54 protein-coding genes, 2 tRNA genes, 1 other RNA gene and 3 pseudogenes (1 of these 60 only partly in view) are annotated in these 55,158 nt (G+C 57.3%); 26 read left to right on the forward strand and 34 right to left on the reverse strand.

Annotation, left to right across the window (positions count from 1 at the left end):
* Positions 1 to 120: 120 nt before the first annotated feature.
* Positions 121 to 1,415 (reverse strand): annotated as a pseudogene (gltA, locus tag ACR3EH_RS00005) (citrate synthase).
* A 122-nt stretch (positions 1,416 to 1,537) separates the two neighbouring features.
* A complete protein-coding gene (gene gltX, locus ACR3EH_RS00010; RefSeq protein WP_171647030.1) occupies positions 1,538 to 2,938 on the reverse strand; it encodes a glutamate--tRNA ligase in 1,401 nt (466 codons plus the stop codon).
* A gap of 78 nt (positions 2,939 to 3,016) precedes the next feature.
* On the opposite strand from gltX, the pseudogene ACR3EH_RS00015 reads away from it, so the two are divergent.
* Positions 3,017 to 5,064 (forward strand): annotated as a pseudogene (locus tag ACR3EH_RS00015) (ComEC/Rec2 family competence protein).
* Here the strand turns inward: ACR3EH_RS00015 and lexA are convergent.
* The 6 genes and pseudogenes from lexA to ACR3EH_RS00045 form a co-directional block, all read right to left on the reverse strand.
* Positions 5,058 to 5,756: a transcriptional repressor LexA gene (lexA, locus tag ACR3EH_RS00020; RefSeq protein ID WP_171173811.1), complete on the reverse strand. Its 699-nt coding sequence runs from the start codon at positions 5,754 to 5,756 to the stop codon at positions 5,058 to 5,060. The pseudogene ACR3EH_RS00015 and the gene lexA sit on opposite strands and share 7 nt — an antisense overlap.
* A gap of 78 nt (positions 5,757 to 5,834) precedes the next feature.
* Complete coding sequence (locus ACR3EH_RS00025) at positions 5,835 to 7,007, reverse strand: molybdopterin molybdotransferase MoeA (protein WP_171183360.1); 1,173 nt, start codon at positions 7,005 to 7,007, stop codon at positions 5,835 to 5,837.
* Positions 7,004 to 7,477: a cyclic pyranopterin monophosphate synthase MoaC gene (gene moaC / locus ACR3EH_RS00030; RefSeq protein ID WP_480634826.1), complete on the reverse strand. Its 474-nt coding sequence runs from the start codon at positions 7,475 to 7,477 to the stop codon at positions 7,004 to 7,006. The genes ACR3EH_RS00025 and moaC overlap by 4 nt, the downstream gene beginning before the upstream one ends.
* Complete coding sequence (trpC, locus tag ACR3EH_RS00035) at positions 7,477 to 8,289, reverse strand: indole-3-glycerol phosphate synthase TrpC (RefSeq protein ID WP_171675583.1); 813 nt, start codon at positions 8,287 to 8,289, stop codon at positions 7,477 to 7,479. Before trpC ends, moaC begins: the two co-directional genes overlap by 1 nt.
* Positions 8,286 to 9,305 (reverse strand): anthranilate phosphoribosyltransferase, encoded by a 1,020-nt coding sequence (gene trpD, locus ACR3EH_RS00040; protein ID WP_171090246.1) that lies wholly within the window; start codon positions 9,303 to 9,305, stop codon positions 8,286 to 8,288. Before trpD ends, trpC begins: the two co-directional genes overlap by 4 nt.
* Positions 9,302 to 9,882 (reverse strand): annotated as a pseudogene (locus tag ACR3EH_RS00045) (anthranilate synthase component II). Before ACR3EH_RS00045 ends, trpD begins: the two are co-directional and overlap by 4 nt.
* 199 nt (positions 9,883 to 10,081) lie before the next feature.
* Between ACR3EH_RS00045 and ACR3EH_RS00050 the strand changes: the two are divergent.
* The gene (locus tag ACR3EH_RS00050) at positions 10,082 to 11,494 is read left to right on the forward strand and encodes a divergent polysaccharide deacetylase family protein (RefSeq protein ID WP_171183359.1); all 1,413 of its coding nucleotides are present in this window, start codon (positions 10,082 to 10,084) and stop codon (positions 11,492 to 11,494) included.
* Between the two features lie 58 nt (positions 11,495 to 11,552).
* Here ACR3EH_RS00050 and trpE read toward each other — a convergent pair whose 3' ends face one another.
* The 5 genes from trpE to fabI all read right to left on the reverse strand — a co-directional run bounded on the left by trpE (position 11,553) and on the right by fabI (position 17,559).
* A complete protein-coding gene (trpE, locus tag ACR3EH_RS00055) occupies positions 11,553 to 13,064 on the reverse strand; it encodes an anthranilate synthase component I (RefSeq protein ID WP_171183357.1) in 1,512 nt (503 codons plus the stop codon).
* Positions 13,065 to 13,075: 11 nt separating this feature from the next.
* Positions 13,076 to 14,917: a peptidylprolyl isomerase gene (locus ACR3EH_RS00060; RefSeq protein WP_171183355.1), complete on the reverse strand. Its 1,842-nt coding sequence runs from the start codon at positions 14,915 to 14,917 to the stop codon at positions 13,076 to 13,078.
* An 80-nt stretch (positions 14,918 to 14,997) separates the two neighbouring features.
* Entirely contained in the window at positions 14,998 to 16,173 is a 1,176-nt protein-coding gene (locus ACR3EH_RS00065) for an aminotransferase (RefSeq protein ID WP_171675581.1), read from the reverse strand.
* Between the two features lie 65 nt (positions 16,174 to 16,238).
* The gene (gene gpt / locus ACR3EH_RS00070; RefSeq protein ID WP_171090233.1) at positions 16,239 to 16,748 is read right to left on the reverse strand and encodes a xanthine phosphoribosyltransferase; all 510 of its coding nucleotides are present in this window, start codon (positions 16,746 to 16,748) and stop codon (positions 16,239 to 16,241) included.
* A gap of 4 nt (positions 16,749 to 16,752) precedes the next feature.
* Complete coding sequence (gene fabI / locus ACR3EH_RS00075; protein WP_171183351.1) at positions 16,753 to 17,559, reverse strand: enoyl-ACP reductase FabI; 807 nt, start codon at positions 17,557 to 17,559, stop codon at positions 16,753 to 16,755.
* Positions 17,560 to 17,694: 135 nt separating this feature from the next.
* On the opposite strand from fabI, the gene pdxH reads away from it, so the two are divergent.
* The 4 genes from pdxH to ACR3EH_RS00095 all read left to right on the forward strand — a co-directional run bounded on the left by pdxH (position 17,695) and on the right by ACR3EH_RS00095 (position 19,544).
* Complete coding sequence (pdxH, locus tag ACR3EH_RS00080) at positions 17,695 to 18,300, forward strand: pyridoxamine 5'-phosphate oxidase (protein WP_171090229.1); 606 nt, start codon at positions 17,695 to 17,697, stop codon at positions 18,298 to 18,300.
* A gap of 142 nt (positions 18,301 to 18,442) precedes the next feature.
* Entirely contained in the window at positions 18,443 to 18,949 is a 507-nt protein-coding gene (locus ACR3EH_RS00085) for a cold-shock protein (RefSeq protein WP_174825370.1), read from the forward strand.
* Positions 18,950 to 18,956: 7 nt separating this feature from the next.
* A complete protein-coding gene (locus ACR3EH_RS00090; protein WP_171183349.1) occupies positions 18,957 to 19,424 on the forward strand; it encodes a DUF192 domain-containing protein in 468 nt (155 codons plus the stop codon).
* Between the two features lie 43 nt (positions 19,425 to 19,467).
* Positions 19,468 to 19,544, forward strand: a tRNA-Pro gene (locus ACR3EH_RS00095).
* 11 nt (positions 19,545 to 19,555) lie between these two features.
* On the opposite strand, the gene ACR3EH_RS00100 is transcribed toward ACR3EH_RS00095, so the two are convergent.
* Positions 19,556 to 19,990, reverse strand: a complete 435-nt coding sequence (locus ACR3EH_RS00100) for a hypothetical protein (RefSeq protein WP_171105261.1) — start codon at positions 19,988 to 19,990, stop codon at positions 19,556 to 19,558.
* A 542-nt stretch (positions 19,991 to 20,532) separates the two neighbouring features.
* Here ACR3EH_RS00100 and ACR3EH_RS00105 point away from each other — a divergent pair.
* Positions 20,533 to 24,153 carry a vitamin B12-dependent ribonucleotide reductase gene (locus ACR3EH_RS00105; RefSeq protein ID WP_171183347.1) on the forward strand — a complete coding sequence of 1,207 codons (3,621 nt, stop codon included), beginning with the start codon at positions 20,533 to 20,535 and terminating at the stop codon, positions 24,151 to 24,153.
* A 536-nt stretch (positions 24,154 to 24,689) separates the two neighbouring features.
* Complete coding sequence (locus tag ACR3EH_RS00110) at positions 24,690 to 24,935, forward strand: EF-hand domain-containing protein (protein ID WP_171090220.1); 246 nt, start codon at positions 24,690 to 24,692, stop codon at positions 24,933 to 24,935.
* A 42-nt stretch (positions 24,936 to 24,977) separates the two neighbouring features.
* On the opposite strand, the gene ACR3EH_RS00115 is transcribed toward ACR3EH_RS00110, so the two are convergent.
* Entirely contained in the window at positions 24,978 to 26,522 is a 1,545-nt protein-coding gene (locus ACR3EH_RS00115; RefSeq protein ID WP_171183345.1) for a trimethylamine methyltransferase family protein, read from the reverse strand.
* A gap of 400 nt (positions 26,523 to 26,922) precedes the next feature.
* Between ACR3EH_RS00115 and ACR3EH_RS00120 the strand changes: the two genes are divergently transcribed.
* Positions 26,923 to 27,453 (forward strand): outer membrane protein, encoded by a 531-nt coding sequence (locus ACR3EH_RS00120; protein WP_253746401.1) that lies wholly within the window; start codon positions 26,923 to 26,925, stop codon positions 27,451 to 27,453.
* Between the two features lie 3 nt (positions 27,454 to 27,456).
* Here the strand turns inward: ACR3EH_RS00120 and ACR3EH_RS00125 are convergent, their stop codons facing one another.
* Complete coding sequence (locus ACR3EH_RS00125; RefSeq protein WP_171675579.1) at positions 27,457 to 28,644, reverse strand: pyridoxal phosphate-dependent aminotransferase; 1,188 nt, start codon at positions 28,642 to 28,644, stop codon at positions 27,457 to 27,459.
* Between the two features lie 57 nt (positions 28,645 to 28,701).
* Positions 28,702 to 29,046: an MmcQ/YjbR family DNA-binding protein gene (locus ACR3EH_RS00130; protein WP_171183643.1), complete on the reverse strand. Its 345-nt coding sequence runs from the start codon at positions 29,044 to 29,046 to the stop codon at positions 28,702 to 28,704.
* Between the two features lie 218 nt (positions 29,047 to 29,264).
* On the opposite strand from ACR3EH_RS00130, the gene cysS reads away from it, so the two are divergent.
* From cysS to ACR3EH_RS00145, 3 genes are read left to right on the forward strand one after another with little or no spacing between them, the layout of a single operon-like run.
* On the forward strand, positions 29,265 to 30,662 hold the full coding sequence (gene cysS / locus ACR3EH_RS00135) for a cysteine--tRNA ligase (RefSeq protein WP_171675577.1): 1,398 nt from the start codon (positions 29,265 to 29,267) through the stop codon (positions 30,660 to 30,662).
* Positions 30,662 to 32,296, forward strand: coding sequence for a citramalate synthase (gene cimA, locus ACR3EH_RS00140; protein ID WP_171183339.1), 1,635 nt, complete (start codon positions 30,662 to 30,664; stop codon positions 32,294 to 32,296). The genes cysS and cimA overlap by 1 nt, the downstream gene beginning before the upstream one ends.
* A 2-nt stretch (positions 32,297 to 32,298) precedes the next feature.
* A complete protein-coding gene (locus tag ACR3EH_RS00145) occupies positions 32,299 to 33,075 on the forward strand; it encodes a squalene/phytoene synthase family protein (RefSeq protein WP_171183641.1) in 777 nt (258 codons plus the stop codon).
* Here the strand turns inward: ACR3EH_RS00145 and ACR3EH_RS00150 are convergent, their stop codons facing one another.
* A complete protein-coding gene (locus ACR3EH_RS00150; RefSeq protein ID WP_171183337.1) occupies positions 33,076 to 34,302 on the reverse strand; it encodes an MFS transporter in 1,227 nt (408 codons plus the stop codon).
* 97 nt (positions 34,303 to 34,399) lie between these two features.
* Between ACR3EH_RS00150 and ACR3EH_RS00155 the strand changes: the two genes are divergently transcribed.
* Both ACR3EH_RS00155 and ACR3EH_RS00160 read left to right on the forward strand, forming a co-directional pair.
* Positions 34,400 to 35,032 (forward strand): DNA-3-methyladenine glycosylase family protein, encoded by a 633-nt coding sequence (locus ACR3EH_RS00155; protein ID WP_171091163.1) that lies wholly within the window; start codon positions 34,400 to 34,402, stop codon positions 35,030 to 35,032.
* Positions 35,029 to 35,694: an alpha/beta hydrolase gene (locus ACR3EH_RS00160; protein WP_171183335.1), complete on the forward strand. Its 666-nt coding sequence runs from the start codon at positions 35,029 to 35,031 to the stop codon at positions 35,692 to 35,694. The genes ACR3EH_RS00155 and ACR3EH_RS00160 overlap by 4 nt, the downstream gene beginning before the upstream one ends.
* 45 nt (positions 35,695 to 35,739) lie before the next feature.
* Here the strand turns inward: ACR3EH_RS00160 and ACR3EH_RS00165 are convergent, their stop codons facing one another.
* Positions 35,740 to 36,165 (reverse strand): VOC family protein, encoded by a 426-nt coding sequence (locus tag ACR3EH_RS00165; protein WP_171183333.1) that lies wholly within the window; start codon positions 36,163 to 36,165, stop codon positions 35,740 to 35,742.
* A 32-nt stretch (positions 36,166 to 36,197) separates the two neighbouring features.
* Positions 36,198 to 36,803: an rRNA large subunit pseudouridine synthase E gene (locus ACR3EH_RS00170; RefSeq protein WP_171675607.1), complete on the reverse strand. Its 606-nt coding sequence runs from the start codon at positions 36,801 to 36,803 to the stop codon at positions 36,198 to 36,200.
* A 213-nt stretch (positions 36,804 to 37,016) separates the two neighbouring features.
* Here ACR3EH_RS00170 and ACR3EH_RS00175 point away from each other — a divergent pair, with 213 nt between their 5' ends.
* On the forward strand, positions 37,017 to 37,604 hold the full coding sequence (locus ACR3EH_RS00175; protein ID WP_171090203.1) for an HNH endonuclease: 588 nt from the start codon (positions 37,017 to 37,019) through the stop codon (positions 37,602 to 37,604).
* On the opposite strand, the gene ACR3EH_RS00180 is transcribed toward ACR3EH_RS00175, so the two are convergent.
* On the reverse strand, positions 37,601 to 38,068 hold the full coding sequence (locus tag ACR3EH_RS00180) for a disulfide bond formation protein B (RefSeq protein WP_171183331.1): 468 nt from the start codon (positions 38,066 to 38,068) through the stop codon (positions 37,601 to 37,603). The genes ACR3EH_RS00175 and ACR3EH_RS00180 overlap by 4 nt on opposite strands.
* Positions 38,065 to 38,643 (reverse strand): YqaA family protein, encoded by a 579-nt coding sequence (locus tag ACR3EH_RS00185; protein ID WP_171090199.1) that lies wholly within the window; start codon positions 38,641 to 38,643, stop codon positions 38,065 to 38,067. Before ACR3EH_RS00185 ends, ACR3EH_RS00180 begins: the two co-directional genes overlap by 4 nt.
* 147 nt (positions 38,644 to 38,790) lie before the next feature.
* On the opposite strand from ACR3EH_RS00185, the gene ACR3EH_RS00190 reads away from it, so the two are divergent.
* Together ACR3EH_RS00190 and ACR3EH_RS00195 are read left to right on the forward strand one after the other, a co-directional pair.
* Positions 38,791 to 38,876: transfer RNA gene (locus ACR3EH_RS00190), tRNA-Leu, on the forward strand.
* Positions 38,867 to 39,178, forward strand: a complete 312-nt coding sequence (locus ACR3EH_RS00195; RefSeq protein ID WP_171647018.1) for a hypothetical protein — start codon at positions 38,867 to 38,869, stop codon at positions 39,176 to 39,178. The genes ACR3EH_RS00190 and ACR3EH_RS00195 overlap by 10 nt, the downstream gene beginning before the upstream one ends.
* Here the strand turns inward: ACR3EH_RS00195 and ACR3EH_RS00200 are convergent.
* From ACR3EH_RS00200 to fumC, 3 genes are read right to left on the reverse strand one after another with little or no spacing between them, the layout of a single operon-like run.
* Positions 39,163 to 39,384 (reverse strand): ribbon-helix-helix domain-containing protein, encoded by a 222-nt coding sequence (locus tag ACR3EH_RS00200; RefSeq protein ID WP_171090196.1) that lies wholly within the window; start codon positions 39,382 to 39,384, stop codon positions 39,163 to 39,165. The two genes, ACR3EH_RS00195 and ACR3EH_RS00200, sit on opposite strands and share 16 nt — an antisense overlap.
* The gene (locus tag ACR3EH_RS00205; protein WP_171090194.1) at positions 39,381 to 39,557 is read right to left on the reverse strand and encodes a DUF4169 family protein; all 177 of its coding nucleotides are present in this window, start codon (positions 39,555 to 39,557) and stop codon (positions 39,381 to 39,383) included. The genes ACR3EH_RS00200 and ACR3EH_RS00205 overlap by 4 nt, the downstream gene beginning before the upstream one ends.
* Positions 39,557 to 40,951: a class II fumarate hydratase gene (fumC, locus tag ACR3EH_RS00210; RefSeq protein WP_171183327.1), complete on the reverse strand. Its 1,395-nt coding sequence runs from the start codon at positions 40,949 to 40,951 to the stop codon at positions 39,557 to 39,559. The genes ACR3EH_RS00205 and fumC overlap by 1 nt, the downstream gene beginning before the upstream one ends.
* Positions 40,952 to 41,158: 207 nt before the next feature.
* On the opposite strand from fumC, the gene ACR3EH_RS00215 reads away from it, so the two are divergent.
* A complete protein-coding gene (locus tag ACR3EH_RS00215) occupies positions 41,159 to 41,722 on the forward strand; it encodes a hypothetical protein (RefSeq protein ID WP_171183325.1) in 564 nt (187 codons plus the stop codon).
* A 26-nt stretch (positions 41,723 to 41,748) separates the two neighbouring features.
* Here ACR3EH_RS00215 and ACR3EH_RS00220 read toward each other — a convergent pair whose 3' ends face one another.
* From ACR3EH_RS00220 to ACR3EH_RS00260, 9 genes are all read right to left on the reverse strand, one after another.
* Entirely contained in the window at positions 41,749 to 42,207 is a 459-nt protein-coding gene (locus ACR3EH_RS00220; protein ID WP_171183323.1) for an SspB family protein, read from the reverse strand.
* Between the two features lie 76 nt (positions 42,208 to 42,283).
* Entirely contained in the window at positions 42,284 to 43,549 is a 1,266-nt protein-coding gene (gene chrA, locus ACR3EH_RS00225; protein ID WP_171675575.1) for a chromate efflux transporter, read from the reverse strand.
* A 224-nt stretch (positions 43,550 to 43,773) separates the two neighbouring features.
* Positions 43,774 to 44,205 carry an ester cyclase gene (locus tag ACR3EH_RS00230; protein ID WP_171183320.1) on the reverse strand — a complete coding sequence of 144 codons (432 nt, stop codon included), beginning with the start codon at positions 44,203 to 44,205 and terminating at the stop codon, positions 43,774 to 43,776.
* A gap of 99 nt (positions 44,206 to 44,304) precedes the next feature.
* Positions 44,305 to 44,652, reverse strand: a transfer-messenger RNA (tmRNA) gene (gene ssrA, locus ACR3EH_RS00235).
* A 36-nt stretch (positions 44,653 to 44,688) separates the two neighbouring features.
* The gene (locus ACR3EH_RS00240) at positions 44,689 to 45,051 is read right to left on the reverse strand and encodes a DUF4345 family protein (RefSeq protein ID WP_171090183.1); all 363 of its coding nucleotides are present in this window, start codon (positions 45,049 to 45,051) and stop codon (positions 44,689 to 44,691) included.
* 17 nt (positions 45,052 to 45,068) lie between these two features.
* Positions 45,069 to 45,719, reverse strand: coding sequence for a TenA family protein (locus ACR3EH_RS00245; RefSeq protein ID WP_171183318.1), 651 nt, complete (start codon positions 45,717 to 45,719; stop codon positions 45,069 to 45,071).
* A gap of 59 nt (positions 45,720 to 45,778) precedes the next feature.
* The gene (locus ACR3EH_RS00250) at positions 45,779 to 46,432 is read right to left on the reverse strand and encodes a hypothetical protein (protein ID WP_171183317.1); all 654 of its coding nucleotides are present in this window, start codon (positions 46,430 to 46,432) and stop codon (positions 45,779 to 45,781) included.
* 13 nt (positions 46,433 to 46,445) lie between these two features.
* Complete coding sequence (locus ACR3EH_RS00255) at positions 46,446 to 47,846, reverse strand: selenium-binding protein SBP56-related protein (RefSeq protein WP_171183315.1); 1,401 nt, start codon at positions 47,844 to 47,846, stop codon at positions 46,446 to 46,448.
* A 114-nt stretch (positions 47,847 to 47,960) separates the two neighbouring features.
* Positions 47,961 to 48,692, reverse strand: a complete 732-nt coding sequence (locus ACR3EH_RS00260; protein ID WP_171183313.1) for a FadR/GntR family transcriptional regulator — start codon at positions 48,690 to 48,692, stop codon at positions 47,961 to 47,963.
* 115 nt (positions 48,693 to 48,807) lie between these two features.
* On the opposite strand from ACR3EH_RS00260, the gene ACR3EH_RS00265 reads away from it, so the two are divergent.
* The 8 genes from ACR3EH_RS00265 to ACR3EH_RS00300 all read left to right on the forward strand — a co-directional run.
* Complete coding sequence (locus tag ACR3EH_RS00265) at positions 48,808 to 49,572, forward strand: DUF2182 domain-containing protein (RefSeq protein WP_171183638.1); 765 nt, start codon at positions 48,808 to 48,810, stop codon at positions 49,570 to 49,572.
* A gap of 4 nt (positions 49,573 to 49,576) precedes the next feature.
* On the forward strand, positions 49,577 to 50,281 hold the full coding sequence (locus ACR3EH_RS00270) for a DUF1326 domain-containing protein (RefSeq protein WP_171090173.1): 705 nt from the start codon (positions 49,577 to 49,579) through the stop codon (positions 50,279 to 50,281).
* Entirely contained in the window at positions 50,281 to 50,808 is a 528-nt protein-coding gene (locus ACR3EH_RS00275; RefSeq protein WP_171183311.1) for a DinB family protein, read from the forward strand. Before ACR3EH_RS00270 ends, ACR3EH_RS00275 begins: the two co-directional genes overlap by 1 nt.
* Positions 50,809 to 51,912, forward strand: coding sequence for a dimethylsulfoniopropionate demethylase (locus ACR3EH_RS00280; RefSeq protein WP_171183309.1), 1,104 nt, complete (start codon positions 50,809 to 50,811; stop codon positions 51,910 to 51,912).
* Positions 51,913 to 52,016: 104 nt separating this feature from the next.
* Positions 52,017 to 53,012, forward strand: a complete 996-nt coding sequence (acuI, locus tag ACR3EH_RS00285; RefSeq protein WP_171675573.1) for an acryloyl-CoA reductase — start codon at positions 52,017 to 52,019, stop codon at positions 53,010 to 53,012.
* 180 nt (positions 53,013 to 53,192) lie between these two features.
* Positions 53,193 to 53,756: a ribosome recycling factor gene (frr, locus tag ACR3EH_RS00290; RefSeq protein ID WP_171183306.1), complete on the forward strand. Its 564-nt coding sequence runs from the start codon at positions 53,193 to 53,195 to the stop codon at positions 53,754 to 53,756.
* 9 nt (positions 53,757 to 53,765) lie between these two features.
* Positions 53,766 to 54,497, forward strand: coding sequence for an isoprenyl transferase (locus tag ACR3EH_RS00295; protein WP_171090161.1), 732 nt, complete (start codon positions 53,766 to 53,768; stop codon positions 54,495 to 54,497).
* Positions 54,494 to 55,158 carry the 5' portion of a phosphatidate cytidylyltransferase gene (locus tag ACR3EH_RS00300; protein WP_171183304.1) on the forward strand. The gene runs 118 nt beyond the window's last position, so 665 of the gene's 783 nt are visible here — the first part of the coding sequence; it begins with the start codon at positions 54,494 to 54,496; its stop codon lies off the right edge, out of view. Before ACR3EH_RS00295 ends, ACR3EH_RS00300 begins: the two co-directional genes overlap by 4 nt.

Consider the following 55,158-nt stretch of genomic DNA (forward strand, 5'->3'; position numbering starts at 1 on the left):
CACATCTGGTTTGGCCGAAGGTTTTTGTTGCGAAAGCAACGGGTTGTGCAGGTGCGTAGTGCTCGATGAAAAAGGCCCCGTTAAAACGGGGCCTTAAAAACGTCTGGGAAGTTTGATGTATCAGCGGTTTTCGATATCCACGTAATCCCGAAGCGTTTCGCCCAGATACAACTGGCGCGGACGCCCGATCTTGTTCTGAGGATCGGCAATCATCTCTTTCCACTGGCTGACCCAGCCCACGGTGCGCGACAGGGCAAAGATCGGCGTGAACATGGACGTCGGGAAGCCCATCGCTTCGAGGATGATGCCCGAATAGAAGTCCACGTTCGGGAACAGTTTCTTCTCGGCGAAATACGGATCTTCCAGCGCTTCGCGCTCCAGTTCCTTTGCAACCTGCAGTTTCGGGTTGTTTTCAACGCCCAACAGATCCAGCACTTCGTCGGCCGATTGCTTCATCACTTTGGCGCGCGGGTCAAAGTTCTTGTAGACACGGTGACCAAAGCCCATCAGGCGGAACGGATCGTTCTTGTCTTTGGCGCGCGCGATGTATTCGGGGATACGATCCACAGTGCCGATCTCTTCCAGCATCTCTAGGCATGCCTGGTTCGCACCGCCGTGCGCCGGACCCCAAAGGCAAGCGATACCTGCGGCAATACAGGCGAACGGGTTCGCGCCAGAAGACGAAGCCAGACGCACGGTCGAGGTCGAAGCGTTCTGCTCGTGATCGGCGTGCAGGGTAAAGATACGGTCCATCGCGCGGCTGAGGATCGGGTTCACCTCATATTCTTCGGCGGGAACGCTGAAACACATGCGCAGGAAGTTGGACGCATAGTCCAGATCGTTGCGCGGATACACGAAGGGCTGACCGGTGTGATACTTATAGGCCCAGGCCGCAATCGTCGGCATCTTGGCGATCAGGCGATGCGATGCGATTTCACGTTGCTGCGGGTCCGAAATGTCGGTCGAGTCGTGATAGAAGGCCGACATTGCACCGACAACACCGACCATGATGGCCATCGGGTGCGCGTCGCGGCGGAAACCGCGATAGAAATACTGCATCTGCTCGTGCAGCATGGTGTGACGGGTGATCGTTGTTTCGAACTTCTCCAGATCTTTTGCCGCTGGCAATTCTCCGTAGAGCAGCAAATAGCAAACCTCGAGGAAGTGCGATTTCTCGGCCAGTTGGTCGATCGGATAGCCCGGTGCAGCAGCTCGCCTTTTTCGCCGTCGATATAGGTGATGGTGCTGTCGCAGCTGGCGGTCGATGTAAAGCCCGGGTCATAGGTGAAGACCCCAGCCTGTCCGTAAAGCTTACGAATATCGACAACATCAGGCCCGGCGGTAGGGGAATGAACTGGCAACTCGTATTCTTTGCCGTGAACAGTCAGAGTGGCTGTTTTGTTGCTGTCAGTCATAGTTGTCCCTTCTTCATTCATGCGCACGCCGGACAGACCGCCAGCGATACGGGCAACGACTGCGCGCGGACGCGCAATCCGGGTGTTAGCGGAGCAGCGTTACCCGTTTATGAAGATTGGGTTTATTTCGCTGCCTCAGAAAGCCGCGCCAGGGTTTCATCCCGCCCCAGCACCAGCATCATGTCAAAAACCGAAGGTGTGACGGCCCGACCTGCCAGCGCAGCCCGTAGCGGACCTGCCAGCTTGCCGAACTTGAGCTCCTTTGACTCGGCAAAGGAATTCAGGGCCTCCTCCAGTTCGTTCCGGGACCAGCTAACATTTTGCAGCTGCGGCGTCAATTCCGACAGTATACCATCGGATACAGATGCCAGCGCCTTTGCGGCCTTTTCATCCGGAACAATTGGGCGCTGGGTCAGTGCAAAATGCGCTTTTTCAAGGAGTTCCGGGAAAGTACGCGCCCGATCCTTGAGGCAATACATCGCACGTTCCAGATCACCAGATTGTGTCGGAGTGAGAGCAGGAAGGTCTGCTGCCGCGAGGTAATCCTCAATTTCTTGCCGCAATGCAGCATTGTCTGAGATTGCAATATGCTGCCCGCAGAGATTTTCCAGCTTTTTCAGATCGAAACGGGCCGGGCTTTTGCCGATTCCGTCCAGATCGAACCAGTCTTTTGCCTGCGCATCCGTGAAGAATTCGTCATCACCGTGACTCCAGCCCAAACGCGCCAGGTAATTGCGCATTCCAGCCGCGGGATAGCCCATGGCCTGATATTCCTGCGCGCCCAGTGCGCCATGACGTTTCGACAATTTCTTGCCGTCGGGTCCGTGAATCAGCGGGATATGTGCCCAGACCGGAACGTCCCAGCCCATTGCCTCATAGATCATCATCTGACGCGCGGCGTTATTCAGGTGATCGTCGCCGCGAATAACGTGGGTGACGCCCATGTCGTGATCGTCGACCACCACCGCCAGCATGTAGACTGGTGTGCCGTCCGAACGCAGCAGGATCATATCGTCCAGCTGGTCATTGCGGATGGTGACATCGCCTTGAACCTGATCGCGGATCACTGTCGCACCGTCTTGTGGCGCTTTGATGCGAATGACAAATGGCGCATCGGGATGTGTTGCCGGATCAGCGTCGCGCCACGGGCTGCGGAACAGGGTCGATTTACCCTCGGCTCGTGCCTGTTCGCGGAAGGCAGCAATTTCTTCCTGTGTCGAGAAGCACTTGTAAGCCTTGCCTTCGGCCAGCAATTGATGCGCAACCTCGGCGTGGCGGGCCGCCCCTTCGAACTGGCTGATTACGTCGCCGTCATGGTCCAGACCCAGCCATGCCATACCCTGCAGGATTGCGGCGGTTGCTTCGGGGGTCGAGCGTTCACGGTCGGTGTCTTCAATCCGCAACAGGAATTTGCCGCCACGACCCCGAGCATAGAGCCAATTGAACAGCGCGGTGCGTGCGCCACCGATGTGCAGAAAACCGGTGGGTGAAGGGGCAAAGCGGGTGACGACCTGGTCGGACATGATGGGGATTAACCTTTTGGTAACCGTATCTGGCATAGTTTGTCGCCTGTCTAACGAGCCCGAAGGACGGGGGCAACCATGCGTGTTCTTGCACGGGTCGAGGCCGCGCTGCTGTGCCAAACGGGGTATCTGTTCCCGTGGACGCCGGTCTTGCTTGCGACCGGGATCGGTCTGTATTTTAGCATTCGGGCTGAGCCTGAATTGCTGGACTATGCTGGTCTGGCCGGCCTTTGCGCGGTTCTCATCACTGTGCGCCGCTGGCTTGCGCCGGGGGTGGGTTCGTTGGCCATCGGGGGGGCGCTGATCGCTGTTGGTTTCTGCCTGGCAGGTGCTCGCGCCCATATGGTGGCAGAGCCGGTTCTGTCATGGCGATATTATGGCCCCATCGAGGGGAGGGTCGTCGCCATGGACCGGTCTGCCTCGGATGCGTTGCGGTTGACGCTTGATCAGGTACGCATAGGGGACGTACCGCAGGAGCGAAGGCCGCAGCGCGTCCGTCTTTCCGTTCATGCCTCAACCGGACCTATTGCACCGGGGCAGAGGATTATGACGACGGCGCATCTGTCTCCGCCACAGGGGCCGGTGGAACCCGGTGGGTTCGATTTTCGCCGCCATGCCTGGTTCCAGAGTTTAGGCGCGGTGGGGTACACACGCGTCCGTGTTCTGACCATCGCACCAGCCTCGGCCGGGATCGAGGGCGTTCGGGTAACCGCCATCCGCATGGCCATATCGAGGCGCGTGAAAGAGATACTTCCGGGCGAAGTCGGCGGTTTTGCTGCCGCTGTGACCACAGGTGATCGCAGTGGTATGGGGCAAGATACGTTATCGTCGCTGCGCGCTTCGAACCTAGCGCATCTGCTGGCGATCTCGGGATTGCATATGGGGCTGCTGACGGGCTTTGTGTTTGTGGCCTGTCGAGTTGGTTTGTCGCTGTTTCCGCCGCTTGCACTGCGGTTGCCTGTTCGAAAGGTGGCTGCGGTATGTGCATTGGTTGCGGCGACTATCTATCTGATGCTCTCTGGCGGTAACTTTGCAACCGAGCGCGCGTTTGTCATGGTCACGGTCATGTTGGGCGCGGTGCTAATTGACCGCCGGGCGATCTCGCTGCGCGCTGTGGCGGTTGCGGCGGTGATCGTTCTGCTCCTCAGACCGGAATCGCTCCTGAGCCCAGGGTTCCAGATGTCATTTGCGGCCACAACTGCTCTGGTCGCCGTGTTCGGAGCGCTGCGCGAAGTCGGCCCTATGCCCGGACCAAAATGGCTTAAACCAGTGGTTGGCGTGCTCATGTCTTCGGCCATTGCCGGGCTTGCGACGGCTCCGATTGGTGCAGCGCATTTCAACACCATGTCGCACTATGGCCTTTTGGCGAACCTGCTTTCAGTTCCGGTCATGGGTTTGTTAGTCGTCCCGGCGGCCGTGGTTGCAGCGCTATTGGCGCCTCTGGGGCTTGAGGCGATACCCCTGACGGTGATGGGGTGGGCGTTGGAGTGGATCTTGACGGTATCACATTGGGTTTCGCAGATGGATGGCGCACAAGGCTTTGTGGTCAGCCCGCCGTGGTACGTCCTGCCTCTCATTGCCTTGGGTGCCTTGTGGATTGCCTTGTGGCAGGGACACGCGCGGTGGGTCGGGATGGGCCCGCTTGCGGCTGCTTTTTGCTTTGGACTGCGGGACAGCGTCCCGACGCCCTGATTGCTGAAACCGGAGGGTTGGTGGGCGTGATGACCGAACAAGGCCGCGCGCTTAGCAAAAGCAAAGGCAGCGGGTTTGTTGCAACCGTTTGGCTTGAGAATGACGGGGATGGTGTCGATCAGTCACAGGCTGCGCTCAGGTGGCCCGAGGCGAACACGATCCAGCGCTACCTGTTGAAAGATCGGGAGATTATCCACCTGACCGGCAAAAGGGCTGCAAACGGGTTTGACGAATGCAAGGCAAACCAGATCATCGTCTCTGCCGTGGCTCTGAATTTGAAAGGGCCGTGCGGGATTTTTGACCCCGATCGCTTGTACGAAACCGGCAGCCTGTCTGTTCTGGACGGAAAGCTGATATCAAGTGCCGCGCTGACAGGGCAAAGGCTTTGGTCCCCGAACGCGCCCGGGGACCTTCGGTCCAAGCGGGATCAGTAGGTCCGGATCAGGCCCACAAGGCGACCTTGCACCTTTACCTTTTCTTCGGGCAGGACACGCGTCTCGTAGACCGGATTGGCAGCTTCAAGCGCGATGGCGTTGCCCCGGCGGAAATAACGCTTCAATGTCGCTTCCTGATCCTCGACCAAGGCAACCACAATGTCGCCATTATCTGCTGTCGACGTTTCCCGGATCACCACCACATCACCGTCGTTGATTCCCGCGTCGATCATCGAATCTCCACGAACTTCCAACGCATAATGTTCGCCCTTGCCGGAGACCATGGGGCCGGGGACAGCAACATGGTGCGAGACATGGCTGATGGCCTCAATGGGAACACCAGCCGCAATCCGACCCATGACCGGCAGTTCCAGCGCGTCGACTGACACTGGTTCCACATTCGCAGGGCGGCGGCCTTCCGGTTTGTCACCTTCGATAACCCGCGGCGTAAACCCGGCTGTGGGTTCGCCACCTAGGCTTTCGGGAAGTTTCACGATCTCAATCGCGCGGGCGCGATGGGCAAGGCGGCGGATAAACCCGCGTTCTTCCAGCGCGGTAATCAACCTGTGGATGCCGGATTTCGACCGCAGATCGAGTGCGGCCTTCATTTCGTCGAAACTGGGCGGAACACCGTCCGCCTGCACGCGTTTGTGGATGAATTCCAGCAAATCCAATTGCTTCTTGGTCAGCATCGCTCACACCTCGTCGCTCATGCGTTTTCTTTTGTTCTACGCATGTTCACGTTTTGTGTCAACGGATTTGAGAACATCTCAGATCGGCAGGTACTGAACCGTTTCCCCGATTTCACGGGCTGGATCGTGCGGTTGTCGGACCAAAAGCGCATTGGCCTGCGCCAGAACGCTGAGAAGCGAGCTGTCCTGATCGGCGCAGGCCGCAATGCCTGTGTCGCTTAGAACCGCGCGCATGTAATGCTCTCGCGGCCCGTTTTCCAGCAAGGGTTCCGTAAGTTGCGCTGTAAGGAAAGGCGGCACCACGTGGTCCAGGCCCAGCATCCGGCGTACCATCGGTGCCAGAAACAGATAGCCGCAGACCATGGCGCTGACCGGGTTACCGGGTAAGCCAACCATAGCCGTTTTGCCGATACGTCCGGCCATCAGTGGTTTTCCGGGGCGCATTCGGATCTTGTAGAATGACCGTTCCATGCCCAATCCCTGCGAGACATCCGAGACAAGGTCATAATCGCCAACCGACGCGCCGCCGATTGTGACGACAAGATCGGCCCCTTGTGCCAGGCCAAATGCAGTTTCAAGCGAGGAAACGGTGTCGTGCGCAATGGGCAGAACGCGCACCTTTGCTCCCAATCCCTCAAGCAGAGCCTGCAACCCGAATGTGTTCGAGGCGATGATCTGATCTGGGCCCGGCTCTTCTCCGGGCATCACCAACTCGTCGCCGGTGGAGATCAGGGCAATCACCGGTTTGCGCGCAACCGTGACGCGTGGGGTGTTCATTGCAGCCATCAGGGCCACATCCTCGGGCCGGATCAAACGGGGTGCTGAAATGGAGGTACCGATTTCAAAATCCACGCCAGCAGGGCGGATATTGGTTTTGGAACCGGGTTCGTCGGTAATCGTGATCAGGTCGCCACGTCGGTCGGTATCTTCCTGAATGACCACAAAATCCGCGCCCTCGGGCACTGGCGCACCGGTGAAAATGCGCACCGCCTGACCGGGACCGACCTGGCCCTCAAACCGATGGCCGGCCGCGGATTCGCCGACCACCTTGAACATGGCGTGCAGCTCAACTTCGGCGGCCTTCACCGCATACCCATCCATCGACGATGCCGCGAAGGGAGGTTGGTTCCGCCCCGCTACAACATCCTGCGCCAATACACGCCCGGCGGACTGAGCCAGAGGAACCTCTTCCGAAGGTAAAACCCCCACCAGATCGAACAGCAGGGCGCGCGCCTCTTCGACCGTGATCATTTCGCCTCGTAACGTCCTGATTTACCACCATCTTTCAGAAGAACGCGGATGCCACCAATCTCCATCGCCTTATCGACGGCCTTTGTCATGTCATAGACTGTCAAAGCCGCGGTTGAGACTGCGGTCAGGGCTTCCATCTCAACGCCGGTCTGTCCCGAGGTCTTGACCGTGGCCTCGATCTGAACACCCGGTAGATCGGGATCAAGCGTCAGTTCAACTGCGGCTTTGGTGACTGGAAGAGGGTGACACAACGGGATCAAGTCGGGCGTCTTCTTTGCACCCATGATGCCCGCCAGACGGGCGATGCCCAGCACGTCACCTTTTTTTGCGCGACCTTCTGAAATGATTTCAAAGGTTTCCGCTGCCATCTTGATATGACCGGCAGCGACAGCGACACGGTCGGTCACGTCCTTGTCCGACACATCAACCATATGCGCCTGACCTTGAGCATCAAAATGAGTTAGCGGCATCACATCACTCCGGGGATCAGAGGGTTGGATAGGATATGACGCGTGGCGGCCTCAACATCGTCCTGACGCATCAGGCTTTCGCCGATCAGGAAGCAACGGGCACCGTAGCGGGCGATCTCCCTCAGGTCGTCTGATGTTCCAAGGCCACTTTCACAAACGATGGTGCGGTCTGCCGGCACCAGCTTGGACAGGTGCCGCGTGGTGTCCAAAGTGGTCTCGAAGGTCTTGAGATTGCGGTTGTTGATGCCGATCAACGGGCTTTTCAGCTGTGCTGCGCGTTCCAGTTCCGTTTCGTCATGCACTTCGATCAGAACATCCATACCCCAATCGAAAGCAGTTTGTTCCAGTTCCGCCGCCTGATCATCGCTGACGGATGCCATGATGATCAGAATGCAATCTGCGCCAAGCGCGCGGGCTTCGACCACCTGATAGGGGTCGTACATGAAATCCTTGCGCAAAGCGGGCAGGGAAGTCGCCTCGCGGGCCTGCGTCAGATATTCCTTTGCACCCTGAAAGCTTGGGGTGTCGGTCAGCACGGACAAACACGCAGCACCACCATCCTCATAGGCTTTGGCCAGTACAGGCGGGTTGAAATCCGGACGGATCAGACCCTTGGACGGGCTGGCTTTCTTGACCTCGGCAATCAGGCCATAGCCTTGCCGCGAGGCGGATTGCAAAGCTTCGGCAAAGCCACGGGTTTCCGATGCAGCCCGTGCCTCACTTTCCAGTGTTTCCAAAGACTTCTGCGCTTTGTCGGCCGCGACCTCTTCTAGTTTGTAGGCTTTGATTTTGTCCAGTACGGTCTCGGTCATTCGGCTTCCTGTGTCTTGCGTGCCAGAGCGGCGATTTTTTCTTTGGCTTTGCCGCTGTCGATGCTCTCGGCGGCCATGGCAACCCCGTCGCGCAGGTCGTTTGCGGCTTCGGCGACAACCAAAGCGGCGGCCGAGTTCAGCAGTACAGCGTCACGATACGCGGATGGGGCTCCGTCCAACAGGGCGCGGAAAGCGACAGCGTTTTCTTCCGGTGTGCCGCCGATGATGTCTTCGAATGGATGCACGGGCAGACCCGCATCTTCGGGGTGTAGCTCGACTTCTTTGATCGTGTCATCTTCCAAAGCGGCGACCCAGCTGATGCCGGTGATCGTGAGTTCGTCCGTCCCGTCCGAGCCATGCACCAGCCACGCGCGGTCTGATCCAAGCAAGCCAAGCGTTTCGGCCATTGGCCGGATCAGGTCACGACTGAACGCGCCGGTCAATTGCCGTTTGACACCAGCAGGGTTCGTCAGAGGGCCAAGAATGTTAAAGATTGTGCGTGTGCCCAACTCCTGGCGTGATGGCATGACATGAGCAATGGCCGGATGATGCATCGGGGCCATCATGAAGCCAATACCAACGTTTTCCAGAGCGGATTCAACGACTTGCGGGCCAACCATAACGTTGATCCCCATCTGACCCAACGCGTCCGCCGCACCCGATTTCGAACTGAGGTTCCGGTTGCCATGTTTGGCAACGGTGACACCGGCGCCCGCAACCACAAAAGCCGTCGCGGTCGAGATGTTCAGTGTGCCTTTGCCGTCGCCGCCTGTGCCCACGATGTCCATCGCGCCTGCCGGGGCGGTCACAGCGTTGCATTTTGCCCGCATCACAGCAGCGGCAGCGGCGTATTCATCGACTGTTTCACCCCGTGTGCGCATGGCCATCAAAAGCCCACCGATCTGGCTGGGCGTGGCTTCGCCATCGAACAGGATGGCAAAGGCTTTTTCAGCTTCGTCACGAGTCAAAGGGCGATCGGCAGCGGCTCCGATCAGCGGTTTCAGCGCGTCGCTCATGCGGGGACTTTCAGTTCTTGCAGGAAGTTCTTGAGCAGAGCGTGGCCGTGCTCGGAGGCAATGGATTCCGGTGGAACTGGACGCCATGAATGGGCAGTTCCTTGTGTTGCAACCCCATTATGGTGCCGTCTTCCAATTCAGCCGTGATCTCAAGACAGTCTGGCAGGGTTTCGCGTTCCACGATCAATGAATGGTACCGCGTTGCCTCAAACGGAGAAGGCAGCCCCGCAAACAGACCCTTGCCTGTGTGATTCATCGTTCCCATTTTACCATGAACAATCTCGTGGCATCGGATGACCTTACCGCCAAAAACCTGACCGATGGTCTGATGCCCCAAACAAACCCCAAGCAATGGTGTTTTGGTTTCTGCGGCGGCTTCGGTCAACGCAAGGCAAATCCCGGCCTGGTCCGGGTCGCAGGGGCCGGGGCTTAGCAGGATACCGGCGGGGTTCATGGCCATCGCTTCCTGCACATCCAGCGCATCATTTCGGCGAATAACCATTTCGGCACCAAGTTCGCCTAAATAATGTACCAAATTGTAGGTAAACGAGTCGTAGTTGTCGATCAGCAGCAGCATATGGGCACTTATCTTCGCTTGGGCATTTCAGGCTGGCGATGCAGCCCCGGGCCACGGTATAATGTCCGCACATACATGCTCAGGCTTGAGCGGCAGCGTCAAGAGGACATACCGTTTCTGACGCGTCCAATTGGCCGAGCGCCACATCAGATGGCGCAGAGCTGGACGAGGCAGAGAAAAGAGGCGAAAGGCAGGAAATATGGGCGGATTTTTCGGGGGAATGGTCGCCGGGGCGATCGTTGTTTTGATCTTGGGTGTGTTCGTGTCGCTCAAGACACCGATGGTCAATACGCCGGTTGTTGTCACCGAAGCACCGGCTCCGGTAATTTCTGAAACACCTGAAGCACCGACTGAGGTGACCGAGGCCGTATCCGATGCCGATGTGGTGGAATTGGCTCCGCATGGGCTGGAAGCCGCCGATGACTCAACCGAGGATCTGGCTGATTTGTCCGGGCTTGAATCATCCTCGGACACGCAACCGGAGGTGGGCGCAGCAGCTGAGGCGGTGGACCAACCCGAGGCTGCGGTTGCGACCGAAGTTTCAGTTGTGACCGAAGCTCCTGCAGCGCCGCCAGAACCCAGCCTGGCGCCTTCGGCTCCGCAGGACGAGGCGGGGCCAGCCGTGATCGACGATACGCCGACCCCTCCTGTAGAGCCTGAGACGACCGAGGTTGCTCTTCTTCAGCCGGAAGAAGATCCGTTGCCGCAAACTGAGGACACAGACGAGGAAAACCCGTTTGAAAGCAGCCCAATCGCCGTGGAAGGGGATGAGGACGTTCTGCCGCGCAAGCTGCCGCGTATCGCTGCGCTGCCGCAGATTGGCGGTGACCAGGAAGCAAGCGCAAGTTCAACGATCGGTAAACGTATCATTCCACTAACCGAACGTGATGATGAACCTGTGGCCGACGAAGCCTCGGCGGAAGAGCCAAAACCGGCGGGCAAGCCGATCGAACGCTATGCGGCCAAATTCGAAAACCCTGAAGCCAAACCTCTCATGTCCATCATCCTGATCGATGACGAGGGCGCGTTTGGGGCTGAGGCGCTTCAGGATTTTCCCTATCCCATCAGTTTTGCCGTGAACCCGTCTGATCCAGATGCTGCAGAAAAGATGGCGCGGCACCGCGCGGCCGGGTTCGAAGTCATGGCTCTGGCTGATTTGCCCGAAGCTGCAACTGCGCAAGACGCTGAGGTTTCGCTGTCCGTCTGGCTTGACACTCTGCCCGAAACCGTTGGCATTCTGGAAGGGGTGGACAGCGGAATTCATGGCAATCGGAAACTGGCCGATCAGGTTGCTGAAATTGCTGCCGGAACAGGTCGTGGCCTGATCACGCAGGACAATGGGTTGAACACTGTGCAGAAGCTGGCAGCCCGCAATGGCACGCCGTCGGGTGTTGTATTCCGTGACATCGACGGTGCGCGTCAGGACCCTAAAGTGATGCGCCGGTTCCTGGATCAGGCGGCGTTCCGCGCCGGACAAGAAGGTGCTGTGGTCATGCTGGGTCGGGTCCGCCCGGAAACGATTTCAGCCCTGCTGCTTTGGGGGTTGGAAGACCGGGGCAGCCGCGTGGCGATGGCCCCGATTTCTGCGGTCATGATGAGACAGGTGCAGTGATCTGCTGAAGCGAGTAACGAAAGGGGCGGCGATCTTTTGATCTGCCGCCCTTTTTCATTTAGCTGTTTCCGCTTCCGGTGAAACGTGCAGCATCTGCCGCAGCGCGCCGGATTGCATTGGATTTATGAACGGTTTCCATGAACTCGGCCTCGGGGTCGCTGTCGTAAACAACACCGCCACCGGCTTGAATATACAGCTTTTGATCTTTCACGATGGCAGTGCGCAGCGCGATACACATATCCATGTCGCCCCCCGCGCTGAAATAGCCTACGCCGCCGCCATAGACGCCGCGTTTTTCCGGCTCCAACTCGTCGATGATCTCCATCGCGCGCACTTTGGGCGCGCCCGAGACGGTGCCCGCAGGCATTCCGGCAAAAAACGCATCCAGCGCGTCTTTATCTTCGGCTAGCTCACCCACCACGTTAGACACAATATGCATCACGTGGCTGTAGCGTTCGATGATGAACTCTTCGGTCGGGCGCACGGTGCCGATTTTGGAAACGCGTCCCGTATCGTTGCGGCCCAGATCCAGCAGCATCAGGTGCTCGGCCAGCTCTTTCTTGTCGGCCAGCAGGTCCAGTTCGTTTGCCTTGTCCTCTTCGGGCGTCGCGCCTCGGGGGCGGGTGCCAGCAATGGGGCGAATGGTGACTTCACTGCCGAACACACGCACCAAAATCTCGGGGCTTGCACCCACGACCTGAAAACCGCCAAAGTTGAAATAGAACATGAAAGGCGACGGGTTGGTGCGCCGCAACGACCGATAGAGCGCAAAGGGCGGCAGCGGAAACTCCTGCGTCCAGCGCTGCGCTGGGACAACCTGGAAAATATCACCTGCGCGGATGTATTCCTTGGCCTTTTCAACCGCCTCCATATAGCCGGACTTGGTAAAGTTCGACACAGGGGGTGCGATTTCACGTGCATCACCCAAATCGCGGGTTTCCGCAGGCATGGCACGCTCCAGATCGCGAACTGCATCCATAACGCGCTCAGCAGCTTGTGCATAGGCAGCCTTGGCGGATTGACCGTCACTGGCCCAAGCCGGTGATACAACGGTCACTTCACCTTTTACGCCATCCAGCACAGCGATGACCGAAGGACGCAACATGATCGCATCGGGCAGGTCCAGAGGGTCCGGATTCACGTCCGGCAGGTATTCCACCAGCCGCACCATGTCATAGCCCAAATACCCGAACAGCCCCGCTGCAGCCTGAGGCAGGTCATCCGGCAGGTCGATGCGGCTTTCGGCCAGCAAAGCGCGGAGGTTGTCCATCGGGTTGCCGTCTTGCGTCGAGAACGCCTCGGAATCGAACCGGGCAGAGCGGTTGAGTTCGGATGCTTCACCGCGACACCGCCAGATCAGGTCGGGCTTCATACCAATGATCGAGTAACGGCCACGAACTTCGCCGCCCGTCACGGATTCCAGCATGAACGCATCTTTCTGTGCGCCCGTCAGCTTGAGCATCAGCGACACAGGGGTGTCCAGATCAGCGGCAAGCCGTGTGTAAACCACCTGATTTTCGCCCGCTTCATAAGCGCGCGCGAAGGTGTCGAATTCGGGTGTCAGGGCCATTTCGGTCTCGTTTAAAAACTCGATTGCACGGCATTCAGCGCCTGTTGGTCGACGACCGGACGCGCGCGTGTCTGTGCATCGCGCACATAAGCGTTGAAAATATTCTGTGACAGGGCCTGATTCATCTGAGCGGAAAGGGCTTCACGCAGTTGGCGAAGCTCGTCTGTATCTGCCGGAGGCAGAACTTCATCCAGGCGCACCAGCAACGCTGCGCCGTTTCCACCGATGACACGCAGTTCGCCGGGTTCCATCTGGAACACCTCGTTCATGAAATCTGCTGGAACGTCATCCAGAAACGCCGTGCGTGTCAGGGCATTTTCAACGCGGAAGGGCAGGCCGGTGGTCGTAAAGTCGCCATCTGTTGCCAATTGCGTCAGAACTGCATTCGCCCGATCTTCCAGCGCTTTGTTGGTTTCGGCCTGAAGCCATGCGGCGGCCACTCGATCACGTGCGCTGTCCAGCGGCTCGGGGCGGCGCGGCAACACCTCATTCAGGCGCAGGGCAAAGATCGACCCATCTTCGAGGAATGCGATTTCGGGGAAGTCACCTTCCTGCACGGCTTCGGCTGCAACGCGGAATCCGTCATAGGCGGCGATTTCGTCCGAACTCTCGCGGGTCCAGTCGATCTGACCCAGTTCCATTTCGGTCTCATCCGCCAGTTCTTCCAGTGTGGCTCCGCCAGCCAGCATGTCATTGATATCTTCGGACTGCGCCTCGATCAGGCGGCGGGCGCGTTCGGCTGCAAGCTCTTCGCGCAAGGCCGGTTCAGCTTCTTCGAAAGGCACATTGTTGGCTGCCAGAGAGCCGTTAATCCGGAACAAGGCTGGGCCAAAGACCGAAGGCAGGGGGCCAACAACAGTATCGAGATCTGCTGCAAATACTGCATCTGCTGCCTCGCCCAGATCCTCGCGGGTCACGTCGCCGAGATCGATGTCGTTGAGCTCAAGATCGCGTTCACGAACCAGTTGCTCAAACGTAGTACCGCCAACCTCAAGCTGGGCCTTTGCTTCGCTTGCGGCTTGCTCATCCGGGAAGTTCAGGCGCTCAACCAAGCGCCGTTCCGGCTGGTTGTACTCGTCTGAGCGGTCTTCATAGAGTTTCTGCAGGGCGTCTTGATCCACCTCGACGGTGTCGATCAGCATCGCAGGCGACAGGATCGCGTATGTCAGTTGCTTGGTCCGGGGCAGGGTGAACAGGTCGCCGTTCTCATCATAGTAAGTCTGAATCTGCGCGTCGGTTGGTTCAGCAATTGGGTTTTCCAATGCCTCGGTCCCGACCGTGGCCACAGTAAAGCTGCGTCGCGCGCCAATATAGTCGGTCATCGTATCTGTCAGAGTCGCCGGCATCTCGACCCCGCCCATGATCGCGCCTTGCACAATTGTGCGTGCAGATTCCTTGCGCAGATCCGTTTCAAACTCAGAGTCGGTCATGCCGATCTGTTCAAGTTGAAAGCGATAGGCTTCCCGGTCGAAACTGCCGTCGACGCCCTGAAATGCTGGGATCGCTACGATCTCTTGCTGCAGGTTTTCGTCACCGATTGAAATTCCAAGTTGCCCAACTTCGTTGTCCAGAGCCGCCAGCGCGGTCAGGCGGGCAAGCGCGTTCTGATCCAATCCCAGATCACGCGCCTGCGACATTTGCATCGGTTGGCCAGTCTGCGCTTCCACGGCGCGGATTTCCCGCTGCAATTCGCGCACATACTCATCGACCGAGATGCTTTCATCTCCCACTTGTGCAACGGTTCGAACCGTTCCGCTGAGATTGGTGGCACCGAAGCCTGCGAGGCCCAGCATCAGCAGGCCCATCAGAATCCAGACAAAGGTTTTCGAAAGACTTTTAGCGCCTGCGGCCATGGTGCCCTCTTGTTATTGCGGCAGCGTTCTGCCCTGTCGGTTGCGGCCCTGAATACGACGCACACAGCCGAGGGGCAAGCTTAGAAGGACAGGCCCTGTAACCGGTCGAACAATTGGCCCAATCCAGCACGGTTCAGATTGGCGAATGCTACACGGACTTGCCGTTTTCCGGCGGGGTCGTGATCGGGCATGAACATGGTGCCGGGCAACAGCAGCACGCCTGCTTCTGCCACCAGACGGCGGGCCAGTTCATCCGAAGCCATTTCGAATGGATGTTCAAGATAGGCGAAATAGGCACCAAGCCCCAAAAGACGCCATCCTTGCGCTTCAAGTGCTGGCATCCCGTCCTTGATTGCGGCCCTGCGGTCCAGAATCTCGTCCCGCTCACCTGCCAGCCATTGTGACAGGTTCTGCATCCCCCAAAGGGCTGCGAACTGACCGATCTGACCGGGACAAATGGCAACGGTGTCGAGGAATTTCTCGACTTCCGCCAAAAGCACGCGGCTTGTCGCTATGGCCCCGACCCGGTGGCCTGTCAGGCGATAAGCTTTGGAAAAGGAATAGAGTTGGACCAAGGTCTCATCCCAGTCAGGCTGCTGGAACAGATCGTGTGGTGGACCGCTGCGGCTATCGAAATCGCGATATGTCTCATCGACGATGAGGCGAATTCCAGTGTCACGCGCCAGGTCATAGAAGGCCCGGACCAGATCAGTCGGGTATTCAACACCACCGGGGTTGTTGGGCGTGACCAGGGCGATGGCGCGCGTTTTTTTGGTGATCAGTGCGCCCGCACGATCCGGATCAGGCAGAAGGTCATCTCCTGTTGGCAGGTCAACGGCCTTCACCCCAGCCATGTCCAACCACATTTTATGATTGAAATACCATGGCGTTGGTAGAATCACTTCATCCGCCTCGTCAGTGATTGCCGAGATCACAGCCGAAAAGGCCTGATTGCAGCCCGAAGTGATTGCGGTCTGAGCCGGATCAACCTGTGCTGCGTAATGCGCGCTGATCTGTGCTGCCAGTTCAGTGCGCAGGTCGTCGTTCCCCAAGACCGGCCCATATAAATGCGCGCTGTCTTCCTGCACGGCAAAATCGGCCATGGCCTGACGCAGAGCAAGCGGAGGCGGGTCGACCGGCGCGGCCTGGCTGACATTGATCAGCGGGCGGTCAGCTGGGAAGGTGACACCTTCAACCCAACGGCGCGCCTCCATCACCGGAGGAGGGAAAGTGGCGCTGGTGCGGGTCTGGGTCATGGCGTACCGGTCTATATGCGAGGCTCTGCCTCGCGCTCCGAGGTATTTTTAAACAGAAGAAGGGATCAGTCGGTGCCGCGATATGGCTCGACATATTGAAGTGCCATATCCCAGGGGAAGAAGATCCACGTATCCTGGCTTACTTCGGTGATGAAGGTGTCCACCATAGGGCGGCCCTTGGGTTTGGCATAAACAGTCGCAAAATGTGCGTTGGGGTACATTTTGCGGACCAACTCCAGCGTTTTACCGCTGTCTACCAAGTCATCGATGATCAGAATGCCGGTGCCATCGCCCATCAGATCTGCGTCGGGGGCTTTCAGAACTTCGGCTTCGCCTTGTTCCTGATGGTGGTACGACCGCACGCTGATCGTGTCGACTGTGCGGATGTCAAGCTCTCGGCTCACAATCATCGCAGGGGCCATGCCGCCGCGCGTAATGGCTACAACGGCGCGCCAGGCACCATCGTCTGGGCCTTGTCCATCAAGACGCCAGGCCAACGCGCGCGAATCGCGATGGATCTGGTCCCAGCTGATGTGAAATCCTTTTTCGTGGGGCAGGCGGTCTTTGGCGCTCATGATCTTAGCCCTTTTCCACGTCAGGTGCATCGACGGCCTTCATGCCGACAATGTGATAACCCGAATCTACGTGCAGATTTTCTCCGGTCACGCCGCTGGACAGATCAGACAGCAAGTAGAGTGCTGATTTGCCCACATCATCGATGGTCACGTTGCGGCGCAGGGGCGAGTTATATTCGTTCCACTTCATGATATAGCGGAAATCGCCGATGCCGCTGGCGGCCAGGGTCTTGATCGGACCGGCTGAGATCGAGTTCACTCGGATACCGTCCTTGCCCAGATCCTCGGCCAGATATTTGACCGACGCCTCAAGCGCGGCTTTGGCGACGCCCATTACATTATAATGAGGCATGACCTGTTCGGCGCCATAATAGGTCAGGGTGATTGCACTGCCGCCTTCGCCCATCATTTTTTCGGCGCGTTGCATCACGGCGGTGAAGGAATAAACCGACACGTCCATTGTCAGCTTGAAATTCGCCCGGCTGGTATCGACATAGCGACCGCGCAGTTCGTTCTTGTCGGAAAAGCCGATGGCATGAACGATAAAGTCTAGTTTGCCCCATTTCTCTTCCAGCGCAGTGAACAGCGCATCAACGGATACCTCATCGCTCACGTCACATGGCAGGACGATTTCGCTACCCAATTGCGCTGCAAGCGGGTCGACGCGCTTTTTCAAAGCGTCGCCCTGGTAGGAAAAAGCAAGTTCGGCCCCGGCTTCGGACAAGGCGCGGGCGATTCCCCATGCGATTGATTTGTCATTGGCCAGTCCCATGATGAGGCCGCGTTTGCCGGCCATCAACTGATTTGACATGTGTGGTTCTCCGCCTGTCTTCGCGATGTGTTGAGTTGGTTTATGCCATTGGTAGCGTTGCATCAAGGCCGTGCGCTCTTGCCCGCAGCGGGTTCTCGCCTTAGGTTCGTCGTTAACACTTTCCAGGGGATGGAAATGACCGAGCGTGATGGCATCTTTGCTGGCTCCGATCCGTTTGAAATAGCGGGTCGGTGGTTGAGTGAGGCTGAAAAGACAGAATTGAACGACCCTAATGCGATTGCGCTGGCAACCGTCGACCCAGATGGAATGCCAAACGCGCGTATGGTACTGCTGAAGGAGATCGAAGCAGATTCGTTTGTGTTCTATACGAACTACGAAAGCGCAAAAGCGGCCGAATTGGATGCAGCCGGAAAAGCTGCATTTGTCATGCATTGGAAATCTTTGCGGCGACAATTGCGTGTTCGTGGTACAATCACCCGCGAAAATGGGCCTCAGGCGGATGAATATTACGCATCGAGGTCGCTGAAGAGCCGTTTGGGGGCCTGGGCGTCGAAGCAATCTCAACCCCTATCAAGCCGTACAGCCTTGATGGCTGAGGTGGCCAAGGTGACTGCTAAGCTGGGTCCGAATCCCCCCCGCCCACCGTTTTGGGGCGGGTATAGATTGACGCCAACTGAAATTGAATTCTGGGCTGACGGGGCATTCCGTCTACATGATCGGTTCAGATGGAAACGCGCAGAGCCGGGATTGGCATGGCATGTGGAAAGGTTGAATCCATGACGTTCACGTGTCGTGAAATGCAACAGGCAGAAAATAAACAATTTTTTCGGCTTGAATTTACCTGTCATTCCCATAAACAACAAACCCTTAACGAACGGCTAAAACTCGCGATGGGAATACCGTGCCAGAAGATATGAACAACATGTATCGCGTTCGTGGACACGTGAAATGGTTCGACCCTGCCAAGGGGTACGGATTTGTTGTGTCCGACGATGGCGGCCCGGATATCCTGTTGCACGTGAACGTCTTGCGTAACTTTGGCCAGAGCTCGGTCGCAGATGGCGCTGGGATCGAGATCATGACGCACCGCACGGATCGGGGCGTTCAGGCCGTCGAAGTGGTCGCGATTGATCCTCCGGCGCGGACCGACTCGATGATGCTGGCCGATTTTGCCGAGTTGGATCCAGTGACGATCGCCGAGGCACCATTGGAAGCCGCGCGCGTAAAGTGGTTCGACAAGGGTAAAGGCTTTGGTTTTGCCAACGTCTTTGGCCGTGGCGAAGACGTTTTTCTCCATATCGAAGTGCTGCGCCGTTCCGGTCTTGCTGATCTGCAACCGGGCGAAGCGCTGGCAATGCGAGTGATCGATGGCAAACGGGGCCGGATGGCGGCTCAGGTGTTGGCCTGGGAAGCCGCACTGGACGGCTGACGTTTTCATGAAACGGTTTCTGACGCTTCTGCCCCTGTTCCTAGTGCTTTGGACGGGTGGGGCGTTTGCAGCGTGCAGCGCTGATCGTGTTACCTTGCGAAATGACTACGCAACGGTGCGTTTTGACGTCGAACTTGCCGTTACACCTCAGGAACGCTCCCAAGGGTTGATGTTTCGCGAAACGCTCCCGAATCGATCAGGTATGCTGTTTGTGTTTGACCCGCCTCAACGTGTCGCGTTCTGGATGAAGAACACTTTGATTCCCCTGGACATGATTTTTCTGGATCGCACAGGCTTGGTAACGCGCGTGCATGAGGGGGCGATTCCTGGCGATCTGACCCCAATCGAAGGCGGAGATTCCGTTTTTGCAGTGCTGGAAATCAACGCCGGATTGTCGGCGCGCTATTCCATTACGCCCGGCACACAGATGCAGCACGAAATTTTTTCGTCAGGTCCTGCAATTTGGCCCTGTTAGGGCTTTTCAAATCAGATTGGCATCGTTAGGAAGGCGCACGGTCCGGGGCGTGGCGCAGTCTGGTAGCGCACCTGTTTTGGGTACAGGGGGTCGTAGGTTCGAATCCTGCCGCCCCGACCACTTCCACTCAATCATGAGGGCGAACCGCCCATTGCTTGGAACAGCCGGCTGATCGACTGATCCAGCTCGGTGCTGTCCAATGGCACTTCGACCACAGAACCGGTTCTCTGCGGGACTTTGAAGAACACGTTTGCATCTATGCGGTAACCGTCAGCGTTCTTGCTTGATGTCAGGCGCATAACGCTTTGTGGCAGGTCCTGAGGATTGCCGTCGTAATTCAGAATCAAATAGGCAGATGCCTCTGCGGGCAGAAACTCGCGGCATTCAAATGTTTGGCCGCTGGTTCTTTCAAAAGATTCCCCCGGACCGGAACAACTGGTTTCAAAAACATCAAACAGTCTTTGCGGATACGTTTCGAACTGGGCGCTGCGTGACGCATCGGGCACATCTTGTGGTGCGCAGGCCACGATACAGGCCAAGAACGGAATAAAGGTGAACAGCTTCATACCTTTGGACCTTTTCACAATTGAACGAACGGGCCGCGATCAAATTCGAACGCCTCAGAACAGAACCAGATGATTCCCGATCAGCCTAGACGTTGTCGCATTGGTTGATCAAATGCAGATAACTATGCTGGCAAAAACGGGAATTCGATTTGAGACTTTGAGGTTTCGGCGAAAATTTGCCGTGGATGATCCTGTGGAGGAATCGCGCACCGTTGGGTCACATTCTTGAAACGTCGTCAGGTCAACAAAAAAGATTTCAAAAAAGGCGGAAAAAGGGCGTTGACCTTATATGTGTTCATACGCCAAATTGTATGAGCCGAAGAGATTGCCACAATATCTGGTGTTGAAGCTGGAAGAGGCAGCAGGCGAGGGTCGGAAAGCACATCTAATTTAAGTGCGCCGTTTTTGCGGTTTTTCCGCTGTCTTTGACAGCGAAGGATGCCCTTGTCCGTATAACTCTGGGCGTTGTGGGCGGCACCCTGCAACACAACATTTGGTGCCGGGAACTGAAAATTGGGCGGAATTTAACCAGGGCTGCGGACATGAAGATTGACAGAAAATTCACCAAACCAGATCAGGATGCCTACTCGGACCTTGATTTCGTGTCTGCAACGTCTGAAATCCGTAACCCGGATGGAACGATTGTATTCCGCCTGGATAACATTGAAGTACCCGCAAGCTGGTCGCAGGTGGCAAGCGACGTGATCGCTCAGAAATACTTCCGCAAGGCAGGCGTTCCCAGCAAGCTGAAGAAGGTCAAAGAAAAAGACGTTCCAGAATTCCTGTGGCGTTCGGTCCCTGCCGAAGGCGCTGAATTTGACGGAGAAACCTCGTCCAAGCAGGTGTTCGATCGTCTGGCGGGTGCATGGGCCTATTGGGGCTGGAAGGGCGGATACTTCTCGGATGAAGAAGACGCGCGTGCCTATTTTGACGAGATGCGCTATATGCTGGCGACCCAGCGCGCCGCACCGAACAGTCCTCAGTGGTTCAACACAGGTCTGCACTGGGCCTATGGAATCGACGGACCGGCGCAGGGGCACCACTATGTCGATTACAAAACCGGCAAACTGACCAAATCGAAATCCGCGTACGAGCATCCGCAGCCGCACGCGTGTTTCATCCAGTCCGTTGATGATGATCTGGTGAACGAAGGCGGCATCATGGATCTGTGGGTGCGCGAGGCGCGCCTGTTCAAATACGGCTCGGGTACCGGGACCAACTTCAGCCATCTGCGCGCAGAGGGCGAGGCGTTGTCGGGTGGCGGCAAATCTTCGGGCCTGATGGGCTTTCTCAAAATCGGCGACCGCGCTGCTGGCGCGATCAAATCAGGCGGGACAACCCGTCGAGCAGCAAAGATGGTGATCGTCGATGCGGATCACCCGGACATCGAGCAATTCATCGAATGGAAGGTGATCGAAGAGCAGAAAGTGGCCTCGATCGTTGCCGGATCGAAGATGCACGAAAAGATGCTGAACGGCATTTTCGAGGCCATCCGTTCGTGGGACGGCTCGGCAGATGATGCTTATGATCCAAACGCGAACGACGCGTTGAAAAAGGCAGTGCGCGAAGCGAAAAAAATAGCGATCCCAGAGACTTACATCAAACGCGTTCTGGATTATGCCAAGCAGGGTCACGACAGCATCGAATTCCCGACCTACGATACGGACTGGGATTCGGAAGCCTACAGCTCGGTCTCAGGCCAGAACTCGAACAACTCGATCCGCGTCACCAATGCGTTCCTGACCGCTGTCGAAAAGGACGCCGATTGGGAACTGATCAACCGCACCGACGGCAAGGTCGCCCGAACAGTCAAAGCGCGCGATCTGTGGGAAAAGGTCGGTCACGCCGCATGGGCATGCGCCGATCCGGGCATCCAGTTTCACGACACAGTAAACGAATGGCACACATGCCCCAATGATGGCGAGATTCGCGGCTCGAACCCGTGCTCGGAATATATGTTCCTTGATGACACGGCCTGTAACCTGGCGTCGATGAACTTGCTGACCTTCCTCAAGGATGGTGAGTTCCAGGCGGCGGACTATATGCACGCCTCGCGTCTGTGGACCCTGACACTGGAAATCTCGGTAACAATGGCGCAGTTCCCGTCGAAAGAGATTGCGCAACTGTCCTATGACTTCCGCACCTTGGGTCTGGGCTATGCCAATATCGGCGGTCTGCTGATGAACATGGGCTACAGCTACGACTCGGACGAGGGCCGGGCCATCTGTGGCGCACTGACTGCGATCATGACTGGTGTGGCCTATGCAACGTCGGCTGAGATCGCCGGAGAACTGGGCGCCTTCAAAGGTTACGAGCGCAACGCTGATCACATGCTGCGCGTCATCCGCAACCACCGCCGTGCGTCGCAGGGTGTAACCGAGGGCTATGAGAAACTGGCGGTCAAGCCGGTGCCTCTGGACCACGGCAACTGCCCGGACAAGCGTCTGATCGATCTGGCCATGTCCGCTTGGGACGAGGCGCTGAGCCTGGGTGAGAAAAACGGCTATCGCAACGCGCAGGCCACCGTGATCGCGCCCACCGGCACCATCGGTCTGGTGATGGACTGTGACACCACCGGGATCGAGCCGGACTTTGCTCTGGTCAAATTCAAGAAGCTGGCCGGTGGCGGTTACTTCAAAATCATCAACCGCTCGGTGCCGTCGGCGCTGGAGAAGCTGGGTTATTCCTCATCTCAGATCGAAGAGATCGTGGGCTACGCGGTTGGTCACGGCACCATTGGCAACGCGCCGGGGATCAACCACACCTCGCTGACCGGTCACGGCTTTGGCCCCAATGAACTAGCGAAAGTGGATGCTGCACTGGAAAGCGCCTTTGACATCCGCTTTGTCTTTAACCAATGGACACTGGGCGAGGATTTCTGTACCGGCGTTCTGGGCATCCCGGCGACCAAGCTGAATGACCCGACTTTTGATCTGCTGCGCCATCTGGGCTTTACCCGCGCGGATATCGATGCAGCCAACGACCACGTTTGCGGAACCATGACGCTGGAAGGCGCGCCGCATCTGAAGGAAGAGCACTATTCGATCTTCGACTGCGCCAACCCGTGTGGCAAGAAAGGCAAGCGTTTCCTTGGGGTTGATAGTCACATCACCATGATGGCAGCCGCGCAGAGCTTCATCTCGGGCGCGATCTCGAAGACGATCAATATGCCGAATGATGCAACCATTGAGGATTGCCAGAAGGCATACGAGCTCAGCTGGTCTCTGGGTGTGAAAGCCAACGCACTCTATCGTGATGGCTCGAAACTGTCGCAGCCTCTGGCCGCGGCGCTGGTCGAGGATGACGACGAGGCGGCTGAAGTGCTGGAAAGCGGTTCGACGCAGGAAAAAGCTGTCGTTCTGGCCGAGAAAGTGATCGAGAAGGTCGTGGTCAAGGAAATGATCCGCAGCCACCGCGAGAAACTGCCGCATCGCCGCAAGGGCTATACCCAAAAGGCGATCGTGGGCGGCCATAAGGTTTACTTGCGCACTGGTGAGTTCGAAGACGGCAAGTTGGGTGAGATCTTCATCGACATGCACAAGGAAGGCGCTGGCTTCCGTGCGATGATGAATAACTTCGCCATTGCCGTGTCGGTCGGTCTGCAATACGGCGTGCCGCTGGAAGAGTTTGTCGATGCCTTCACCTTCACCAAGTTCGAACCGGCAGGGATGGTGCAGGGCAACGATTCGATCAAGAACGCAACGTCGATCCTGGATTACATCTTCCGCGAATTGGCCGTGTCCTACCTGGACCGCACCGATCTGGCGCATGTGAAACCCGAAGGCGCGACCTTTGACGATCTGGGTCGAGGCGAAGAAGAAGGTGTTTCCAACATCTCTGAGATCAGTGAAAGTGCTGCGTCCAAGTCATTGGAAGTGCTGAAACAAATCAGCTCGACCGGTTATCTGCGCAAGCGTCTGCCTCAGGATCTGGCAGTGTTCAATGCTGGTCAGGCTGAGCTGAACGGGATGGCTGAAACAGCGGCTGCATTCGAAGCACCTGTGGCTGAAACTGCAGTGGCAACCGGCATGGACGCCCGCACCAAAGCAAAGATGCAAGGCTATGAGGGCGACCCGTGCGGTGAATGCGGAAACTACACGCTGGTGCGCAACGGTACCTGCATGAAATGCAACACCTGCGGCGCGACAAGCGGGTGTAGCTAAGGCTTAACGCCCCGGCACCCCGGGGCGTAGGGGTCGGACGCTGCCCTTGGTTACCGACCCCGACGAATACGGAGAAAGGCACTGAGACTTACCAAGTTTGCCTTTTTCCACTCGGCCGACATGCCCGTGTTGGCCGGGAACAGGGTGGGGCGGAATATTTGCTCCCTCCCACTCTTTCACGGGGCGGGTGCGCTCGCCCCATGCGCAGTCCAGGCCGCAGGCAAAAAAACACCGGGCGGTCAACGACATGAGCCTGGAAGGCGAAACTGACAGGGGGCTTCGGCCCCTTTCTTTGTGCCGGGCTGCTTGCGTAAGCGTGGTTCTGCCGGATTACCTAGGATCCGTCGGGCAAGACCTGCCGAAACGGGTCAGGCGAAATTTTGCCCGGCGGCGCGTTGCGCGCCCGACTCGGCTAAACACGCAAGGATTGGCGCGAATCTCTGGATTTCGCGCAATACGGGTGACGCACTGAGGTGTTGCGGTGTTTCTGGGACCTGTCCGGACGAAAGATAATCAACCTATCAGGAGGCACCAAAATGAAACCGCAGTATTTGATTGGGATTTCCATCGCTGCTTTGACCTTGCCGGGTCTCGTATCGGCGCAATCGACGGCAGATGCCAATGGTGATGGCGTTCTGACGATTGAAGAAGTGCAGGTGGTAGCACCAAGCGTGGATGCCGACACCTTCTCGGCCATGGATGCAAATGGCGACGGCGCGTTGGACGCAGATGAAGTGGCCGTTGCACAGGAAGCCGGTTTGCTTCCGCCAAGTGACGGATAAACGTAAGGGCGGCCCGATCATCATCGGGCCGCCTGTTTCCTGTTATCCGGGCAGGTGAATTTTGAACTTTTCGCGCAATTCCATGTCCAGCATCGGATCGAATCTGGCCTCGGATGGCGCGGATAGAATTTCTTCTTTTCGGGCTATGGCTTTGTCGATCAGATCCGGTTTGCCCAGTTCAACCCATTCTTTTGGCGAAGACCGGTCGCCGAAAACCGGGTAGACATAGTCAGCTTGCATCCGGCTGAGCGTAGCTTCCGTTCCAAGATAGTGACCGGGACCGCCTATGCAGACCTCGGCCATCTGGTCTAGCGCGAGGGTATCATCTGTCACCTCGATCCCGCGTACACAGCGTTGGGCCTGACCGATCAGATCATCACTGAGGATCAGGCTTTCGAAACAGAAACCCAGCAACGAGGCGTGCATGCCCGCCGCTTCGTACACCATGTTCAGACCGGACAGACCCGCCATCACGTTTGAACACATCTGTTCCCAACCGGCCTGCATGTCGGGAAGTTTCGAATCCGATGCCCCTGCGGCCGCACCGCCGGGCAGGTCGTAGAACCGGTGCATCTGTGCGCATCCAGCCGTCAGAAGGGCCTGTTCTCCAGACCCGATGGACATCGCGCCTGTCCGTAGGTCCAGACCAAAGGGCCAAGTGCCAAAAACGGCTGGTGCTCCGGGACTTACGGCGTTTACGTAAACCAAACCAGCAAGGCATTCGGCGGTTGCCTGAGTGATAGCTCCGGCTATTGTCGAGGGCGCGGTGGCACCGGCCATCCCAGCCGAGAGCAGCAGAACAGGCATTCCGGCCTTGATGCATTCCTCCATCACTTCGCAGCTTTCCGTTGCGAATTTCATTGGCGGAACCACAAAGCAGTTCGAATTCGATACAAAAGGCCGCTCGCGGTACTTATCCTCACCACCCGCGATCATATAGATCATCTCCATCGCGGGCGCGACGTGGCTGGGTTCCGTGAACGAGGTTCCGATGTGTTTGAAAGTGCCGGAACAGCTGGCGTAGATCGTGTTCAGGTCCATTTCCAGATTGTCCGCGATGTCGCGGCAGACCATAGGGCGTTGAACAAAGTGAATGTTATCAAGTTGTTGACAGATTCGCGCGGCATCGTGCAGGTCCTGCACAGTTGAATCGCGGTATTCCCGTCCGTGTACGTCGACCATAGACACGGCAGCGCCCGCAGTGCCGTAATGAACCTTGGTTCCCATCAGCTCGAGATCGGTTTTCCCGTCGCGACTGTAGAGTGTGACCGAGCGGTTTGCTTTGGCGATTGTATCTTCGACCAGCGCACGCGGAAACCGGATACGTCCGTCGTCGCCAAGGGTGCAGCCGGCGCCCACAAGGTAGTCGATGCCGCTTTGCGGGGCATCCGCCAGCCCAATGGTTTCAAGCGCGGTCAGGGCGGCCTCATGAATGCGTTCAATCTGTGCCTGCGTCAGAACATTCAGAACGCCGCCTTCCATTCCGGGGCGTATAGGGCGCAAATGGTCAGGCAGGGCTGAGGCTCGGGCGGCGCGGCGGGCAGCGCGGCCACCGCTGCGTGAGGTGTTGCGGGATTGGTCGTTCATTTCAAAATCCGGTCGTTGTGTGATGCGTTGGGGTGAGGGTAATCCCCCTTACGGTCGCCCCCGCGCGGCACGGCCACGATCCGCACCGATGGTGCGGCTAACCAGGCTGATCTTCCAATCGTGATCTGTCATGTGGCCTCTCAACAACTTCTCAATGCTTTCCAAAATGCTGCGACACAATCTGTCCTGTTTACGACCTTTGTTGGAATTTGCTGACGATTGTGCCGGTAATCTGCCGAGTGGAAGAGTGTTGGTTAGATTTTCTCCCGTTTTGGAAGAATTCTGTTATACTGCATTCACTTACTTTTGAGCGTTACGCTCCTGAAATTGAATTCTGAAGGAGTGGATCACAGATTAGAATTCGTTTGCGTCTTTGGATCGAAACAAGAGCGACATAGCTTTGAACCCGTGTGCAAAATCTCTTTCTGTCCTGTTTGCTGCGACCTTCATCGCAAGCGCAAGCCCGGTATTTGCTGAGGACTGGACAGGTGGGTATGTCGGCCTCAGCTTTGGATATGCAGATGCGGACGGACCGGGGGGTGCCAGCGGTGACGATACCGTTTTTGGGGCGCATATCGGGTATGATCAGGACTTTGGCAACTTTGTGCTGGGGGGCGAGTTTGAATACAACCGCCTCTCTCTGGATTTAGGGTCAACCCAGGGTAGCCTGGACAGCATGACTCGTCTGAAGCTGCGCGGTGGATACGATTTCGGCAGCGCTCTTGGGTATGTGGTTGTCGGCGCGGCGCGCGCCGAAACCTCGGTCGATAACGACACAGCAGCCGTTTACGGCATTGGCGTTGCCTATCCGATCGGCGAGAATTTTGTTATCAGCGGCGAGGCGCTGCGACAGGATTTCGACGATGTCACCCGTTCCAATGGCCGTCTGGATTCCAACGTTTTCAACCTGCGCACCACGTTCCGCTTTTGAACTCTATTCAGCCGCGTGGCGCTTTGCGAGCTGTTCGGCAAATGAACATAGCGTTCTCATGGCACTCGCAAAACGATCATCATCAACCGTCATGGCCACCCGAATGTGCCCAGCGGCGGCCGCCCCAAAGCTTTCGCCCGGCATGACGGCAATGGCGTGCGAATCGAGCAGAGCGTTGGCAAACCCTTCCCCTGACAATCCGGTCTTGCGCACGTCCAGCATCAGGTACATCGCACCTTGCGCCGGCACCAGGCCAACGGTGTCCTGCGTCTGAAGTATCTTCATCGCCATCGACCGCCGTCGGCGGAACGGGGCGGCGATCTTCTCCTCCAACTCGGACCCTGCGGCCAGCGCAAAACTAGACGCGTCCTGAATGAAGCCCGGCACACCGTAGGTCGTGTGGGTGGCCAGGTTGATCAGATGGGCGATGACCTCTTCGGGACCGACGATCCAGCCACAACGCGACCCCGTCATGGCATGGGATTTGGACATGGACCCTACAACCAGCGTCCGTTCCTTCATGCCGGGCAACGCGCGCGGCGACAGGTGTTCGCCTTCCCAGACTTGCGTGTCATAGACCTCATCTGAAATCAGCCAAAGTCCACGCCGTTGGCAAACTTCTGCAACCGCTTCAAGTGACTGACGGGAATAGACAACTCCGGTCGGATTGTTGGGTGTATTGATCAAAAGCGAAACGGCACCGTCAGCGGCAGAATCAATCCTTTCGGCGCTGGGTTGAAAGGCATCTTCCACCGCGGTCTGAACCGCGCGGGCAACCGCTCCGACCCCGCGAATCGTGCCCGGGTACGTGGCGTAGTAGGGATCGAGGAACAGGCCTACATCGCCCGGATCACAGACAGCCATATGGGCTGCAAACAAGGCTGATTGCCCACCGGGGGTGATCAGAACATTGTTGCGCGTTGTGGGTACACCCGTATGCGTTTGCACACGTGCAGCGACCGTATCGCGTAAAAGATCCGTGCCGGGCACCATGGCATAGCCGGTGTGCCCTTCACGGGCAGAAAGATCCATCGCATGCAGGATCGATGGATCGGTCCGAATGTCATGTTCGCCAATCGTCAACTCGGTGACGGCCTGACCTTCGCTCAGCATCCTTCGGGCGCGATAGAACACGTCCCAGCCGTCGCTGCCACCGCCGGTGATCTGCGTGATGCGTTTTGACAGGTTCATTGGACCGCTCCCGGATTGCCTTTCGCTGAATGGGGCAGAGCGGTGCGCCTTTGTCAATCAGCTTCGCGGCGGCAAGGTCGCCTGCAGCTTTTTTGTTAGCGATGCGCGGACAAGGTCGTAAGAAACGGTCAGTCGATGCCGCAGTTCCTCAGCCTCTGCATCGAAAGGAAGGCGGACCCAACTGCGGTGGAAATATGGGGCTTTTACGCCGACACCAGCGTCGATGACCATCTGAGCCGTTTCCACGTCCGGTGTTTTCACGGACACCCCATCATTTGCGATGCCAATACAGGCGAACATCTTGCCACCGACTTTCCATGCATCATGGCCGCCGCCCCATGGGTCAGAAAGCTCGGCCCCCGGGAACTCTTGGCAAATGGAGTTGATGTAGTCGCGGTCCATATCGGGGACTGTGCCCGAGGGGGTGCGCAAACTCAATGCTTGGCTTGGACCTGATCCCGTGCTAACCGATGCACATGAACCCGGTGACCTGCATCATTATCTGCTGCATTACCTGCTGATTTATCAAGCGGGCCGGTTTCTTTCGTTTTCATCCCTGAGACAAGTTGCTAAGCCCGCGCCAACGCGCAAGCGAATGCTGTTTCTGAGGAGCCCGACCGATGACGACGATCAAGCTGCACAACACACGGACGCGGACGAAGGAAGACTTCGCTCCGATCGACCCTGAAAATGTGCGGATGTATGTCTGTGGTCCGACAGTCTATGACCGCGCGCATCTGGGCAACGCCCGCCCAGTGGTGGTGTTTGACGTGCTGTATCGTCTGCTGCGCCATGTTTATGGCGCGGATCACGTGACCTATGTGCGCAATTTCACTGACGTGGACGACAAGATCAACGCCACCGCGCTGGCGCGTAAACAGGCGGGCGCGGAAGGCACGTTAGAGCAGTTGGTGCAGGAGCGTTCCGATGAGACCATCGGCTGGTATCTGCACGACATGGGCGCTTTGGGAACTCTTGAACCCAACGAGATGCCGCGGGCGACCCAATACATCGACCAGATGATTGTGATGATCGAGGGGCTGATCGCAAAGGGCCATGCCTATGCCGCCGAAGGCCATGCCCTGTTTGCTGTCGACAGTTGGAAAGAGGGCTATGGCAAGCTGTCGGGCCGTTCGGTCGATGACATGATCGCAGGCGCGCGGGTCGAGGTGGCACCCTACAAGAAGAACCCGATGGATTTCGTGTTGTGGAAACCCTCGACCGACGAACTGCCGGGTTGGGACAGCCCGTGGGGGCGGGGGCGTCCGGGCTGGCATATCGAATGCTCGGCCATGAGCTATGAGCTGCTGGGCGAGAGCTTTGACATTCACGGCGGCGGCAACGACCTGATGTTCCCGCACCACGAGAACGAGATCGCGCAAAGCTGCTGCGCGCACCCGGAAGGTGAGTTTGCGCGCTACTGGCTGCACAATGAGATGCTGCAGGTCGAAGGTAAGAAAATGTCCAAATCGCTGGGCAATTTCTTCACCGTGCACGATCTGTTGGAGCAAGGCGTGCCGGGTGAGGTGATCCGGTTTGTGTTCCTGCAGACCCATTACCGCAAGCCGATGGATTGGACCGAGAAAAAGGCGCGTGAGGCCGAAGCGACGTTGCGCAAGTGGCGGGCGCTGACAGCGGGCGTCGAGCCCGCCGCCAGCGCGGCACCTGAGGTGGTCGCAGCGCTGAGCGATGATCTGAACACAGCAGGTGCCATGACCGAGCTGTACCGTCTTGCCTCGGACGGTGACGCAGCGGGTCTGTTGACGAGCGCGCAGTTGCTGGGGCTGTTGCTGCCAGAGATGGGCGCCTGGGCGGACACGGCATCTGTTGACCTGACTGCTCATGCGGACCGTTTGGCGAATGCACGGGCGTCAGCCATGCAGAACAAGGATTTCTCGGAAGTTGACCGCCTCAAGGCCGCATATGTTGCCGCAGGGCTTGAAGTACGCATGACCAAGGAAGGTGTGGAACTGGTGCCCGGTGCGGGGTTCGATGCCTCCAAACTGGAGGAGGTTTGATGACCAAAGAACGCCTCTACCTTTACGACACCACCCTGCGCGATGGACAACAAACGCAGGGCGTTCAGTTCTCGACCGCCGAAAAGGTGCAAATCGCGCAGGAGTTGGATGCACTGGGTGTGGATTACATCGAAGGTGGCTGGCCCGGTGCTAACCCAACCGACAGCGCGTTTTTCGAGGCTGCGCCAAAGTCGTCGGCCCGTTTGACGGCGTTCGGAATGACCAAGCGGGCAGGGCGCTCGGCTGAGAATGACGATGTGCTTGCAGCCGTGATGAATGCGGGTACGCAGGCCGTCTGTCTGGTGGGCAAGTCGCACGATTATCACGTGACCCATGCGTTGGGGATCTCGCTTGAGGACAATGTCGAGAACGTCCGCGCCTCGGTTGCACATATCGTGGCGCAGGGTCGCGAAGCGCTGTTCGATGCCGAGCATTTCTTTGATGGCTACAAGGACAATCCTGATTATGCGGTCGCGGTCTGTCGCGCCGCGCTGGACGCGGGCGCGCGGTGGGTAGTGCTGTGCGACACAAATGGTGGTGCTTTGCCGTCCGAGGTCGGACGGATTGTGTCAGAAGTAATCTCGGCAGGGCTGCCCGGTGATCGGTTGGGTATTCACACCCATAACGACACCGAGAACGCAGTGGCTTGTTCTCTGGCAGCGGTCGAGGCAGGGGCGCGACAGATTCAGGGTACGCTGAACGGTTTGGGAGAGCGTTGTGGCAATGCCAACCTGACGGCTTTGATTCCGACGCTGTTGCTGAAGGAACCCTATGCTTCTCAGTTTGAGACCGGCGTCAGTCTGGATGCATTGGCGGGGTTGACCCGCATCAGCCGGATGCTGGATGACGTTCTGAACCGGGTTCCCAGCAAGCAGGCGGCCTATGTGGGGGCGTCTGCCTTTGCGCATAAGGCCGGGCTGCATGCCAGTGCGATCCTAAAGGATCCGTCGACCTACGAACATGTCGAGCCTGCAAGTGTGGGCAACTCACGCATCATTCCGATGTCGAACCAGGCCGGGCAGTCGAACCTGCGCAAACGTCTGACCGAAGCCGGGCTGAGTGTCGAGGCGGGTGATCCCGCGCTCGGTCGGATCCTTGAACGGATCAAAACGCGCGAAGCGGATGGGTATTCCTATGACACCGCGCAAGCCAGTTTCGAGCTGTTGGCGCGGGACGAGCTGGGACAACTGCCCGAGTTCTTTGAAGTCAAACGCTACAAGGTCACGGTTGAACGGCGGAAGAACAAGTACAACAAGATGGTCAGTCTGTCTGAGGCCGTTGTTGTTGTGAAAGTGGATGGCGAAAAGAAACTGTCCGTCAGCGAATCCATGGATGATTCTGGCAGCGACCGGGGACCGGTGAACGCTCTGTCCAAAGCCTTGGCCAAGGATTTGGGGCGGTATTCGCAAGTCCTGTCAGATATGCGGTTGGTCGACTTCAAGGTGCGGATCACACAAGGCGGGACCGAAGCGGTTACGCGCGTCATCATCGACAGCGAAGACGGGCAGGGGCGGCGCTGGTCCACCGTGGGCGTCAGCGCGAACATAGTCGACGCATCGTTCGAAGCTTTGCTGGATGCAATTCAGTGGAAACTTGTGCGTGATTGCGACCCGCAGAAGGCAGCGGCTGAGTGAGCGTGGTCTTTGACGACGACGTCAAAGCCTGTGCCGCGCTGGTACAACGGGCTGATCCTGACCGATTCCGTGCCGCAATGGCAGCCCCGGTGGCGGCCCGCGCCGTTCTGTTCCCGATTTATGCACTGAATGTCGAAGTGGCGCGCGCGCCCTGGGTCACACAGGAACCGATGATAGCCGAGATGCGGCTCCAATGGTGGCGCGATGCCCTACAGGAAATTGCCGAAGGTACCACCGTTCGACGGCATGAAGTTGTAACACCTTTGTCTCGTGTACTGTCGCCGCATCTTGCCGGTGTTCTGGATGAATACGTAGCCGTAAGGCGTTGGGATATATACCGTGATCCGTTTGAAGATCAGGGACATTTCGACGCCTATATCAACCACAGCGCCGGGTCGTTGTTTGTGGCTTCGGCTCAAGCGCTGGGAATGGCGGATGAAGTTGCTCTTCGCGACTTTGGTTACGCCGTTGGTGTTGCAAACTGGCTTCGCGCGATTCCCGAACTGGAAAACAGGGGGCGGATTCCCTTGTTGGATGGCACTCCTGATGGGGTGCGTGCCCTTGCGCAATCTGCGCTGGGGCGATTGAACAAGGCAAGGGCAAACCGGGCTGCGATTTCTGCCGAAGCCCGTCCTGCGCTTTCTGCCGGGTGGCAGGCGGACTGGGTATTGAAGCAGGCCGTTGCGCGGCCTGAGCGTGTTGCCGCTGGCGCTTTGATACCGGGCGAAATGCGGCAGCGAGTGTCCCTGATGTGGACGGTCAGCAGCGGGCGCTGGTGATCAGGCCCGTTCCGGGTCGGCGGGACGCAGCACCAGCCACAGCAACGCGCCGCCCGCCAGCGTGAGAAGTGGCACCATGGCCAGGTTCACTGCCGTCCAGCCTTCGATCGCAGAGCCGCCCGAGCAGTTCATCAACCCGCCTGAGGCCAGCGAGGCCAATGTGACACCTCCGAAAACCAGCAGGTCGTTCAGGCCCTGCATCCGTCCACGCTCTTGCGGGTCATGCGAATCTGCCAGCATCGTCGTTGCGCCTATAAAGCCAAAGTTCCACCCAATACCCAGCAGAACAAGCGCGAGGAAGAAGTTCCCAAGTTCAACCCCTTGCAAGGCAACAACCCCGGCGCTTGCCAAAATGGCAAGGCCCAGCGCCACGACCTTTTCAACCCCGAAACGGGCGATTAGATGACCGGTAAAGAAACTGGGGATGTACATGGCCAACACGTGGCTTGTAACGATATCCGCTGCGTCGTTGGCCGAGAATCCACACCCAACAACGGCCAGTGGGGTCGAGGTCATTACAAGGTTCATCAGCGCGTAAGACACCATCGCACAGATGATCGCAACAGCGATACGCGGTGTTTTCAGCAACTCAAGCCGTGAACGTCCTTTGGGTTCGTTCTCTGTGGGTTTTGGTGGTGTTGGGATGTCGAGAAAGAAGAACAGGGCAGAGCCCAGAACGTTGATCCCGATCACAGCCAGATAGGTGCCGAGAAACGGGATGACATAGGCCTGAGAGGTGAGTTTCACGATTTGCGGACCAATGATCGCCGCAGCCAAGCCACCGGCCATGACATAGGAGATAGCCTTGGGGCGATAGGCGTCCGACGCTGTGTCCGCAGCGGCGAAACGATAGAACCCGTGTGCGCTCATGTAGATGCCAGTCAGCAGACTGCCGACTAGAAAGACGGGGAAAGACCCAAGGAACAGGCCATATGCGCCCACAAGCCCCCCCAATGCGCCCGCAGTTGCACCGACAAGGAACCCCGCGCGCCGGCCCCAGCGCTGCATTATGGCTGAGATCGGCGTCGCCGCCAGCATGGATCCCAGAACAATCAGGGAAATGGGCAACGTCGCAAGGCACGGGTTCGAGGCCAGCGACTGGCCTGCCAGCCCGCCGACAATGAACATCATCGGCATTTGTGCACCCAGAACGGCCTGTGCGGCCACCAAAACGGCCACGTTACGCTTGGCCTGACGGTCATCTGGAGCTGTTGAGGTCATTGTCATGGGCGAATGGTTATCGGCTAAGCGTTTGGGGCACAAGCGACTTGCATCTGCGGCACATGCGCCTAACGTGCCGATGAACGCCGAGCAGGGAGGTCGCATGTCCGTAGGTCGTATTATCGAAACCAACGATTGCGTGGCAGAAGGGGCCGAATGGTTGGCTCAAGCCTGCCCGCGCATGGCGTATGCGATCGAACAGACTGGCCCTTTGCCCCTGCGCCGCCGTCCGGATGGCTTTGCGCAATTACTCAGTGCAATTGTCAGCCAGCAGGTCAGCGTGGCATCGGCGCGTGCGATCTGGAAAAGGTTGCAGGACGCGAAACTGACCGGTCCGCGCAAGATCATGTGGGCCACGGATGAGGATCTGCGCGCTGCGGGCTTGAGCCGCCAAAAGATCCGCTATGCACGGGCGCTGGCTGAGGCGCGCATTGACTTCAAATCGTTGCGCGAAGCGTCTGACGCCGAGGTTGTTGAAACTTTGACGCAAGTGTCCGGGATCGGCGTCTGGACGGCCGAGATCTATGCTATGTTTTCCCTGGGCCGCGCCGACGTGATCGCACCCGGCGATCTGGCGCTGCAAGAAGCCGCGCGTGTCCTCTATGACCTGCCCAAACGCCCGACGGACAAGGAACTGCGCCAAATGGCCGAAGCGTGGTCGCCCTGGCGGTCGGTTGCGGCACGGGTTCTGTGGGCCTATTACCGGGTTGATAAACAAAGAGAAGGGATCAGATGACACGGGTTTTGAATGCGCTGAGGAAAGAGCCTGTTTCGGGCGACACGCGATCAGTCGTAGTGTTCGTGCACGGCTATGGCGCAAATGGCGCTGACCTGTTGGGGTTGGCCGATCCGCTGGGCGAGCATCTGCCTGACACGCTGTTTGTGGCCCCTGATGCGCCCGAGCAGATTCCGGGAATGCCAAACGGGTTTCAGTGGTTCCCGATTCCGTGGATTGACGGCTCGTCCGAAGAAGAAGCGCGCCGTGGCATGGAAATGGCAGTTGAAGACTTCAACGCTTTTCTGGACGCCCTAATGGTGGACGAAGATGTGCTGCCCGAGCAGGTTGTGCTGTTTGGCTTCAGCCAGGGCACGATGATGAGCCTGCATGTTGCACCACGCCGCGAGGACCCGGTTGCGGGCATCGTCGCCTTTTCTGGCCGGTTGCTGGAACCTGATCTTTTGCCCGACGAAACTGTCAGCCGGATGCCGGTCCTGCTGGTGCATGGCGATGCGGATGATGTCGTGCCGCCACAATCGCTGCCCGAGGCCGCCGAAGCCCTGCAGGCTGCCGATTTCAAAGAGGTCTACGCGCATGTCATGAAAGGTACCGGCCATGGCATTGCCCCGGACGGGCTGAGTGTCGCGCTGGCCTTCATGCGCGACAAGCTGAGTCTGTAGCCTTTGAAATCAGATCAGCGGAACGTCCAAGCGTTCCGCACCAGATCAAGACCAAAGATGTGCTTCGGCAAACTCGACTGAGTTTCCAGCCGGGTCACGCACGTACAAAGACCGTGCACCGCTGGGCCAGTCAAATTCGGCGTCCACGGGGATATTCCAATCCAGCAGGTGTTTGCGCATGGCCGCAATCTCATCGCGTGACAATACAAGACACACATGGCCGGGGCCGCGCGCACCATGAGGTGGGACAGGCATATTAGGGTTTAGAGGCGGCTGTTCTGTTTGGTCGGGGTTAAAGACCAGCAGGACCGACCTGCCAATGCGAAAGAAAACATGGCGATTGTCGACACGCTGTATCCGCTCAAGATTCAGAATCTCGCCGTAAAACTGTTCCGCAGCATCCAGATCGTCTGCGTAAAGCGCCGCCTCCAGTATGGCAGAAGGGGTAGGTATATCTGGCGTGAGTTTCATGCCCCAACTGTATCAGAGCAGGGCAGGTTTTGTCACCGGCGCGGGCGACGGTCTCGTTTGCGCTGAGGCGCGGCACTCAGCGTCGGCATCGGCAGGCTGTCCCATTGACCGGGCTCTAAGTCATCCAGGGTCCAGTCTCCGACGCGATAGCGGATCAGGCGTAGGGTAGGCAGACCCACCGCGGTCGTCATCCGCCGCACCTGCCGGTTCTTTCCCTCGCGGATGGTCAGTTCCAGCCAACTGTCGGGAACGCTTTTACGCTCTCGGATAGGTGGAATGCGAGGCCAGAGCCCCTCGGGCTCATCAATCTGCCGTACCTTTGCAGGGCGCGTCAGGCCATCCTTCAACTCAACCCCGTTGCGCAGCGCTTTCAAAGCTGTGCCATCAGGGACGCCTTCGATCTGAACCCAATAGGTTTTGGCCATCTTATGCTTCGGGTCGGATATCTGGGCTTGCAGCTTCCCATGATCCGTCAGCAGCATCAAACCTTCGCTGTCACGGTCCAGACGACCGGCGGGGTAGACACCCGGCAGGTCGATAAAATCAGACAGTGTGTTACGCGGACTTTCGACATTGGCGCGGTCGGTGAACTGCGGCAGCACGTCATACGGTTTGTTGAAGCGAATGAACCAGGACATGACCCGCGCATAGCCCGAAGGACGCACCCGACGCAAGCTGTGGATAAGTGTCACGTACCTGTCACAGATTCGGCTTACCCAGTCTGCGACATATTGTGGAAACTCAGGGCTTGTCAGAGTTTTAACACGATATATAGTTACCTTAAGGCCGGGGCGGGTGCTCCCCGCTCTGGTGTCACAAACGGGCAGCTGAGAGCGAGGAGCGATTCTGTGATGGACGGAGATTTCAGGACCGAATTTGTAAGAGAGCCGGGTATGCTCAAACAACACCCGGCCCTGGTTTTGAACGCCGATTACCGCCCCTTGTCCTACTACCCGTTGTCCTTGTGGCCCTGGCAAGAGGCGATCAAAGCGGCCTGGCTGGATCGGGTCGACATCGTGGCCGAATATGACGAGGTCGTCCGAAGCCCGAGCACCGAGATCCGAATACCCTCGGTCGTTGTATTGAAAGACTATGTAAAACCCAGAAAGCGCGTGGCCTTCACGCGCTTTAATTTATTTTTGCGGGATGAATTCCGCTGCCAGTACTGCGGCAGCCGCGATAACCTGACATTTGACCATGTGGTGCCGCGCGCGGCAGGCGGCGTGACCAGTTGGCAGAACGTGGTGGCGGCCTGTAGCCCCTGCAACCTGCGTAAAGGGTCCAAATCGCTGCGTCAGGCGGGGATGACATTGCGCAAGCCGCCACGTCAACCTGATGCTGAAGCGCTGCGCAATATTGGGCGGAAGTTCCCGCCGAACCATCTGCACGAAAGCTGGATCGACTTCCTGTATTGGGATGCGGAACTGGACGAGTTTTAAGCGCGCGCCCGCCAGGCCGCGATCCAGATCAGCATCAGCACTGCCGAGGCGATGGCATTCCAGCCTGCCATCGAGATGCCGAACATCTCCCACGGGATTTCGTCACAGCGCACCAGTGGCGCGTTCATGATCTGATCGAACAGATCGTCGTTGCTCAGTCCGCTGATATCGCCCGACGTACATGTGCTGGGGCCTTCCCACCAGTCTTGCTCAACACCGGCATGAAAGGCCCCGATGGCACCCGTTGTTGCAGCAGCTGCTGCGCCCAGCAGCGGCAGGATACCAAATCTTGGCAAGGCCAGCGCCGCCACGCCAATCACAACAGCCACCGCATGGGGGTAACGCTGCCAGATGCACATTTTGCAGGGTGCAAGCCCGCCCAAATACTGGAATCCCCACGCGCCCAATAGCAGGGCTGCTGAGCCAATCGTGGCGAGGGCCACAAGTACGGATTTTTTTGTCATAGATATTTAACCGCCACGAACCCGCCAAAAAGAAGGATGATGAACAGCGTGAACATAAGGCCCAGACGCTTTTCGATAAAGTCCCGGATCGGCTCGCCGAAGCCCCAAAGCAGGCCGGCAACCAGAAAGAATCGCATGGCCCGCGCCAGAATCGATGTGGCGATGAATGTGCCCAGCGGCATTCCGGTCCAGCCGGACATGATGGTGATGACCTTGTAGGGGAAGGGCGTCACACCCGCAGCCAGCACAGCCCAGAACCCGAAATCGTTGAATCGGGTGTTGAATTCTTCCATCGCGTGCGCTTTGCCCATGGATTCCAGAATGGGCTGACCGATGCTTTCATAGAAGAACGCGCCAATCGCATAACCCAGCATCCCGCCTAAAACCGAAGCCACCAGCGCAACGGTTGCAATCAACCAGGCGCGTGACGGGCGGGCCAGAATCATCGGAATCATCAAGACGTCAGGAGGAATCGGAAAAAACGAGCTTTCGATGAAGGCGACAATGGCCAAGGCCCACAGGGCATGAGGGTGTTCGGCCAGACGAATGGTCCAGTCATAAAGCGATCGTAACATATACAGTACTCAAATCCCGTTTGCGGCCCCAAGAAGGCAAACCATGCACCTGACGGACCGTCAACCGCCCAGATTGAAACAAATGGAATGTGGGATGTTTTTTGCCTCTGGACCTTCCTGCGCTTGGGCGCTAATCCAGTGTCCGTGGCCCAAGTGGCGGAATGGTAGACGCAGGGGATTCAAAATCCCCCGCCTTCACGGGCGTGAGAGTTCGAGTCTCTCCTTGGGCACCACATCCTCTTTTAACCTGCTATTTGTCTTTCGCGATCAGATGGTTGCGTTGCTGTATTGTCGTAGCTTTTGTTGCCGCAGCCTTGAGACGCGCGATTATGCCGCCTTGCGAATACTTGGATACAAAAACGAAACGGCGACGATCTGGCGTGGTTTTCTACAACGCCTGAAAACTGAGCGGTCCAAGAAAACGAGACAGGGGGAATGGGAAACAATTACGGCGCTGCGCTTCAATTGTTCATCGCAAGTTTTTAACTTCATGGCCAAAGGCGAAGCCGGGCATATGCCTCAAACCTTGTTCTGATACCATTTCAGAACAAACACCCGAATGGCCGATGCAAGGCCAGTTTCAGGATCGCGTTCAACATCAATTTCTGCGGCCAAAACATTGATCGGAAGTCTTTTTTCAGCCGCTATGTCGCGGAAAGCTCGCCAGAATTCATCTTCAAGCGACACGGATGTTCGGTGCCCCTTGAGAGTCAGAGAGCGCTTGATTGGGCGGCCGCTCATTCGTCTAACTCGCGCTTGTCGAGGTCACGCTTCAGCTTGTCCTGTTCAAACTTGGCGATTTCTTTCTCGGCCTTGGTGCGGCCGAATGCGACAGCATTCTGATCCGCGCGGGCTTTCTTTTCAGCCCGCGCTTTTTCTTTACGATACCGGTTCAGGTTAACCGGCTTGCCCATCAGTCTTTTGGACCAATCATCTGCTCGGGGCGGACGACGGCGTCAAAGGTTGCTTCGTCCACAAAGCCCAGCGCGATGGCCTCTTCCTTGAGGGTTGTGCCATTCTTATGCGCCGTCTTGGCAACTGTTGTGGCGTTGTCGTAACCGATAGTTGGCGCCAGCGCTGTGACCAACATCAGTGATTCCTTCATCAGCTTGTCGATGCGCGGTTCGTTGGCCTTGATGCCCATCAGCATCCGCTCAGTAAAGCTGTCAGAAGCATCGCCCAACAGCTGGATTGACTGCAGCAGGTTGTAAGACATCATCGGGTTGTAAACGTTCAGCTCGAAATGACCCTGGCTACCTGCGAAAGTCATCGCGGCGTTGTTACCCATCACGTGGGCGGCGACCTGGGTCAACGCTTCGGCCTGTGTGGGGTTCACCTTGCCGGGCATGATCGACGAACCTGGCTCGTTCTCGGGCAGAATCAGTTCGCCCAGACCCGACCGTGGGCCCGAGCCCAGGAAACGAATGTCGTTGGCGATCTTGTAGCAACTGCCGGCAATCGTCGCCAAAGCGCCTGACAGGAAGACCATCGCGTCATGGGCGGCGAGTGCCTCGAACTTGTTCGGTGCGGTGACGAAGGGCAGGCCGGTAATATCAGCCATGTGGCCTGCGACGGCCTCGCCCCAGCCGTGTTGTGTGTTAAGCCCTGTACCAACTGCGGTACCGCCTTGCGCTAGCTCGTAAATCCCAGGCATGGCTGCGTGAACACGGGCAATACCCTGGCGAATCTGATGGGCGTAACCGCTGAATTCCTGTCCCAGCGTCAGAGGCGTTGCGTCCTGCGTGTGGGTCCGACCGATCTTGATGATGTCTTTGAACTCTTCGGCCTTGTGTTCCAGCCCCGAGGCAAGTTTCTCGAGCCCCGGAAGCAGCACGTCACGCACGCTGGTCGCGGTGGCCACATGCATGGCGGTAGGGAAGGTGTCGTTCGAAGATTGACCCATGTTACAGTGGTCGTTCGGATGCACCGGGTCTTTTGAACCAATCACACCACCCAGAATTTCGATGGCGCGGTTTGCGATGACCTCGTTCGAGTTCATGTTCGACTGCGTGCCCGAGCCGGTCTGCCAGACAACCAGTGGGAAGTTGTCATCAAACTTGCCCTCGATCACTTCACCAGCGGCTTGAATGATCGCGTCGGCAATTTTTGCATCCAGTTTGCCGGTGGCCTTGTTCTGCATTGCGCAGGCTTTTTTGATCACGCCCAGCGCGCGGACGATGGCGACGGGCTGTTTTTCCCAACCGATGGGGAAATTCATGATCGAGCGCTGCGTCTGCGCGCCCCAGTATTTGTCGGCAGGAACCTCAAGCGGGCCAAAGCTGTCGGATTCGGTGCGGGTCTGAGACATCTGTCACTCCGTCTGGTATGCAGTTGTATGCCGTTTAGCCGCAGCAAAGCCGTGACGCAATCGGCCAGTTGCGCGCACCTTAGCCAGAGGCGTCGCAAAGGTATAGGTGGCGGGGTGCGTCACTTTACTTGAGATTGCCGGGGAAAGTGCCATTGTGCGTGGGTCTCTGTGAGCTACAATAAGAAGGTGAACGCCGTGGAGGACAAAATGCCAAATTTCCATCGTCTTGCGCTTGCAAAAGCCGTCACGATCTTTGCCATTTGCGCATTGTGGCTATCCGTTTTCAGCGATTCTGCACGGGCTCAGGACATTGCACCTTTTGTGGGGGATTATATTGGGTCTGCTAACGTCGTGGATGCTGATGGCACCTCAACCCCTCGGGACATGAGCGTTTCCATTGTTGAAACCCAAAATGGGTTCAATGTCAGTTGGCGGACCACGACCTACAAGTTGGACGGGCGCGTTAAGGAACAGAAGTTTTCTATCGACTTTGTGCCTTCGGGCCGCGGGGATTTGTTTTCGGCTGCGATGAAGCGCAATGTCTTTGGCCACGAAGTGCCGTTGGACCCGATGAAAGGGGAACCGTTTGTCTGGGGTCGAATCGTGGGGGATACGATGACCGTGTTTTCTTTGTTCATCGATCAGGATGGCGGGTACGAACTGCAGCAATTTGATCGTACGCTTGCAGAAGGCGGGCTGAACCTGTCCTTTTCGCGTTTCATAGACGGTGTAAAATCCCGGTCTGTCGAAACATTTCTGCAAAAGAAATAACCCCGCGCGCGGCGGGGTTGATGTGGTTATTTCCGGAAGCTGTCGAGTGAAACCACGTCTGCGTCGTGATGTGGCTCTTCTTCTTCGACATCTATCGACTCTTCCATGATATGATCATCGTCTAACTCACCCTCGGGGCTTTCAAAGCGCAGGCCAAATTCAACAGACGGATCCACGAAGGTCTTGATCGCGGCATAGGGGATGTAGAGCGGTTCAGGCGCGTCGCCGAAATTCAGCGTTATGGCAAAACCGGATTCGCCAACTTCAAGGTTTTCGAACCAGTGCTGCATGACGATAGTCATTTCTTCCGGGTACCGTTCACGCAACCAGTCAGCGATGTCTACACCGTCCTCGCGCGTGTCGAAGGTGATAAAGAAATGATGCGCCCCGGGTAAGCCGGTTTCGGAAACATCCGTCAGCACTTTCTTGATGAGCCCGCGCATGGCGGAGTGCATCAGGTTGCCGTAATCGATGCCTTGCGACATGTGTGATCCTCAAAAGTGGTTATGCCCAGCATAGGGCTTTTGTTCGGAAACGAAAGGGCAGGTATGGCCGGATTGATCATATAGTGTGTGCGGCCAGCCCGGCGACAGACATCAGGGCCAACACGGTGCCCATCCCCAATTTCAGTCGAAAAATCAAGGCCCCAGCCAGAATTGTCAAACCCAAAGCGGTGAAATCCATTTGCGAAAGTTGCGGCGTGGGTATTGCCAGTGGGCCCCAGGATATGTGGGGAACTGATTCGAATAGAACGTTCAGGGCAAACCACACGGAAAGGTTGAGAATCACTCCGACAACAGCAGCGGTGATGCTGTGAAGGGCCGCCGACAGGCGCGGTCGCGCAGCCAGCCGGTCAAGGTATGGGGCGGCAAGGAAGATCCACAGGAAGCACGGCACAAAAGTTGCCCAAAGAGCGACCGCGCCAGCAGCCAAAGCCAGGCCAAAGCCTCCGCTCAACTCTCCCGCAAGCATTGCGACAAACTGAGTCACCAGAATCAAAGGGCCGGGTGTGGTTTCCGCAAGGCCCAAACCGTCGATCATCTGGTCAGTGCTGATCCAGTGATACTGATCCACAACCGTCTGGGTCATATAGGCGAGTACAGCATAGGCACCACCAAAGGTGACGACGGCCAGCCGTGCGAAAAACCAACCCAAATCGCTCAGCAATTGGTGTCCGCTAATGGTCAATGCAACCAAGGGACCAAGCCAAAGAGGCAACCAAACAGCGATGGTTCGCAGGGAAGGCTTCAGGTGCGACGGCTGGTTCGGCTCATATGGTTTCGATAGGCCTCGGAAAGTCGCGTATCCCCAAAATGCGGCCGCAAAGATGATCAGCGGGAAGGGGAGGTTCAGCAGGAAAATGCTAAGGAATGAGAGTGCGGCGACGACGTAGTGGTCTTTGTCCGTCAAAGCTTTGCGCGAAAGGTTGCGCAGGGCTTGCAAGACAATCACGATGACTGTTGCCTTGACGCCGATGAAGGCCGATTGCACCAATGGAAGATCTCCAAACGCAGAGTAGAGGGCGACCAAAACAGCGATGACAATTGCGCCAGGCAAGACAAATAAGCTGCCAGCGATCAGACCCCCGGAAACCCCACGCAAACGCCATCCGGCGTAAGTGGCCAATTGCATGGCTTCTGGACCCGGCAGCAACATGCACAGTGACAAGGCACGCAGGTAGGTTTGCTCATCCAGCCATGGTCTGCGTTCGACCAGTTCCTGATGCATCAGAGATATCTGCGCCGCTGGTCCGCCAAAGGACAGCAACCCGACCCTGCCAAAGACGCGAATTAACTCTGGGACCGAGGGCGTCACGGAACCGCTCATGCTGTATGGCCCAAAAGCTCAGACTGGTTCCAGAATTTGGCAGTGTCGAAGGCAGCCAAAAGCACTAACACTTGCTGTTCAATGTCGGGTGGCCAAGTCACAACATTTAATCCTGCAAGTCCCGAAAGATGCGAAACTTGCGTCACCGCCTTGGGGTGTTCGCATTTGGACCCCTTGGCGCTTGCTAACGTGCAAGCGCAATTGGGGTCAAGATTGCTTTGGGTTCAGGCCCAGTCCAGACGTTGCCCAGTCATGCACACGGGCAAAGTGTCGGATGGAAACTGGCCTAACTCTTCAAAGAACGAGATGAAATCAAAGTGATTGTAGGCCTCAACCATCTTGTCGCCTTTGAACCGCGCCATGACCTGTCCCGTGACCTCCAAAGGCGCGCCGTTGTCGGCGCGGAAGGTGCGAACGTTCAAAATCGCTGACACCCAATCCCCATTTTCGATGATCTTGGGCAGTTCAACCTTGATGTCGCCCAGGATATGGCGGAACGCGGTGACCAGGTCGCGGAAATCATCTGCACCAACTTGCATTTCGGGGATCAGCCCTTCGGCCATCGTTTCCGGCGCAAAATATTGATCGATTGCCTCGGTATTTCCGTTTTCCCAAACTTCGGAATACCACGCCCTGAGTATCTCTGAATTTGTCATCCCAGCTCTCCTGTCCAAGTGAGGGCACGATGACAGGCAGGAATGAACAAACTCTGAATGTGCCCTAAAAAGGGAATAAGGTCAGACATGTCAGGGAATAATGCAGGTTTCTGTTGCCAGGTACCTGCGAACCCCGCCTTACGCGGCTAGGCGCAAGGGCTTAGATTTCGGTCTTGTTACTGCTTACGCAGCAACTGCAACCGGAGCACGATTGTCGTTTGCAATTGTACTAGTTTCGCCGATAACGGTGGCAGACAGCCGAGACAAAGCTAACCCCTTTAGACGTTCGTCGATCCTGTTTCGGCCCCAAAATCCCCAAACGAAGGATGGTTGGTGGAGCCGCCGGGTACCGCCCCCGGGTCCGATCCGCTTATTACGAGCGCGTTTATGTCCATAGTCCCGAAGGACATTCCATATATAGGTGAGGTGATGGTTAGATGCAAACTCAGATTGCACCTCAATCAACCCAATAGTCTCAGTTGGTTAGGTTGTTTTATTAAAGTTTGCAGCAATCAGCCAAACGGCCAGAACCAGTTCGATTCCCCCAAAGATCATCGCCTTGGCCAACGGCGGATTGTCCAGCGCGACCGATACAAATCGGCCTAACGCTGCCCCCGAATAGACGACGCCCAGCATGACATAGGCCATCGGATTGTTCAGCCAGATAACGGCGATTCCGGTGACGACAAACAGACCTCCGACCGAGGCGCGCATCTCTGACAAGCCCATCGTGCTGTTGGTCGGGGCCAGATCAAGAGCCGAGGCAGTGTGGGCCGGGGCCAGAAACCCAAACGCGCCAAACCCGATAGTCAGCAACGCAGCAATCACGTTCAGAGTTGTGACCATTCCGGCCCCCTTATGGTTCAGGCCGCGTAGGCGGCGTCAAAGAAATCACGTTCCAGTTCGACTGCGCGATGGAACAATCGCGTGACCTCGGCCTGTTCAGCCGCATCCAACGTCGGCCAAACCTTATCCAGCTGTCCACGCAGATATTCGACCACGCTTTCAAACCCTTCGCCCGCATGTAGCGTGATCCATTCGGCAAACCAGAAGGGCAGGTCGTCTTTGGGTGGGTTTTCCGGGCTGGCCCAACTCAGATAGACCCATTCCGCCACGACCAGCACGGCCAGCATGTTATGATAACGGCCCGAGGCCACGGCCTCGGCCATCAGGTCCTGAAACGCCCGTGTGGCGGGGGCGGGTTCTGTGCTGGGTTTTGTGCCCAAAGCGTCCATCGCGCGCAGGAAATAAGTGTTCTCGGGGCCTGTGATCAGCGCGAGAAACTGCGCGGCTGGTACGCTGTCTGCGAGGGTCGGAGCGTGCGCGATGGCACTGGCAAGCAAGCGCACAAATCCGTCCACGAACTGATAATCCTGCTGAAGATACCAGCGCATTTTGTCCTCGGGCAGGGTGCCGTCGGACAAATCGCGCGTAAAGGCGTGGGAGGTGGCGGCTTGCCAGTCATCACTTCTGCCCTGACGCAGCATTTCGGTCGGGCGGGTTTGGTCCAGCATTCGGAAACTCCGTTTTTGTCTTGCCGCAGACAAAGCGCGTTTCAAATCAAAGTACAAGATCAACCAAGCGCTGACCAAAGACCAAGGCCGCCAACCAATATCAGACTTAGCGCCCAGATGAGCTCAAGATTGAACCAACTGCGCGACAGAACCTGCAGGCCCAGCCAACGATAGACGGCAAAAGCCAGCAGACCTCCGCCCAGAACCATGGCGGCTGTGTGAAGCGCGGCGACGCCCAGAACCAGCAGGGTGTTTGTTGTCATGATCTGGGATATCGCTTGATGGCCGGCGTCCAGTTCATCTACGGCACACAGCCCCAGATAGATCGGAACCAGCATCAGGGCGGCCCCATGCGCAAGGGCCACCAGAAACGACCATAGAGCCAGTTTGCTGGGGGGAATCCGTGACAAAAAACGGGGGTGACGACGGGTGATTGCGATGAACAACCCCATCGCGATGACGAGCAGCGCGGCACCAATTCGGATTTCCTTTTGATAGTCGACCAGAACCGCCATCAGCGCAAAAGGCAGCAGCACTCCTAACATGGCCACAAAATGCCCGCCCGCCAAAGCTGCCAGTGCTTGCCAAAGCGCGGATTGGCGCTGCTCCATCAGCGCGGAAGAGACCGCCAGCGGCCAGCCCATGCCAGGGTTCAGGCCGTGATAAGCGCCGCTCAGAACAACGGCCAGCCAGAGGCCAGCCGTTGATGTCATCAAAACGTCCAACTCAGACCGAGGGGTAGCAGAAGCTGTCGGTTGAACAGTCTCCGCCCTCCAGCCGGATTTGGTGGCTGCGGTAGCCGTCGGGGAACTCGACCCAGAATTTCGGATCCAACGTCAACCCTCCGTTCTCGCCAACATCGGCCTTGACCATGGCCGCGCCGCCTTCGCCCGGATAGAATTGATCGTCCCAGGTGGAATAGAGCGAGTTGGTCCAATAGACGCGTTTGCCGTCACGGCTGATTTCAACCATTTGCGGACCGTAACCAAAACTCTGGCCATTTGGATGCTTGGTTTTCTTAACGATCCCCCCGATTTCAACCATACCAGCCAGCTTGGGGTTCATTGGGTCCGACACATCGTATTGATGCATCTCACCGGTGCCCCAGCACGAGACGTAGAGGTATTTGTCATCCAGGCTCAGGTCGATGTCAGTGACCAACGGTGGCACCGCCGAAAACCCTTTGAGCAGATCTGGCAGATCATCGGGATCAGCTGGTTGCGGATCGATGGTGATGGTTTTCTTGGCCTCGAATGTGCCGTCATCATTGCGCCACCAGGTGAAGATCGCACCTTGCAAGTTGGTGGTGTCTACGACAACCCCGCAGAACCCATACTGCTTGACCGGGTCATGGGCCGGACGGATTTCCAGTGCCATCTGGTGGTTTTCACCAAGATCGATGGTCTGGATATTGGTCCGGTTACGCAGGTTCCAGAAATGGATGCGGTGACCGTATTTGTTCGAAAGCAAGTCTTCGGCCACTATCCCGTTTTCGAACTGAGGCGGCAGACCCCATTCAGAACTGACCATGTAATCGCGCGGGAGGTTCCACCAGAAATCATAATGCTTGTCCTGCACACCGCGCTCGATCTCATAGCGGCCGATGATCTCAAAGCTCTCACAATCCATAATGAAGATGCCCGGAGGACCATCAGTGCCGTCCGCGCCACCGCCGCCCAGCGTGCTGACATAGATGCCCTCAGGCCCGCAATGGATTGTGTGTGGGCGGGAATATCCAGTCTTGGCAAAGACTTCTTCGGGTTCGATGATCTTGTGAATCTTCGCCTCAAGTGGGTTTTTAACGTCGATGACGTAAATCCGGCTGGATCGAATGCCGGGGATGATCAGATAGCGCCGCTCCAGAAAGGCGTGCCCGGTCAACGGTGACAAGGCGGACGAGCAGGCATTCCATCCGAAATGGTGAAACTCATCGCCCTTCTCAGGCATGATCACCTGATGAACAATTTTTCCAAAATCGTCGGATGTTGGATCGACATTCACAACCGCCAACCCGTCTGGTTGCGAAAAATCCGGGCTAAGCATCAAGGTGAAAGCAAGCGTTTCAGTAGGCCCCTCCATCGCGAGCTTGGCGGATGGGTAAAAGGTTGGGTCCGGTCTAGTGTTCATAACGTCCTCCCGTAAGTCATTGATCTTCAATTCGTATTGAGAGTTCCGGTCTTGGCGCCGGATGACATTCTGCCTGCTCGTCTTCCTTTCGTTGCCTAAGCGCGCATTGGGCGCTCAAGCTGGTTTGCGTTTACGCTCGGCCACGTCCTGCGCCAATTGGCGGGCGTAGTGTTCCAGATCAATCAGCGCGGCGTCCACGGTTTCGGCGTCCTGCGCTTCAAGCGCGTCAACAATTCTGCTGTGCAACGCTATGATTTCTTCACGAGACCGCGCGGTGAAAGTGATCATGTTCATCAGGGGTTGCATCGCCTCGACCGCCCCCGCCAATTGATACGACAGGACTGGGTTTCCGGCCCCATCCACCAAGGCACGGTGAAAGGTCACGTCAGATGCACAAAACGCTTCGTCTGTCAGACCCGGTTGAGATTGACGAAATATCTCGGCCCGCATGGTGGCTAATTGATCTGCGGTGCGTCGCTGCGCGGACAAAGGCGCACAAGCTCTTTCCAAAGCATAACGCGCCTCGCAGGCGGTATCAAAGCTTACGGCATTCATCGACAGCAGCAAGGTCGAGGTTGTGACCTGCTGGGAATAGGCGTCCTCAAAACTCAGCCGATTTACAAACGCGCCGCCCGATGCCCCACGCTGTGTGCGGATCAGGGATTGCGCCGCCAATCGTTTTAACGCTTCACGCACAGTTGGGCGCGATACCTGAAATTGTTCTGACAACTCGGCCTCGGACGGCAAGCGGGCATCCACGATCAACTCACCTGACACAATCGCGTCCCGAATGGCTTGAGCGATCTGAGCGGACAAGTCAGCGGTTTTCCGGGGCGCGGCTTTCATGTTCAGAGGACCTTGGGCAAATTTTTATTTGTCTGACATTTAAAAGTCTGACATTTGAAAAGCAAGGGAGTTGAGTCGGGAGGCCGAAGTGAGTCGTACGTGGCCGCGCAGCGGAATGTGGCTGGGCTTTTATGTCCTGATCCTGTGGGCGTGGTGGGTCATGTTCTCGATGAGCCGGGACATGGACCTTGATCTGATCGGTCGCCCCGGACCAATGGGACAGACCATGGCGGCCATGGATCCGCGCATGGACATGTATATGCCCATGGCCGAGTTCGGGTCGCTGTTTTCAATGTGGGCGATCATGATGGCGGCGATGATGCTGCCGACACTTGTGCCAACACTGCGCAGCTATGATGACCTGATCCGCAGCGCAAATGGTAGCCGCGCAGGCTGGCTGGGCGTGCTGGCGGGGTACTGGCTCGTGTGGGTCGGATTTGCGGCTCTGATCACCGGAATTCAACTGATTTTGCTGTTTGGCGGTGTGGTCGATATGCTGGGAATCGCCAAGTCTGGCTGGGTTGCTGGCGGATTGATGATCGCAGTGGGGGCCTTTCAGTTCACACGCGCGAAAGAGGTCTGCCACGGCGTTTGCCATGCCCCGATGACCTATTTTCTGGGCCATTGGAAAACCGGTTTCGCAGGCGGTGTTCGCATGGGTTTGGGCCTGGGCACGTTTTGCGTGGGCTGCTGCTGGGGTTTCATGGCGCTGGGATTTGTGGGTGGTGTCATGAGCTTGTTGTGGATGGGTCTCGCGACACTGTTCATGGTTTTGGAAAAACTCCCACAAATCGGGCACGCGATAACGCGGCCTATGGGGTTTGCACTGATTGCGGGTGGTCTGGTCCTGCTCGTCTATCCAATTAGTTACGGAGGTTAAGCCAATGGCAAAAAACAGAAAACCAGAAGCTGATCGGTTACCTATCAGTCAACGGATCGACAGCCGGATGCCTAACCCCAAGCGGCGCGAAATGAGCCCAACGGATTGGTCGATCAAAGGCGAATTGATCCTGAACTGTTCGTGCGATGTTTTCTGCCCCTGCGTGGTGTCGTTGGGTGCGCACCCTCCGACCGAAGGCCATTGTCATGCCTGGATGGGCATCATCATCGATGACGGGCATTACGAGGGCGAAGATCTGTCGGGGCTGAATGTCGGTTTGTTGGTCGATATTCCGGGCCGGATGGGCGAAGGCCAGTGGAAAGTGGCGGCTTATGTAGACGAACGTGCCAGTGGCAAGGCGTATAACGGGTTGCTGCAAATCTTCAGCGGGCAGGCGGGCGGAACCACCGGGCTGTTCACCATGCTGGTGAGTGAGATCATCGGGGCCGAGCGCGCGCCCGTTCAGATCGAACGCGACGGGACCAAGCGCCGCATCATGATTGGCCGCAAGATACAGGGAGAGATTGAGATGCTGGGCGGTAAAGACCCAGAGCATCCCGTCATGGTGTCGAACTCGAAATACTGGATGGGCCCCGATATTATTGTCGCCCGTGGCACCAAGTCCAAAGTACGTGACTATGGCCGGGTTTGGGACTTTGGCGGTAAGTCGGCCGAGATTTGTCCAATTGACTGGCATGGGCCCAAGTAATGATCACCGGTGAATATGCGCGTGAGATGGCGCAATACAATCATTGGCAAAACAAGCAGTTGGCGGAGTTTCTACAAGCATTGACTCATGAGGAACTGGTCCTTGAACGCGGAGCGTTTTTCGGGTCGATCCTGGGAACAGCCAACCATTTGCTCTGGGGGGATTGGATCTGGATGTCTCGCTTTGAAAAGGCAGATGGACCGGAAAGCAACATTCACCGAACGGGCGGTGGAATTCATGAAAGCGTGTATCTGTGCCCCGACCTATCTGCATGGCTGCCCCTGCGAGAAAAGATTGACGCCCGCATCATCCGATGGGCTGACAGGTTGGGGGACGAACCTCTGACGGGTCCGTTCACGTGGTATTCAGCCGCGAAAGAGGCTGACATTACTTTGCCTTATGCGCGCTGCGTCATCCATATGTTCAATCATCAAACTCACCACCGGGGACAAGTGCACAAGATGCTGACCGAGGCGGGATCTGAAGCGCCGGTCAGCGATCTAGTCTTCATGCCGCAGGAGGATTGAATGCCGCAAATATCTCCTTCGCGTCGTCTGAGGCGTACGCCATTCTCGGATGGGGTCGAAGCTGCTGGGGTCAAAGGATATACGGTATATAACCGTATGTTATTGCCTACTGTTTTCGAAAGCGTCGAGGCTGACTATCGGCATTTGAAGACCCATGTGCAGGTGTGGGATGTGGCTTGTGAACGGCAGGTCGAACTGCGCGGGCCGGATACTGCTCGGCTGATGCAGATGCTCACTCCGCGTGATTTGCGGGGGATGTTGCCGGGCCAGTGTTTCTATGTGCCGATCGTTGATGAGACCGGTGGAATGCTGAATGATCCGGTGGCCGTGAAACTGTCTGAAGATCGGTGGTGGATTTCGATTGCTGACAGTGACCTGTTGCTATGGGTCAAAGGGATCGCCGTCGGATACCGTTTGGATGTGTTGGTTGACGAGCCGGATGTATCTCCGCTTGCGGTTCAGGGCCCCAAGGCAGATGAGCTTATGGCGCGCGTGTTTGGCGACCGCGTGCGGGACATCCGGTTCTTCAGGTTCGATATGTTCGAGTTTGAAGGGCGCGATCTGGCGATTGCGCGTTCGGGTTATTCCAAACAGGGCGGGTTTGAAATCTATGTTGAGGGCAGCGAGATCGGCATGCCCCTTTGGAACGCGTTGTTTGCAGCAGGCGAAGATCTTCAGGTGCGCGCTGGCTGTCCGAACCTGATCGAGCGGATTGAGGGCGGTTTGTTGTCTTATGGCAATGACATGACCGACGATAACACGCCACACGAATGTGGGTTGGGCAAATTCTGCAACACCAACACCGCAATTGGGTGCATTGGGCGCGACGCGTTGCTGCGTGTGGCGAAAGAGGGGCCGATTCAGCAAATCCGACCCATCGCGATTGCGGGCGACCCTGTTCCGGGTTGTGATCGACCCTGGGGCCTTTACGCGGACGGAAAGTGGGTTGGGCAGGTAACGTCGGCGGCCTGGTCCCCGGATTTCAAGACCAATGTGGCTATTGGAATGGTGCGGTTGAGCCATTGGGATGCGGGAACGGAACTGGATATCGAGGTGCCGGGCGGGATGCGGCGCGCAACTGTGCAGTCGCATTTCTGGGTTTAACACAAGGGTTGGGGGCGCTGCCCCCGTCGCTGCGCGACTCCCCCGAGGTATTTTGGGCCAGGTGAAGGACTGGTCTGGTCAAGGAAACACGAAAGGATTTGAGAATGTTCAATGCGTTGGTGATGGACAAGGACGAAGAGAGCGGCTTGGCGAGTGCATCGGTCAAGCAGCTTTCATTGGATGATCTTCCACATGGTGAGGTGACTGTGGCGGTGGAGTTTTCAACCGTGAATTATAAGGACGGTCTGTGCCTGTCACGCAAAGGGGGTGGGCTGGTGCGGGCATATCCGCATGTGCCGGGTATCGATTACGCCGGTACGGTCGAAGCCTCGTCAGATGAGCGATACAAACCCGGCGACAAGGTTGTTCTGACCGGTTGGCGTGTGGGCGAGGCGCATTGGGGCGGCTATTCTCAGAAAGCCAATGCGCGGGCGGACTGGCTGGTTCCGCTGCCCGACGGGCTGGACGCACGTCAGGCCATGGCTGTGGGTACGGCTGGGTTTACGGCCATGCTTGCGGTGATGGCGTTGGAAGATCATGGGCTGACCCCGGATCGGGGACCGGTTTTGGTGACCGGCGCTGCAGGTGGTGTTGGGTCGGTGGCCACAGCCATTCTGGGCAATCTGGGGTATGAGGTGGCGGCTGTGACCGGGCGCCCCGAAACCGGTGACTATTTGAAATCGCTTGGCGCGACAACGATTGTGCCCCGCGAAGAGTTGAATGAAACCACCAAGCGCCCGTTGGAAAGTGAAACCTGGGCTGGCTGTGTAGACGCGGTGGGCGGAGATATGTTGGCGCGTGTTCTGGGGCAGATGAAATACGGCTGCTCGGTTGCTGCCGTCGGTTTGGCCGGAGGCGCGGCCCTGCCTGCGACTGTGATTCCATTCCTGTTGCGGGGCGTGAACCTGTTGGGCATCGACAGCGTGATGCAGCCTTACGACAACCGACTGCGCGCGTGGCAGCGGATCGCGACCGATCTGCCGATGGACAAGCTGGAGGCGATGGTTCAGCCAGCCGCTTTGTCAGATCTACCACAGCTTGGTGCGGATATTCTGAAGGGTCAGGTCAAAGGTCGCGTTGTTGTTGATGTGAACGCCTGAAGTTGACGCGTACTGCATCCTCGGGCGGGCGCGCCTGGCCGAGGATCGGATCGGAGTTGGTACAAAATGGTCGCAACACCTCTGGCCATTGATACAATTCCCGACCATGATTGCTATACATCCCAATTGTGATGGCGTAAGACCCATCCAAAGAGTACCTGAAAACGGGGAGTGAGCAGCATGTCTGACGACTTCGAACTGGACACCGATGATCTCAAGCGCCGCATGGATGGCGCCATGGCCAATCTGAAAACTGAATTTGCCTCGCTGCGTACGGGTCGGGCTTCGGCATCTATGCTCGAGCCTGTCATGGTTGACGCCTATGGCTCGCTGACTCCGATCAACCAGGTGGGGACGGTGAACGTGCCGGAACCGCGGATGGTGACTGTAAATGTGTGGGATAAGTCACTGGTTGGTAAGGTGGAAAAGGCCATTCGCGAAAGCGGGCTTGGTATCAACCCTCAGCTGAACGGCACAATCATCATGTTGCCGATCCCGGAACTCAACGAAGAACGTCGGCGCGAGCTTGGCAAGGTTGCGGGGCAATATGCGGAAAGTGCTCGGGTTTCGATCCGTAACGTGCGCCGCGACGGTATGGACCAGATCAAGAAGGCCAAGGCCGATGGGATGTCGGAAGATGACCAGAAACTTTGGGAAAGCGAAGTTCAGGATCTGACCGATGAAATGATCAAGGCCGTCGACGCCGCACTTGAGACCAAGCAATCTGAAATCATGCAGGTCTGAGCTGGTTTGATGCCCAAAGATCCCCAAACCGATCCGGTTTCCGGCCCGCGCCACGTCGCTATCATTATGGATGGCAATGGTCGTTGGGCACAGGCGCGTGGCCGTCCCAGACTGTTTGGTCATCACGCAGGTGCACGGCGTGTCCGCGAGGTGGTAGAGGCCTGCCCGGGATTGGGGATCAAATATCTCACAGTGTTTGCGTTTTCGACCGAGAACTGGAAACGAACACAGGTTGAAGTCGCGGGCCTGATGAGCCTGTTCCGTCGATACATCATCAAGGAAACCCGAACTCTCGCCGACAATGGAATTCGCGTGCGGTTCATCGGTGATCGGGTCCGTCTGGATTCAAAACTGACCGAGCTGATGGATTCTCTGGAACAGGAAACGAAGGACAACGACCTTGTTCATTTGACCGTAGCGTTGAATTACGGTGGTCGGGATGAGGTGGCACGCGCTACTAAACGGCTGGCGCGTGATGTTGCCGAAGGGCGTTTAAAGCCTGAAGAGGTGGATGAAGAAACGCTGCCTAAGTATCTGGATACGCGCGTTCTTCCGGATCCGGATCTTGTTATTCGGACCAGTGGCGAAGCACGAATCTCTAATTTTCTTTTGTGGCAGTCGGCGTATTCGGAATACGAATTCATTGATACGCTTTGGCCGGATTTCACAGCAGCCGAATTGGAAGCCTTGTGCCGCAACTACGGGTCCAGAGAGCGTCGGTTCGGAGCGGTGCTGGCATGAGCGAAGGCCGATGGTCTGACCTGACAGCACGGGTTCTTTCTGCTGCGGTACTGGTCCTGATTGGCGCGGTCGAGGTGTGGCTGGGCGGCATCTGGTTCGAGATTTTTATCGCGGTGGCCTGTGGTCTAATGACCTGGGAACTGGTTCGGATGATTGAGCCGAACAGCCAGAGCACGGGAATTCAGTTGGGCATCCTGACAAGCGCTGCGGTTCTGCTCAGTTATCATGTGCCACCGCTGTACACATTGCCTGTTGTTGTCGCGCCTGCATTGGTGGGTATGGGGCAGATGAGCCGGTCGAAAATTCTGTACGGGCTGTTTGCAGTTTGGATCGTCGGGGCCGGGTTGGGTTTTATCTCGATCCGCGAAAATTTCGGCTTTGGCTGGATGGTGTGGTTGATCGCCGTGGTCGTGGCCACGGATGTCGCTGGTTACTTCGTCGGCAAAACAATCGGCGGTCCCAAGTTCTGGCCCAGGGTCAGCCCGAAGAAAACGTGGTCGGGAACCGCAGGTGGATGGGCTGCAGCGGCCTGTGTAGGGATCGCCTTTGCAACCCATGCCGGTTTCGGATTCGCCTTTGTCGTTGTTTCGGTGCTGGCTTCAATGGCAAGTCAGATCGGTGATATTATCGAAAGCGCGGTCAAACGTAAGTTTGGCGTCAA

This window comes from Ruegeria sp. BG7, from assembly GCF_056535685.1.

Excerpts from the sequence above, each read along its gene's own strand:
- ACR3EH_RS00155 (WP_171091163.1), top strand. The coding sequence starts at position 34,400 with ATGTCCGTAGGTCGTATTATCGAAACCAACGATTGCGTGGCAGAAGGG.
- ACR3EH_RS00220 (WP_171183323.1), bottom strand. The coding sequence starts at position 42,207 with ATGTCGCAAGGCATCGATTACGGCAACCTGATGCACTCCGCCATGCGC.
- cimA (WP_171183339.1), top strand. The coding sequence starts at position 30,662 with ATGACCAAAGAACGCCTCTACCTTTACGACACCACCCTGCGCGATGGA.
- ACR3EH_RS00170 (WP_171675607.1), bottom strand. The coding sequence starts at position 36,803 with ATGTCCTGGTTCATTCGCTTCAACAAACCGTATGACGTGCTGCCGCAG.
- ACR3EH_RS00100 (WP_171105261.1), bottom strand. The coding sequence starts at position 19,990 with ATGAAGCTGTTCACCTTTATTCCGTTCTTGGCCTGTATCGTGGCCTGC.
- ACR3EH_RS00090 (WP_171183349.1), top strand. The coding sequence starts at position 18,957 with ATGAAACGGTTTCTGACGCTTCTGCCCCTGTTCCTAGTGCTTTGGACG.
- ACR3EH_RS00245 (WP_171183318.1), bottom strand. The coding sequence starts at position 45,719 with ATGCTGGACCAAACCCGCCCGACCGAAATGCTGCGTCAGGGCAGAAGT.
- ACR3EH_RS00260 (WP_171183313.1), bottom strand. The coding sequence starts at position 48,692 with ATGAAAGCCGCGCCCCGGAAAACCGCTGACTTGTCCGCTCAGATCGCT.
- pdxH (WP_171090229.1), top strand. The coding sequence starts at position 17,695 with ATGACCGAGCGTGATGGCATCTTTGCTGGCTCCGATCCGTTTGAAATA.
- ACR3EH_RS00240 (WP_171090183.1), bottom strand. The coding sequence starts at position 45,051 with ATGGTCACAACTCTGAACGTGATTGCTGCGTTGCTGACTATCGGGTTT.
- lexA (WP_171173811.1), bottom strand. The coding sequence starts at position 5,756 with ATGCTGACCAAGAAGCAATTGGATTTGCTGGAATTCATCCACAAACGC.
- ACR3EH_RS00295 (WP_171090161.1), top strand. The coding sequence starts at position 53,766 with ATGCCCAAAGATCCCCAAACCGATCCGGTTTCCGGCCCGCGCCACGTC.
- ACR3EH_RS00065 (WP_171675581.1), bottom strand. The coding sequence starts at position 16,173 with ATGACCCAGACCCGCACCAGCGCCACTTTCCCTCCTCCGGTGATGGAG.
- ACR3EH_RS00025 (WP_171183360.1), bottom strand. The coding sequence starts at position 7,007 with ATGATCACGGTCGAAGAGGCGCGCGCCCTGCTGTTCGATCTGGTGGGG.
- ACR3EH_RS00110 (WP_171090220.1), top strand. The coding sequence starts at position 24,690 with ATGAAACCGCAGTATTTGATTGGGATTTCCATCGCTGCTTTGACCTTG.
- ACR3EH_RS00150 (WP_171183337.1), bottom strand. The coding sequence starts at position 34,302 with ATGACAATGACCTCAACAGCTCCAGATGACCGTCAGGCCAAGCGTAAC.
- ACR3EH_RS00115 (WP_171183345.1), bottom strand. The coding sequence starts at position 26,522 with ATGAACGACCAATCCCGCAACACCTCACGCAGCGGTGGCCGCGCTGCC.
- gpt (WP_171090233.1), bottom strand. The coding sequence starts at position 16,748 with ATGAGCGCCAAAGACCGCCTGCCCCACGAAAAAGGATTTCACATCAGC.
- ACR3EH_RS00180 (WP_171183331.1), bottom strand. The coding sequence starts at position 38,068 with ATGACAAAAAAATCCGTACTTGTGGCCCTCGCCACGATTGGCTCAGCA.
- ACR3EH_RS00200 (WP_171090196.1), bottom strand. The coding sequence starts at position 39,384 with ATGAGCGGCCGCCCAATCAAGCGCTCTCTGACTCTCAAGGGGCACCGA.
- ACR3EH_RS00175 (WP_171090203.1), top strand. The coding sequence starts at position 37,017 with ATGGACGGAGATTTCAGGACCGAATTTGTAAGAGAGCCGGGTATGCTC.
- cysS (WP_171675577.1), top strand. The coding sequence starts at position 29,265 with ATGACGACGATCAAGCTGCACAACACACGGACGCGGACGAAGGAAGAC.
- ACR3EH_RS00060 (WP_171183355.1), bottom strand. The coding sequence starts at position 14,917 with ATGGCCGCAGGCGCTAAAAGTCTTTCGAAAACCTTTGTCTGGATTCTG.
- acuI (WP_171675573.1), top strand. The coding sequence starts at position 52,017 with ATGTTCAATGCGTTGGTGATGGACAAGGACGAAGAGAGCGGCTTGGCG.
- ACR3EH_RS00185 (WP_171090199.1), bottom strand. The coding sequence starts at position 38,643 with ATGTTACGATCGCTTTATGACTGGACCATTCGTCTGGCCGAACACCCT.
- ACR3EH_RS00255 (WP_171183315.1), bottom strand. The coding sequence starts at position 47,846 with ATGAACACTAGACCGGACCCAACCTTTTACCCATCCGCCAAGCTCGCG.
- ACR3EH_RS00105 (WP_171183347.1), top strand. The coding sequence starts at position 20,533 with ATGAAGATTGACAGAAAATTCACCAAACCAGATCAGGATGCCTACTCG.
- chrA (WP_171675575.1), bottom strand. The coding sequence starts at position 43,549 with ATGAGCGGTTCCGTGACGCCCTCGGTCCCAGAGTTAATTCGCGTCTTT.
- moaC (WP_480634826.1), bottom strand. The coding sequence starts at position 7,477 with ATGCCGCTAACTCATTTTGATGCTCAAGGTCAGGCGCATATGGTTGAT.
- ACR3EH_RS00230 (WP_171183320.1), bottom strand. The coding sequence starts at position 44,205 with ATGACAAATTCAGAGATACTCAGGGCGTGGTATTCCGAAGTTTGGGAA.
- trpE (WP_171183357.1), bottom strand. The coding sequence starts at position 13,064 with ATGGCCCTGACACCCGAATTCGACACCTTCGCGCGCGCTTATGAAGCG.
- ACR3EH_RS00125 (WP_171675579.1), bottom strand. The coding sequence starts at position 28,644 with ATGAACCTGTCAAAACGCATCACGCAGATCACCGGCGGTGGCAGCGAC.
- fumC (WP_171183327.1), bottom strand. The coding sequence starts at position 40,951 with ATGTCTCAGACCCGCACCGAATCCGACAGCTTTGGCCCGCTTGAGGTT.
- ACR3EH_RS00050 (WP_171183359.1), top strand. The coding sequence starts at position 10,082 with ATGGGCGGATTTTTCGGGGGAATGGTCGCCGGGGCGATCGTTGTTTTG.
- ACR3EH_RS00280 (WP_171183309.1), top strand. The coding sequence starts at position 50,809 with ATGCCGCAAATATCTCCTTCGCGTCGTCTGAGGCGTACGCCATTCTCG.
- ACR3EH_RS00165 (WP_171183333.1), bottom strand. The coding sequence starts at position 36,165 with ATGAAACTCACGCCAGATATACCTACCCCTTCTGCCATACTGGAGGCG.
- ACR3EH_RS00275 (WP_171183311.1), top strand. The coding sequence starts at position 50,281 with ATGATCACCGGTGAATATGCGCGTGAGATGGCGCAATACAATCATTGG.
- frr (WP_171183306.1), top strand. The coding sequence starts at position 53,193 with ATGTCTGACGACTTCGAACTGGACACCGATGATCTCAAGCGCCGCATG.
- gltX (WP_171647030.1), bottom strand. The coding sequence starts at position 2,938 with ATGTCCGACCAGGTCGTCACCCGCTTTGCCCCTTCACCCACCGGTTTT.
- ACR3EH_RS00085 (WP_174825370.1), top strand. The coding sequence starts at position 18,443 with ATGTATCGCGTTCGTGGACACGTGAAATGGTTCGACCCTGCCAAGGGG.
- ACR3EH_RS00215 (WP_171183325.1), top strand. The coding sequence starts at position 41,159 with ATGCCAAATTTCCATCGTCTTGCGCTTGCAAAAGCCGTCACGATCTTT.
- trpC (WP_171675583.1), bottom strand. The coding sequence starts at position 8,289 with ATGACCGAGACCGTACTGGACAAAATCAAAGCCTACAAACTAGAAGAG.
- ACR3EH_RS00205 (WP_171090194.1), bottom strand. The coding sequence starts at position 39,557 with ATGGGCAAGCCGGTTAACCTGAACCGGTATCGTAAAGAAAAAGCGCGG.
- ACR3EH_RS00130 (WP_171183643.1), bottom strand. The coding sequence starts at position 29,046 with ATGGACCGCGACTACATCAACTCCATTTGCCAAGAGTTCCCGGGGGCC.
- ACR3EH_RS00270 (WP_171090173.1), top strand. The coding sequence starts at position 49,577 with ATGGCAAAAAACAGAAAACCAGAAGCTGATCGGTTACCTATCAGTCAA.
- ACR3EH_RS00250 (WP_171183317.1), bottom strand. The coding sequence starts at position 46,432 with ATGACATCAACGGCTGGCCTCTGGCTGGCCGTTGTTCTGAGCGGCGCT.
- ACR3EH_RS00160 (WP_171183335.1), top strand. The coding sequence starts at position 35,029 with ATGACACGGGTTTTGAATGCGCTGAGGAAAGAGCCTGTTTCGGGCGAC.
- fabI (WP_171183351.1), bottom strand. The coding sequence starts at position 17,559 with ATGTCAAATCAGTTGATGGCCGGCAAACGCGGCCTCATCATGGGACTG.
- trpD (WP_171090246.1), bottom strand. The coding sequence starts at position 9,305 with ATGAGCGACGCGCTGAAACCGCTGATCGGAGCCGCTGCCGATCGCCCT.
- ACR3EH_RS00265 (WP_171183638.1), top strand. The coding sequence starts at position 48,808 with ATGTGGCTGGGCTTTTATGTCCTGATCCTGTGGGCGTGGTGGGTCATG.